53 protein-coding genes (2 of these 53 cut by a window edge) are annotated in these 55096 nt (G+C 74.0%); 21 read left to right on the plus strand and 32 right to left on the minus strand.

From position 1 onward, the window contains the following. Positions 1-419 carry the 5' portion of an enoyl-CoA hydratase/isomerase family protein gene (locus ACGFQ9_RS02695; protein ID WP_393570408.1) on the minus strand. 415 nt of this gene lie to the left of the window's left edge, so 419 of the gene's 834 nt are visible here — the first part of the coding sequence; the start codon lies at positions 417-419; the stop codon falls past the left edge of the window. An 84-nt stretch (positions 420-503) separates the two neighbouring features. After that, positions 504-1283, minus strand: coding sequence for a PIG-L deacetylase family protein (locus ACGFQ9_RS02700; protein WP_393570410.1), 780 nt, complete (start codon positions 1281-1283; stop codon positions 504-506). A 37-nt stretch (positions 1284-1320) separates the two neighbouring features. Here ACGFQ9_RS02700 and ACGFQ9_RS02705 point away from each other — a divergent pair, with 37 nt between their 5' ends. Further along, positions 1321-2136, plus strand: coding sequence for an MBL fold metallo-hydrolase (locus tag ACGFQ9_RS02705; protein WP_393570412.1), 816 nt, complete (start codon positions 1321-1323; stop codon positions 2134-2136). 14 nt (positions 2137-2150) lie between these two features. Here the strand turns inward: ACGFQ9_RS02705 and ACGFQ9_RS02710 are convergent, their stop codons facing one another. Beyond that, positions 2151-3455, minus strand: coding sequence for an alpha/beta fold hydrolase (locus ACGFQ9_RS02710; RefSeq protein WP_393570413.1), 1305 nt, complete (start codon positions 3453-3455; stop codon positions 2151-2153). 258 nt (positions 3456-3713) lie between these two features. Here ACGFQ9_RS02710 and ACGFQ9_RS02715 point away from each other — a divergent pair, with 258 nt between their 5' ends. Beyond that, complete coding sequence (locus tag ACGFQ9_RS02715) at positions 3714-4253, plus strand: hypothetical protein (RefSeq protein ID WP_393570415.1); 540 nt, start codon at positions 3714-3716, stop codon at positions 4251-4253. A 68-nt stretch (positions 4254-4321) separates the two neighbouring features. On the opposite strand, the gene ACGFQ9_RS02720 is transcribed toward ACGFQ9_RS02715, so the two are convergent. Together ACGFQ9_RS02720 and ACGFQ9_RS02725 are read right to left on the minus strand one after the other, a co-directional pair. Next, complete coding sequence (locus ACGFQ9_RS02720) at positions 4322-5407, minus strand: S-(hydroxymethyl)mycothiol dehydrogenase (RefSeq protein WP_393570417.1); 1086 nt, start codon at positions 5405-5407, stop codon at positions 4322-4324. Between the two features lie 41 nt (positions 5408-5448). Further along, complete coding sequence (locus tag ACGFQ9_RS02725) at positions 5449-6423, minus strand: LysR substrate-binding domain-containing protein (RefSeq protein WP_393570419.1); 975 nt, start codon at positions 6421-6423, stop codon at positions 5449-5451. A gap of 131 nt (positions 6424-6554) precedes the next feature. On the opposite strand from ACGFQ9_RS02725, the gene ACGFQ9_RS02730 reads away from it, so the two are divergent. The 5 genes from ACGFQ9_RS02730 (at position 6555) to ACGFQ9_RS02750 (ending at position 11234) form a co-directional block, all read left to right on the plus strand. After that, complete coding sequence (locus ACGFQ9_RS02730; protein ID WP_393570799.1) at positions 6555-7460, plus strand: dihydrodipicolinate synthase family protein; 906 nt, start codon at positions 6555-6557, stop codon at positions 7458-7460. A 37-nt stretch (positions 7461-7497) separates the two neighbouring features. Further along, positions 7498-7848, plus strand: a complete 351-nt coding sequence (locus ACGFQ9_RS02735; protein ID WP_393570421.1) for a VOC family protein — start codon at positions 7498-7500, stop codon at positions 7846-7848. A 168-nt stretch (positions 7849-8016) separates the two neighbouring features. Continuing rightward, positions 8017-9129, plus strand: a complete 1113-nt coding sequence (locus ACGFQ9_RS02740; RefSeq protein ID WP_393570423.1) for an NUDIX domain-containing protein — start codon at positions 8017-8019, stop codon at positions 9127-9129. Beyond that, positions 9126-10229, plus strand: coding sequence for a phosphotransferase enzyme family protein (locus ACGFQ9_RS02745; RefSeq protein WP_393570425.1), 1104 nt, complete (start codon positions 9126-9128; stop codon positions 10227-10229). Before ACGFQ9_RS02740 ends, ACGFQ9_RS02745 begins: the two co-directional genes overlap by 4 nt. Before the next feature lie 279 nt (positions 10230-10508). Then, on the plus strand, positions 10509-11234 hold the full coding sequence (locus ACGFQ9_RS02750) for a transglycosylase SLT domain-containing protein (RefSeq protein ID WP_393570427.1): 726 nt from the start codon (positions 10509-10511) through the stop codon (positions 11232-11234). A gap of 73 nt (positions 11235-11307) precedes the next feature. On the opposite strand, the gene ACGFQ9_RS02755 is transcribed toward ACGFQ9_RS02750, so the two are convergent. From ACGFQ9_RS02755 to ACGFQ9_RS02770, 4 genes are all read right to left on the minus strand, one after another. Then, positions 11308-11868 carry a TerD family protein gene (locus tag ACGFQ9_RS02755; protein ID WP_393570429.1) on the minus strand — a complete coding sequence of 187 codons (561 nt, stop codon included), beginning with the start codon at positions 11866-11868 and terminating at the stop codon, positions 11308-11310. A 59-nt stretch (positions 11869-11927) separates the two neighbouring features. Then, on the minus strand, positions 11928-12413 hold the full coding sequence (rraA, locus tag ACGFQ9_RS02760; protein WP_393570430.1) for a ribonuclease E activity regulator RraA: 486 nt from the start codon (positions 12411-12413) through the stop codon (positions 11928-11930). A 109-nt stretch (positions 12414-12522) separates the two neighbouring features. After that, the gene (locus tag ACGFQ9_RS02765) at positions 12523-14196 is read right to left on the minus strand and encodes a peptide-N4-asparagine amidase (protein ID WP_393570432.1); all 1674 of its coding nucleotides are present in this window, start codon (positions 14194-14196) and stop codon (positions 12523-12525) included. A gap of 175 nt (positions 14197-14371) precedes the next feature. Continuing rightward, complete coding sequence (locus ACGFQ9_RS02770; RefSeq protein WP_393570434.1) at positions 14372-15061, minus strand: DUF4389 domain-containing protein; 690 nt, start codon at positions 15059-15061, stop codon at positions 14372-14374. 307 nt (positions 15062-15368) lie between these two features. Here ACGFQ9_RS02770 and ACGFQ9_RS02775 point away from each other — a divergent pair, with 307 nt between their 5' ends. Then, entirely contained in the window at positions 15369-15674 is a 306-nt protein-coding gene (locus ACGFQ9_RS02775; RefSeq protein ID WP_393570436.1) for a hypothetical protein, read from the plus strand. 237 nt (positions 15675-15911) lie between these two features. Then, entirely contained in the window at positions 15912-16988 is a 1077-nt protein-coding gene (locus ACGFQ9_RS02780) for an alpha/beta fold hydrolase (protein WP_393570438.1), read from the plus strand. Between the two features lie 73 nt (positions 16989-17061). Here ACGFQ9_RS02780 and ACGFQ9_RS02785 read toward each other — a convergent pair whose 3' ends face one another. Then, positions 17062-18237 (minus strand): hypothetical protein, encoded by a 1176-nt coding sequence (locus ACGFQ9_RS02785; RefSeq protein ID WP_393570440.1) that lies wholly within the window; start codon positions 18235-18237, stop codon positions 17062-17064. 151 nt (positions 18238-18388) lie between these two features. Here ACGFQ9_RS02785 and ACGFQ9_RS02790 point away from each other — a divergent pair, with 151 nt between their 5' ends. Beyond that, entirely contained in the window at positions 18389-19210 is an 822-nt protein-coding gene (locus ACGFQ9_RS02790; protein WP_393570801.1) for a glutamate ABC transporter substrate-binding protein, read from the plus strand. Positions 19211-19282: 72 nt separating this feature from the next. Here ACGFQ9_RS02790 and ACGFQ9_RS02795 read toward each other — a convergent pair whose 3' ends face one another. Together ACGFQ9_RS02795 and ACGFQ9_RS02800 are read right to left on the minus strand one after the other, a co-directional pair. Further along, a complete protein-coding gene (locus ACGFQ9_RS02795) occupies positions 19283-20977 on the minus strand; it encodes a glycoside hydrolase family 20 protein (RefSeq protein WP_393570442.1) in 1695 nt (564 codons plus the stop codon). Between the two features lie 76 nt (positions 20978-21053). Beyond that, on the minus strand, positions 21054-22301 hold the full coding sequence (locus ACGFQ9_RS02800) for an MFS transporter (RefSeq protein WP_393570444.1): 1248 nt from the start codon (positions 22299-22301) through the stop codon (positions 21054-21056). A gap of 171 nt (positions 22302-22472) precedes the next feature. Between ACGFQ9_RS02800 and ACGFQ9_RS02805 the strand changes: the two genes are divergently transcribed. Both ACGFQ9_RS02805 and ACGFQ9_RS02810 read left to right on the plus strand, forming a co-directional pair. Beyond that, positions 22473-22940, plus strand: coding sequence for a MarR family winged helix-turn-helix transcriptional regulator (locus tag ACGFQ9_RS02805; RefSeq protein ID WP_393570446.1), 468 nt, complete (start codon positions 22473-22475; stop codon positions 22938-22940). A 58-nt stretch (positions 22941-22998) separates the two neighbouring features. Continuing rightward, positions 22999-23670, plus strand: coding sequence for an MSMEG_1061 family FMN-dependent PPOX-type flavoprotein (locus tag ACGFQ9_RS02810; RefSeq protein WP_393570448.1), 672 nt, complete (start codon positions 22999-23001; stop codon positions 23668-23670). Positions 23671-23694: 24 nt separating this feature from the next. Here ACGFQ9_RS02810 and ACGFQ9_RS02815 read toward each other — a convergent pair whose 3' ends face one another. The 4 genes from ACGFQ9_RS02815 to ACGFQ9_RS02830 form a co-directional block, all read right to left on the minus strand. Further along, a complete protein-coding gene (locus ACGFQ9_RS02815) occupies positions 23695-24243 on the minus strand; it encodes a hypothetical protein (RefSeq protein WP_393570450.1) in 549 nt (182 codons plus the stop codon). Continuing rightward, positions 24240-24968: an RNA polymerase sigma factor gene (locus ACGFQ9_RS02820; protein WP_393570803.1), complete on the minus strand. Its 729-nt coding sequence runs from the start codon at positions 24966-24968 to the stop codon at positions 24240-24242. Before ACGFQ9_RS02820 ends, ACGFQ9_RS02815 begins: the two co-directional genes overlap by 4 nt. Positions 24969-24993: 25 nt before the next feature. Further along, on the minus strand, positions 24994-25455 hold the full coding sequence (locus ACGFQ9_RS02825) for a sortase-dependent protein (protein WP_393570452.1): 462 nt from the start codon (positions 25453-25455) through the stop codon (positions 24994-24996). Positions 25456-25827: 372 nt separating this feature from the next. Next, positions 25828-26829, minus strand: coding sequence for a helix-turn-helix transcriptional regulator (locus ACGFQ9_RS02830; RefSeq protein WP_393570454.1), 1002 nt, complete (start codon positions 26827-26829; stop codon positions 25828-25830). A gap of 79 nt (positions 26830-26908) precedes the next feature. Between ACGFQ9_RS02830 and ACGFQ9_RS02835 the strand changes: the two genes are divergently transcribed. Next, entirely contained in the window at positions 26909-27373 is a 465-nt protein-coding gene (locus ACGFQ9_RS02835; protein ID WP_393570456.1) for a DUF3224 domain-containing protein, read from the plus strand. A 43-nt stretch (positions 27374-27416) separates the two neighbouring features. Here ACGFQ9_RS02835 and ACGFQ9_RS02840 read toward each other — a convergent pair whose 3' ends face one another. Together ACGFQ9_RS02840 and ACGFQ9_RS02845 are read right to left on the minus strand one after the other, a co-directional pair. Next, on the minus strand, positions 27417-27785 hold the full coding sequence (locus ACGFQ9_RS02840; protein ID WP_393570458.1) for a YbjQ family protein: 369 nt from the start codon (positions 27783-27785) through the stop codon (positions 27417-27419). A 122-nt stretch (positions 27786-27907) separates the two neighbouring features. Continuing rightward, on the minus strand, positions 27908-28465 hold the full coding sequence (locus ACGFQ9_RS02845) for a YbaK/EbsC family protein (protein WP_393570460.1): 558 nt from the start codon (positions 28463-28465) through the stop codon (positions 27908-27910). A gap of 84 nt (positions 28466-28549) precedes the next feature. Between ACGFQ9_RS02845 and ACGFQ9_RS02850 the strand changes: the two genes are divergently transcribed. Together ACGFQ9_RS02850 and ACGFQ9_RS02855 are read left to right on the plus strand one after the other, a co-directional pair. Further along, positions 28550-29638: a PHP domain-containing protein gene (locus ACGFQ9_RS02850; RefSeq protein WP_393570462.1), complete on the plus strand. Its 1089-nt coding sequence runs from the start codon at positions 28550-28552 to the stop codon at positions 29636-29638. Between the two features lie 37 nt (positions 29639-29675). After that, positions 29676-30302, plus strand: coding sequence for a hypothetical protein (locus tag ACGFQ9_RS02855; RefSeq protein ID WP_393570464.1), 627 nt, complete (start codon positions 29676-29678; stop codon positions 30300-30302). 103 nt (positions 30303-30405) lie between these two features. Here ACGFQ9_RS02855 and ACGFQ9_RS02860 read toward each other — a convergent pair whose 3' ends face one another. Genes ACGFQ9_RS02860 through ACGFQ9_RS02870 form a run of 3 tightly spaced genes read right to left on the minus strand, consistent with a single transcriptional unit; the run spans position 30406 to position 36866 of the window. Continuing rightward, positions 30406-33663 carry an ABC transporter substrate-binding protein gene (locus tag ACGFQ9_RS02860; protein ID WP_393570466.1) on the minus strand — a complete coding sequence of 1086 codons (3258 nt, stop codon included), beginning with the start codon at positions 33661-33663 and terminating at the stop codon, positions 30406-30408. 6 nt (positions 33664-33669) lie between these two features. After that, a complete protein-coding gene (locus ACGFQ9_RS02865) occupies positions 33670-35958 on the minus strand; it encodes a bifunctional serine/threonine-protein kinase/ABC transporter substrate-binding protein (RefSeq protein ID WP_393570468.1) in 2289 nt (762 codons plus the stop codon). Further along, positions 35958-36866: a hypothetical protein gene (locus ACGFQ9_RS02870; protein WP_393570470.1), complete on the minus strand. Its 909-nt coding sequence runs from the start codon at positions 36864-36866 to the stop codon at positions 35958-35960. The genes ACGFQ9_RS02865 and ACGFQ9_RS02870 overlap by 1 nt, the downstream gene beginning before the upstream one ends. A gap of 332 nt (positions 36867-37198) precedes the next feature. Between ACGFQ9_RS02870 and ACGFQ9_RS02875 the strand changes: the two genes are divergently transcribed. Together ACGFQ9_RS02875 and ACGFQ9_RS02880 are read left to right on the plus strand one after the other, a co-directional pair. Then, positions 37199-38311 carry a glutamate--cysteine ligase gene (locus ACGFQ9_RS02875; RefSeq protein WP_393570472.1) on the plus strand — a complete coding sequence of 371 codons (1113 nt, stop codon included), beginning with the start codon at positions 37199-37201 and terminating at the stop codon, positions 38309-38311. A gap of 46 nt (positions 38312-38357) precedes the next feature. Further along, on the plus strand, positions 38358-39311 hold the full coding sequence (locus ACGFQ9_RS02880; RefSeq protein WP_393570474.1) for a TIGR03557 family F420-dependent LLM class oxidoreductase: 954 nt from the start codon (positions 38358-38360) through the stop codon (positions 39309-39311). Here ACGFQ9_RS02880 and ACGFQ9_RS02885 read toward each other — a convergent pair. The 7 genes from ACGFQ9_RS02885 to ACGFQ9_RS02915 form a co-directional block, all read right to left on the minus strand. After that, a complete protein-coding gene (locus tag ACGFQ9_RS02885; protein WP_393570476.1) occupies positions 39275-39868 on the minus strand; it encodes a DUF6328 family protein in 594 nt (197 codons plus the stop codon). The genes ACGFQ9_RS02880 and ACGFQ9_RS02885 overlap by 37 nt on opposite strands. Next, complete coding sequence (locus ACGFQ9_RS02890; RefSeq protein WP_393570478.1) at positions 39861-40364, minus strand: hypothetical protein; 504 nt, start codon at positions 40362-40364, stop codon at positions 39861-39863. Before ACGFQ9_RS02890 ends, ACGFQ9_RS02885 begins: the two co-directional genes overlap by 8 nt. Positions 40365-40371: 7 nt before the next feature. Continuing rightward, positions 40372-40905 carry a type 1 glutamine amidotransferase domain-containing protein gene (locus ACGFQ9_RS02895; RefSeq protein ID WP_393570805.1) on the minus strand — a complete coding sequence of 178 codons (534 nt, stop codon included), beginning with the start codon at positions 40903-40905 and terminating at the stop codon, positions 40372-40374. 135 nt (positions 40906-41040) lie between these two features. After that, complete coding sequence (locus tag ACGFQ9_RS02900; protein ID WP_393570480.1) at positions 41041-41505, minus strand: hypothetical protein; 465 nt, start codon at positions 41503-41505, stop codon at positions 41041-41043. A 141-nt stretch (positions 41506-41646) separates the two neighbouring features. Beyond that, entirely contained in the window at positions 41647-43545 is a 1899-nt protein-coding gene (dnaK, locus tag ACGFQ9_RS02905; protein ID WP_393570482.1) for a molecular chaperone DnaK, read from the minus strand. A gap of 110 nt (positions 43546-43655) precedes the next feature. Continuing rightward, on the minus strand, positions 43656-44609 hold the full coding sequence (locus ACGFQ9_RS02910) for an NmrA/HSCARG family protein (RefSeq protein ID WP_393570484.1): 954 nt from the start codon (positions 44607-44609) through the stop codon (positions 43656-43658). A 174-nt stretch (positions 44610-44783) separates the two neighbouring features. Beyond that, the gene (locus tag ACGFQ9_RS02915) at positions 44784-46301 is read right to left on the minus strand and encodes a S8 family serine peptidase (RefSeq protein WP_393570486.1); all 1518 of its coding nucleotides are present in this window, start codon (positions 46299-46301) and stop codon (positions 44784-44786) included. 375 nt (positions 46302-46676) lie between these two features. On the opposite strand from ACGFQ9_RS02915, the gene ACGFQ9_RS02920 reads away from it, so the two are divergent. Beyond that, positions 46677-47048 carry a hypothetical protein gene (locus tag ACGFQ9_RS02920; RefSeq protein WP_393570488.1) on the plus strand — a complete coding sequence of 124 codons (372 nt, stop codon included), beginning with the start codon at positions 46677-46679 and terminating at the stop codon, positions 47046-47048. Positions 47049-47312: 264 nt separating this feature from the next. On the opposite strand, the gene ACGFQ9_RS02925 is transcribed toward ACGFQ9_RS02920, so the two are convergent. Continuing rightward, complete coding sequence (locus ACGFQ9_RS02925; protein WP_393570490.1) at positions 47313-48230, minus strand: DUF6891 domain-containing protein; 918 nt, start codon at positions 48228-48230, stop codon at positions 47313-47315. A 195-nt stretch (positions 48231-48425) separates the two neighbouring features. After that, complete coding sequence (locus tag ACGFQ9_RS02930) at positions 48426-49283, minus strand: SDR family NAD(P)-dependent oxidoreductase (RefSeq protein WP_393570492.1); 858 nt, start codon at positions 49281-49283, stop codon at positions 48426-48428. 113 nt (positions 49284-49396) lie between these two features. Here ACGFQ9_RS02930 and ACGFQ9_RS02935 point away from each other — a divergent pair, with 113 nt between their 5' ends. Then, positions 49397-49876 carry a MarR family winged helix-turn-helix transcriptional regulator gene (locus ACGFQ9_RS02935; protein ID WP_393570494.1) on the plus strand — a complete coding sequence of 160 codons (480 nt, stop codon included), beginning with the start codon at positions 49397-49399 and terminating at the stop codon, positions 49874-49876. Here ACGFQ9_RS02935 and ACGFQ9_RS02940 read toward each other — a convergent pair. Continuing rightward, the gene (locus ACGFQ9_RS02940) at positions 49833-50513 is read right to left on the minus strand and encodes a TetR/AcrR family transcriptional regulator (protein ID WP_393570496.1); all 681 of its coding nucleotides are present in this window, start codon (positions 50511-50513) and stop codon (positions 49833-49835) included. The two genes, ACGFQ9_RS02935 and ACGFQ9_RS02940, sit on opposite strands and share 44 nt — an antisense overlap. Positions 50514-50633: 120 nt before the next feature. Here ACGFQ9_RS02940 and ACGFQ9_RS02945 point away from each other — a divergent pair, with 120 nt between their 5' ends. Together ACGFQ9_RS02945 and ACGFQ9_RS02950 are read left to right on the plus strand one after the other, a co-directional pair. Further along, positions 50634-52274: an ABC-F family ATP-binding cassette domain-containing protein gene (locus ACGFQ9_RS02945; RefSeq protein WP_393570498.1), complete on the plus strand. Its 1641-nt coding sequence runs from the start codon at positions 50634-50636 to the stop codon at positions 52272-52274. Between the two features lie 38 nt (positions 52275-52312). Continuing rightward, the gene (locus tag ACGFQ9_RS02950) at positions 52313-53230 is read left to right on the plus strand and encodes a virginiamycin B lyase (protein ID WP_393570500.1); all 918 of its coding nucleotides are present in this window, start codon (positions 52313-52315) and stop codon (positions 53228-53230) included. Between the two features lie 30 nt (positions 53231-53260). Here the strand turns inward: ACGFQ9_RS02950 and ACGFQ9_RS02955 are convergent, their stop codons facing one another. Then, a protein-coding gene (locus ACGFQ9_RS02955; RefSeq protein WP_393570502.1) for a SpoIIE family protein phosphatase crosses the window boundary here: on the minus strand, positions 53261-55096 show its 3' portion. 633 nt of this gene lie beyond the right edge of the window; the window shows 1836 of its 2469 coding nt (coding positions 634-2469); its start codon lies beyond the right edge, outside the window; the stop codon is at positions 53261-53263.

Below are 55096 nucleotides of genomic sequence, written 5' to 3' on the forward strand. Positions count from 1 at the left end.
ACCCGGATGTCGGCCATCAGGGCGAGTTCGAAGCCGAAGCCCAGGCAGTAGCCCTGGACGGCGGCGATGACGGGCTGCGGGAGCCGGCTGAGGACGGTGAAGCGTTCGTGCACCCAGCGGATGCCCTCGTAGTAGGCACGGGTGCGGGCGGCGGGCGAGTCACCGCTGATGGCACCGCCGGGGGCGGTGACGTCGATGCCCGCGCAGAAGGCGCGCCCCTCGGCGCGGAGCAGCACCGCCCGGACGGTGTCGTCGAAGCGGATGCGGTCGGCCAGCAGGCCCAGTTGCCGGGTGGACTCCCAGCTCCAGCCGTTGAGCTTGTCGGGGCGGCAGAGGGTGAGGACGGCAAGGCCGTCCCCGGTCTCGAGGCGGATCCGCTCCTCACCCTCGGCGATCTCCGTGGACAGGGTGTCGATCACCGGATGCCCCCTCCCCGCGGCCAGGCGCACGCGATCTGACTGATTGTCAGATTACCTGTGCGCGGTCAGGTTACGGGGAGCGGGTCAGCGCGGGAAGACCTCGAACGTCACCGCCGGGCGCCCGCCGAAGCGGGCCGCCGCCTGCTGTGCGTTGCCCGTGAGGAAGGTCCGGCAGTACTCCTCCGGGTCCTGGTCGGTCAGCACCTCGATGTACGCCTTGTGCTCCATCAGGGACTTGACGGACCGCTCCAGCCCGGGGCCGGCGTCCGCGGCGTGCGTGGGGGTGCTGGAGCCGGCGATGGCCACCCAGCGCACCCCGTTCCAGGGTTCCAGGCCCTGCTCCGAGATGAGCTCGGGGAAGATCCAGCGGTTCCCGGCGTCCGCGGCGGCGTCGAGGGTGGCCCGGCCCACGGCCTTGTGGTCGGGGGTGTTCCAGTAGCCGCCGGGGCCCTGGCCCCAGATGTCCCGGTGGTTGAGGGTGATCACCAGTTCGGGGCGGTGCCGGCGGATCGCCGCCGCGATGTCCCGGCGCAGGCCGAGGCCGTACTCGAGGACGCCGTCCCGGTGGTCCAGGAACTCCACCTCGGACACCCCGACCACGGCGGCGCTCGCCCGCTGCTCCGCCTCGCGCAGCGGCCCGCACTCCTCCGGGGCGATCGTGTCGATGCCGGCCTCGCCCCGGGTGGCGAGGAGGTAGACCACCTCGCGGCCCCCGTCGGTCCAGTCGGCGATCGCCGCGGCGCAGCCGTACTCGAGGTCGTCGGGGTGGGCGACCACGGCCAGCGCGCGCTGCCAGTCGGTGGGCATCGGCTCCAACTGCCCTGCCTGCCCGCCCTGTCCGTTCTGATCAGTTTGCTCGGTCATGATCCGCACAATAGGCGACCTGTGCGAGGGTGGGGCGGTGGAGAGACACGGATTTGTCACGGCACTGCTGGACGCGACCGGATTCTTCTTCAAGAGCACCCAGGACGCCTTCCCCGACGCGGACGAGGCGGACTGGGCCGCGGCCGCCGCCGTGGACCCGGGCGTGATCGGCCCGGACGGCAGCTGGCGGCTGGACTTCAGGTGCTTCGCGGTGGCCCGGCCGGGCGGACGCTGGATTCTGGTGGACGCGGGGGTGGGACCGGCCGAGGGACCGGGGGCCGACTGGTGCCCGGTGCCGGGACGGCTGCCCGCGGCCCTGGCGGAGGCCGGGATCGAGCCGGAGGACGTGGAGGCGGTCGTCCTCACGCACCTGCACGACGACCACGTCGGCTGGTCGCTGCGGGCCAAGGGCGAGCCGATGTTCCCCGCCGCCCGGTACGTCGTCCAGCGCACGGAGACGGAAGCGCTGAGCCGGAAGGACCCGGTGTGGGACTGGGTGGTGGAACCGCTGCGCGCGGCCGGTCAGTTGCAGGAGGCGGACGGCCGGGTCCGGCTCGGGGAAGGGCTGACCCTGCTGCCCACTCCCGGGCACACGCCCGGCCACCAGGCGGTGCTGGTGACCGGGCCCGGCCGTTCGGACCGGCCGGTGCTGATCACGGGTGACGCGCTGGTGCACCCGGTGCAGCTGGTCGCTCCGGCCACGTCCTACCGGTACGAGCGGGATCCGGTCACCGCCCGGCTGTCCCGCGAGGCGCTGCTGGCCATGGCCGTGGAACGCGGGGCGGTGCTGGCGACGGCCCACCTGACCCGGGCGTTCCTCGATCCGGCGGACCCGTCGGCACCGGTGCCGTAGCGCGTCCGGCGCGGTCAGGCCTCGTCGTGGACGAGGGCCAGGAGGCGGTCCAGGACGCGGGGGCCGCCCGCCCGGACGCCGTCGTGCTCGAACTCGTCCGTCACCCAGGTGCGCAGGCCGCGGACGGCGCGGGCGGTCTCCAGCGAGTGGGCCGTGTCGACGTACAGGTCATCGTGGTAGACGGCGGCGGCGACCGGGACCTCGTTGGCGGCCAGCCGGGCCGGATCGTAGAGCGGGGTCCAGCCGGTGCGGGCGGCGAGGAGCTCGGCGGTCTCGCGGAGCGGTTCGAGCGCCGGGTCGGTGGTGAAGTGCCAGGGGTGGACGGTCTCGCCGGTGAAGAGCACGGGCTCGTCCCCGGCGAGCGCCTTGGCGGCGTCGAAGCGGGGGTGCACGGCGCGGACCCGCTCGGCGGCCCAGCCGGTCGGGGCCGCCGGGTCCTGGGCGTAGATGGCCTCGTGGACGAGGGCGTAGAGCGGGTGCCCGGCGAAGGAGAGCCGCTCGCGTACGCCCTCCAGGAAGGCGTCGGCCAGGGCGGGCCCGGCGGGGGTGCGGACGAAGGCGTTCTCCAGCAGGTAGTGCAGCTGGTGGCTGCCGTCGCCGCTGCCGAGGAAGGTGCCGAGCGACTGGAACGCCTCGACGGTGAGCCGGTGTCCGCCGGGCAGGGTGGCGGGGCGCTCGGCGAGGTGGGCGGCGATCCGGCGGACGCGCTCGACGTCCATCGGGTAGCGGTCGTAGTGGGCGAGGTTCTTGCGCTCCATGCGCGGGTACGCCGCCGCGTACACCTCGTCGGCGGTGGCGGTGAGGGAGGGCAGCCCTCCGGTGATCAGGGCGGTGGAGAGGCCCTCGGGTGCGGTGGAGAGGTAGTGGGTGGTGCAGAACCCGCCGAAGCTCTGGCCGAGCACGGTCCAGGGGGCGCCGCCGGTGAGTGCGGGGCGGATGGCCTCGCAGTCGCGGACGATGGAGTCGGCGCGGAAGCGGGCGAGGTACTCGGCCTGCCGGTCGGGGGTGCCTCGGAGCGGCAGTGTCTGCCGGTTCGCGGGGGTGGACCGGCCGGTGCCTCGCTGGTCGAGCAGCAGCACCCGGTAGTCGCGCAGGGCGCGCTCCAGCCATGCCTGACGGCCGGTGAAGCGGCGGGCGCCGAAGCCGGGGCCACCCTCCAGGTAGACCATCCAGGGCAGGTCCCTGGGGTCCTTGCCGGTCGCGACGACCTCGCGGGCGTAGAGCTCGATCTGTTCGCCGGCCGGGTCGTCGTGGTCCAGGGGCACCGTGAAGTGGTGGTCGGTGAGGACGACGCCGGGCTGGCGGTAGCTGGTGGTCACGCGGGTTCCCTGAGATCGGTCCGGGGGCGCGCGGTGGCGCCGTCCGGCGCTGCGGCTGCGGCTGCCCGCCGGGGTGCGGTCCGGCCGGGGTGTTGCGGCACCCCGTGGCCCGGCCGAGTCTAATCACGCGCTCCGGGGTGCCCGGCGGGGTGGGGGCGAACCCGGCATTCCTCTGGTTCCGTCCGGGTTCCGGGCGGACACTGGGGCGGGGGCCGGGACAGGGGGGTCCGGGCCGGACCGGGGCCGGAGGGGGCCGGGATGCCATACGAGGGGAACGCGGGCGACGAGGGAACCGAGGGGACGCCGCAGGAGCGGGCGCGGCAGGGTGCGGAGCACCGGGACCGGGCGTACCAGGAGCACGCACGGACGGCGCGGAGGGCGGTGACCCGGCTGTACGAGGACCCGCAGACCCCCTCCCCGGTGGCCCGGCGGCTGCGGGCGGTGCTGGCGGAGCGGCTGCCGGCCGACGGGCTGGACGCGCTGCGTGCCTTCGAGCGTGATCCGTACGGTCCCCTGGTGGACCGGACCCTGGAGGCAGCGGTGTGCCGACTGGCGAACACCGACCGCGAGTTCGCCCGGGAGCTGGGCGAACTCGCGGTCGGACGGCTCGGCGACCGGGCCGAGGGCTGGGCCCGGCGGGAGGAGGCGGTCACGGCTCGGGCCGGGTGTGTGGCCGTGATGGCCCTCCTGGTGGCCATCGCGCTCGCTCTGGGGGTGTGGGTGGTTCTGGTCGACACCCGCCCGGGCGGCGGCCGGGACTGCACGGGCGGCGCCTACACGGTCTCCTGCACCCCGTGACCCGACCGGACGGCTCCGTCCCGGGCCTCGGCCGGGCCTCGGCCGGGTCCGGCCGGGCCTCGGCCGGGTCAGAAGGTGACGACCGAGCGGAGGACCTCGCCGCGTTCCATCCGGGCGAAGGCCTCCTCGACGCCGTCGAGGGGGATCGTCTCGGAGACGAACGCGTCCAGGTCCAGGCGGCCCTGCAGGTAGAGGTCGATCAGCAGCGGGAAGTCGCGTTCCGGGAGGCAGTCGCCGTACCAGGAGGACTTCAGTGAACCGCCGCGGCCGAAGACGTCCAGGAGGGGGAGGTCCAGGCGCATGTCCGGGGTGGGGACGCCGACGAGGACCACCGTGCCGGCCAGGTCACGGGCGTAGAACGCCTGCTCGTACGTTTCCGGGCGGCCCACCGCCTCGATGACCACGTCCGCGCCGTGGCCGCCGGTCAGTGCCTGGATCGCCTTGACCACGTCCTCCTTCCCCCCGTTGACCGTGTGCGTGGCGCCCAGCCCCTTCGCCCACTCCAGCTTGCGGTCGTCGAGGTCCACCGCGATGATCCGCGCGGCCCCGGCGAGCCGGGCGCCGGCCACCGCCGCGTTGCCCACTCCGCCGCAGCCGATGACCGCCACCGAGTCGCCCCGGCCCACGTTCCCGGTGTTGAGGGCCGCGCCGAGTCCGGCCATCACCCCGCAGCCCAGCAGGCCGGCCGCGGCCGGCGAGGCGGCCGGGTCGACCTTGGTGCACTGGCCGGCCGCGACGAGGGTCTTCTCGGCGAAGGCGCCGATGCCCAGGGCCGGCGAGAGCCGGGTGCCGTCCTCCAGGGTCATCGGCCGGGAGGCGTTGTGCGTGGCGAAGCAGTACCAGGGCCGGCCGCGCCGACAGGCCCGGCACCGGCCGCACACCGCACGCCAGTTGAGCACGACGAAGTCGCCGGGCGCGACGGAGGTGACGTCCGGTCCGACCGCCTCGACCACTCCGGCGGCCTCGTGGCCGAGCAGGAACGGGAACTCGTCGTTGATCCCGCCCTCCCGGTAGTGGAGGTCCGTGTGGCAGACGCCGCACGCCTGGACCTTGACGAGGGCCTCGCCCGGCCCGGGATCGGGCACCAGCACCGTGGCGATCTCCACGGGTGCGCCCTTGCTCCGCGCGATGACTCCTCGTACCTGCTGCGTCACGTCGTACCCCATCCTTCGTGGACCTGCCGGACCTACGCACGTTACTCCGGGCGGAGTTCCGGCGGTACGGCATCGCGCAGCGCGGCGGCGAACGCGGCCACCGCCGGATGCGCGGCGGCGCCGCGCCGGAAGGCGATGCGGGTACGGCGCTGCATGCGCAGCCGGGTGAGGCGGACTGCGGGGCCGGCCTCCTCCGGGATGCCGAGCTGCGGGATCACGGAGACGCCCTGCCCGGCCTCGACCAGCGCGAGGGCGGTGGCGAAGTCGTCGACCTGGTGGCGGATCCGCGGGGTGAACCCGGCCGCCTGGCAGGCCCGGACGGTCATGGCGTGGCACATGGTGCCGGTGGTGGCGGTGATCCAGGCTGCGTCCCGGACGGCGCGGAGCACCGCCGATTGGGCGTCCGGGCCGTGTGCGCCGCCCTCTTCCTCGGGCGGCGCGGCCGGCACGGCAGGCGCGGTCGGCACAGCAGGCGCGGTCGGTACTGCAGGCGTGGCCAGGTACATCGCCTCGGCGCAGAGCGGCTCGGTGGCCAGGCCCGGTTCCCCCGGGGCCGGGACGAAGTCGTACACGTGGACCAGGGCCACGTCCAGGTCACCGGCCCGCAGGGCGTGGCCGACGGCGGCCGGGTCGGTCTCGGAGACCATCGGTTCCAGCCGCGGGTGCCGGCGGGCCAGCGCGACCAGCGCGGCGGGAACGATGGCCCGGGTGGCGGTGGCGAAGGCGCCCACCCGGAGCACTCCGGCCAAGCCGCTGCGGGCCTCGGCGAGGTCGGCGTCGGCCTGTTCCAGCCGTTCCAGGACGGCTTCGGCGTGCCGGACCAGGTTCTCGCCGACGGGGGTGAGCCGGACCCGGCGGCCGGTGCGTTCCAGCAGCGGCAGACCGGCCTCCCGTTCGAGGACGGAGAGCTGCTGGGACACGGCCGAAGGGCTGAAGGAGAGGGCTTCCGCGACGGCCGCGATGGTTCCGCGGCGGGCGAGTTCGCGCAGCAGGCGCAGGCGTCGTACGTCGAGCATCGGCTCAGCTTATGCGTGGGGTAAGGAATGTGAACTGGATTTGACGGTCGGGCACGCTCAGGCTCGTGGGCATGGCACAGGACATCGACCATTCCCCGAGCGGGGCTCGACCCGCCCCCGAGACGCACGGCATGCGCGGCATGCGCGGCATCCACGTACCGCTGGTGACACCCTTCGACTCCGCCGGCGCGGTCGCCGCGGACGCGCTGGAACGGCTCGCGCACGAGGTGCTCGACGCCGGCGCCGCCGGGATCGTCGCACTCGGCACCACCGGAGAGGCCGCCGCGCTGGACGCGGCCGAGCGGGATCTGGTGACCGCGGTGTGCGCCCGGGTCTGCCGCGAGCGCGGCGCGCCGCTGACCGTCGGGGCCGGCGGCAGCGACACCCGGGCGAGCGCGGAGGCCCTGGACCGGCTGGGCCGGTGGGCAGAAGTGACGGCCGCGCTGGTGACCGTGCCGTCCTTCGTCCGGCCCTCGCCGGCCGGGGTGGTGGCGCACTTCGAGCGGCTCGCGGCGACCACCCCGGTACCGCTGATCGTCTATCACATCCCCTACCGGACGGGGCAGCCGCTGGACGCGGACACCCTCCGGGCGCTGGGTGCGCTGCCGGGAGTCGCGGGGGTGAAGTACGCGGCCGGCGGCATCGGCGAGGAGGCGGTCTCGCTGCTCGGGGAGTCGCCCGGAGACTTCGCCGTGCTCGCGGGCGACGACGCGTACGTCTCGCCGATGCTGGCGATGGGCGCGCCGGGCGCGATCCTCGCCTCGGCGCACCTGGCGACCGAGCGGTTCGTGGAGCTCGAAGCCGCCTGGCGGGCGGGCGAGGTGGCACGGGCGCGGCAGCTGGGACACGCGCTCGCCCGGCTGTCGGCCGCGGCGTTCGCGGAGCCCAATCCGACGGTGGTCAAGGGCGTACTGCACGCTCAGGGCCGGATCCCGACGCCGGACGTACGGCTTCCGCTGCTGCCCGCGGGCGCCGGGGCGGTGGCGGCGGCGCTGCGCCGGACCCGGGATCCGGAGTCGGTGATCAGTACGGTGTGACCCGGGGACCGGCCGACCCGAGTGAGGACACACGCACATGATCAACGGAGCACACGTCGTCATCCACAGCCGGGACGCGGTGGCGGACCGGGCGTTCTTCCGCGACGTCCTGGGGCTCGGGCACGTCGACGCGGGCGGCGGTTGGCTGGTCTTCGAGCTGCCTCCGGCTGAGGTGGCGGTGCATCCGGGTGAGGGCGCGGGCGCGCACGAGCTGTTCCTGATGTGCGACGACGTGGCCGCGACGGTCGCGGAACTGACGGCGCGCGGGGTGGAGTTCACCGAGCCGGTCAGCGAGCTGAGCTGGGGGCTGCTGACCTCGCTGCGGCTGCCGGGCGGGGGCGTGCTGCGGCTGTACGAGCCCCGGCACGAGCGTGCCCGTGGGCGCTGAGCCGGAGCCCGGCGCGCGCCCGGCCGCGGCCGGGTCCGGCAGCCGCCCCGGCGGACGTCCGGTGGTGAGCGGAAGCCACCCGTCGGGCGTCCGTACCGCCCGAGACCGTGTCAGGACGGGTGGCTCGGGCGTTGGACCTGCGTCACCCCGCATCCCGGAGGAACCACCGTGCCCGTTCCCGTGCCCCCGCCGCCCGCATCCCGGCCGACGCCCGAGGAGGTCCGGGCGTACTACGCGGCGCAGCCCGCCCCGCTGGTCGCGGCGACGGGAGTGCTCCTGGACGGTGCGGGCCGGGTGCTGCTGCTGACCCCGTCGTACAAGGAGGGGCTGGAGCTGCCGGGCGGCACGGTCGAGGACACGGAGGTGCCCGAGGAGGGGCTGGCCCGGGAGCTCAAGGAGGAGCTGGGGCTGGACGTGCCGGTGGGCCGGCTGCTGGCCGTGGACGCACGCTCGCCCGGGGAGCTGGGGCGCTCGCTGGTGGCGCACGTCCACCTGGTCGGACCGCTGACCGACGAGCAGGCCACCGGACTGTCCTTCGCGGACGGGGAGGTGGCGGAGGCCCACTGGCACACACCGGAGGAGGCGGTACGGCTGCTGCCCGAGCGGGTCGCGCCACGGCTGCGGGCGGCGCTGGCCGCGCTGTACGCGGGGTCGATCGCGCACCTGGTGAACGGGGTGCCGCAGCCAGGCTCCCCGGCCGCCCTGGATCCGGCGCGGCGGGCGGAACTCGAGCACGCGCACGCGCTGGACACGGCCAGCCACCGGGCCAGCCGGCCCAAGGCGTTCACCGCGGCGCACATGCTGCTCACCGACGGCGAGTGCCGGGTCCTGCTGGTCCAGCCCGCGTACCGCCGGGACGGACGGTGGAACCTGCCGGGCGGCGGGGTGGACAGCGACCTCGGCGAGAGCCCGCGGGACGGGGCACGGCGGGAGGTGCTGGAGGAACTGGGCCTGGACGTGGAGCCGGGCCGGCTGCTGGCGGTGAACTGGACGAGCCATGCCCCGTACCCGGCCAGAGTGTCGTTCACCTTCGACGGGGGGCTGCTGACCGGGGCGGACCTGGGGCGTATCCGGCTGCCCCCGAGCGAGCTGCGGGAATGGCGGCTCGCGGGGCAGGAGGAGCTGCCGGACCTGGTGAAGCCGAAGCTGCGGCGGCGCATCGAGGCGTGCATGGCCGCGCTGCGCGAGGGGACGGGGCCGCTGGAGCTGCACGCCGGCCGGCCGTGGGCCCCGGCGGATTCCCGTTCCGGGAACGGCATGGAAGGAGCCGGGCCGTCGTGACCGCGGACCAGGCACAGCCGGACTCGCCTTACGACCCGCTCCCGCTCCTCGCCGGGGCCTACGGGCTGACGCCGAGCGCGGTGGAGACCGGCCCGGCAGGCACGGCGACCGTCAACCGGATCGTCACCGACCGGGGCGGTCGGCGCTGGTTCGTGAAGTGCTATCACCCCGGCACCAATCTGCGGGCGGAGCAACAGGCCCTGGAACTCGGCCGGTTCGCCGGGCGTGCCGGAGTACCGGTCCCGGAGGTACGGCACGCGGCCGGCCGGCTGCTGATCGCGCGGAGCCCCGGCTCGGGCAGCCGCGGGCCCGCCCGCCGGACGGGAGCCGGGAACGGCACCGGCGGCTGGGCCGTCTCCGTCTCCGCGTACGTCGAGGACGCCGAGACCGCGGTGGGAGGGCTGCACGGCGGCCGCTGGGAAGCGGTCGGCAGGACCCTCGCGCGGCTGCACACCGCACTGGCCGGACACCCGGCCGGCCCGCCGCGGACCGCCCCGCCCTCGGTCGTCTTCGACCCGGAGCACCGGCGGAACCGGCTGCGCCGGCTGGTCGCCCGGTACGAGGAACGGCCGCGCGAGGGCTTCGAGGCGTGGGCCCTCGAGGCGGCCCGGGAGCGGCTCGCGCAGCTGCCCCGCGTCGAGGAGCTGGCCGCCGGGCTGCCGGACCGGCTCACCGTCCAGACGGTGCACGGCGATCTCGCCTCGCCCAATCTGCTGCTGCGCGACGAGCGGGTCGCCGCCGTCATCGACTTCCGCCCTCCGGCGCCCCGGGCGGTGCTCTGGGAGATCGCCCGCATCGGGTGCGATCCGCGCACGGTGGTGCTGCGCGAGGACTGGCCGTCGGGGCTGGCACGGCTGGTCGCGGCCTACCGGGCGGCGCGGCCGGGGTTCCCGCCGGCCGAGCTGGCCGCCGTACCGCGCGCGGCGCTGTGCGTCCTGGCCGGGGCGGTGTATCCGCTGACGCAGCCGCTGGAGCGGCCGGAGGCGGTCACCCGGTCGCTGCGCGCCTACGCGCTGGACCGGGACCGGGCGGCGGGCATCCTGCGGGAGCGGCTTCCGGAGGCGGAACGGGCCGTCCGGGAAACGCTGTTCGGCCGTTAGGCCGGCCAATTGAGGTCCGCCGTCCGGGAATTGCCGGACGGCGGATACGCCACCGGACACACCACCGCATTCCGACGATCAATTCAGCCGCGGCCGTACACGATCAATTGGGATGAATTCACATGTCCGTTTTGCCCGCTGCGGCACATTAATAACGTATGGGAATTGATCAGTGAGACCGGTCATATTGGGGAATTGAAGCCTTGTTCCGGCAGGTCGGACTCGCTTAGGTTCACCGCAATCCCGATGGGTTCCCCCAAATGCCAGAGGAATTGCGCCATGCCCGGAAAAGGTAAGCACCGCCGCCCCAAGAACAACCGGTTCACCCGCGGATTCGCCTTCGCCGGCACGGGTGGCGCCGCCCTGGCCCTTCCGCTGATCGGTGCGACCGGCGCACAGGCCGCCGCCCCCACCGCCCCCGCGGCCCCCGCCGCCGCGACGGTGGCGACGGTGGCGACGAAGGCCGCCTCCGTGCACTCCGTGGCACCCGGCGACACCCTGTCGAAGATCGCCGCCACGTACTCCTTCAAGGGCGGATGGAAGAAGCTGTACGAGGACAACAAGACGGTGATCGGCACCAACCCGTCACTGATCCGCCCGGGCACCAAGCTCAAGCTGGACGGCGACGGCCGGGCCGCGGCCCCGGCCGTGCGCGCCGACCGGTCGACGCGCACCCCGCTCTACGCGAACAACCTCGACGGCTGGATCAGGCAGTCCCTCGCCATCATGAAGGAAAAGGGCATTCCGGGCAGCTACCAGGGGCTGCACAAGAACATCATGCGGGAGTCCAGCGGCAACCCGCGGGCGATCAACAACTGGGACATCAACGCCCAGAACGGCATCCCCAGCAAGGGCCTGCTCCAGGTGATCGACCCGACCTTCAAGGCGTACCACGTCGCGGGCACGTCCCTCGACCCGTACGACCCGATCGCGAACATCACGGCCGCCGCCAACTACGCCGCCGCCCGTTACGGCTCGATCGACAACGTCAACGGCCCCTACTGAGCCGAACCCGGACCGGCCCCGGCCCCGGCCCTGACCATCGAACGGTCCGGGACCCGGGCCGGGGCCGCGGCCGTCAGACGGCACCCATGAGCCGGGCGAACTCCTCCGGACCGGCCGTGAAACCGCGCACGCCCGGCCGGAGCGTCCAGCCCCCGCCGTCCCCGCGCACGAACTCGGCGACGGTAGCCGCCGAGGCGTCCGCGACGGCGGAGAAGTCGTCCACGACCAGGTCGGTCCAGCCCTCCCGGATCCGCACGGCGGTGCCCGGTACGTCCCCGAACGTCCGGGCCGCTCCGGTGTCCTGGACGACCACGCCGACCACGACCCGGCGCAGCCGGTCGGACATCCTGTCGAGCTCCAGGGTCATCACCTCGTCGAAGCCGAAGCCCTGGCCGGTGCGGCTGTCCCGGTTCAGGGTGATGGTGCCGTCGGGGGAACGCTTGCCGAAGTGCACCAGGTAGGCGGGGGCGGCCGGCCCGGCGGAGGCCGCGGGGCCGCCGGAGGCGCCCTGCCGGTCGTCCGTCTCGTACACCGCCGCGACGATGTCGAGGTCGTGCGGCGGGGCTCCGGCGGGACTCGGGTCCCACTTCAGCGCCACCTCGACCTTGGCCAGTCCCTTGCGCAGTGCGCTCATCGAACTTCCCCTCCTCGACCGGGCGTTCCACCCTACCCCCGGGCCTCGGCCCCGCTTCGCTACCCCTTGGCCGGAAGCACCACGACGCCGTCGTCGTCGGCGTAGACCGTGTCCCCCGGGTGGAAGGTGATCCCGCCGAAGGACACCGGCGCGTCCACCGTGCCCGCCCCGGTCTTGCCGCTCTTGCGGGGGACCGTGCCCAGCGCCTTGACTCCCAGGTCCAGCCCGCCGAGCGCCACGCTGTCCCGGACCGCGCCGTGGATGATCAGACCGGCCCAGCCGTTGCGCTCGGCCGCGCCCGCGATGAGGTCCCCGACGAGCGCGGTGCGCAGCGATCCGCCCCCGTCCACCACCAGCACGGCGCCCTCGCCGGGCGTCTGCAGCAGCTCGCGCAGCAGCGCGTTGTCCTCGTGGCAGGCGACCGTCCGGGCCGGCCCGGCGAACACGCGGCGGCCGCCGATCTGCCGGAACTGCAGCTCGCAGATCGCCAGCCGCTCGCCGTGCTCGTCGTAGGCGTCGGCGGTGGGGACGGGGGTGATGGGCATGGGGCGGATCTCCGTTCCTCGGGTCCTCAGGGGCTGGTGGGGACCGGGCGGCGACGGCGGCACCCGGACCGGTCACAGCCGGTCGGCCCCATGGTTCCACGGGACCGGCTCAGCAGCGCAGCCGGTCCTCGGTGACCGTGCCCTGTGCCGTGGACACGGTCCGGTCGTGGCAGCCTCCGGTCCCGTGCGACCGGTACCGCTCGGTGCTGGTGCCGACGGCGTGCCGCTGGTCGCGCGGCACTCCGGTGGTGTACGTCGCGTCGCCCGAGTAGCGGTGGTCGAGCAGGGTGCGGGAGGTCTCGCGCCCGCCGTGCAGGGCGAGGACGTCGGCCCGGTCGCCGAGGGCCAGGACGGTGCGCAGGCGGGCGTCGGCGCCCAGGGTGGTCTCGCCGTCCATGGTGTACGTGCGCTGCGTGCGGGTGGTGTCCCGGCCGCTGGTCACGGTCTCGTGGTCGGTCCAGGTCCCGTCCAGCGCGTCGCGGGTCTCCCCGTCCGTCCAGCGGTGGACGGAGTGGTGGGTGAGGCTCCGGGTGACCGTGGTGGTGATCCGGCCGTGGGAGGTCTCCAGGTATCCGGCGACGGTCAGGGCGTGGCCGGCCGTGGTGTCGAGCCGGTGCTCCGGTCCGGGTCCCGGGGTGTACGCGGAGGAGTTGGCCGGATCCGTCGCCTCGTGCCGGGTCAGCGCCCCGGGTACGACGGTCCGCGCCTCGTCCTGCCAGAGCAGGACGTTGACGGGGGTGCTCCAGCCGCCCTGCCCGGCGGGCACCCCGGCCACGGACACCTCGACCCGGTGCGGCCTGCCGTCGTTGAGGAGTCCGGCGAACGGGGTCAGGTCGTAGGTGACGGGCTGGACGTCGAAGGCGCGCGGTGCGGGGGTGACGTACCAGAGGAAGGGGTTGGACCAGCCGCCGGTCCAGACGGTGGGGAAGGGGGCCGCGATGCCGGCGAGCCGGCCGTCCACGGCGATGCGGACCTCGCGGTTCGGGCCTCCGGAGGCTTTGCAGGAGTACGGGGCGGTGTCCGGGACGGTCATGTACCAGTACTCCTCGCAGCCGCCGCCGGAACCGGTGGCGTAGACCTCCGCGAGGAGGCGTTCGGTGTTGCGCGGGGTCGTGAGGGTGGTGCCGGCGAGCGGGAGCACGCGGTCGGGGGTGGTGGAGGGTGCGGCCGGCGGCGTTCGGCCGTCCGGGGCGTAGAAGGTCAGGGTGACCTTGACGTCGATGATCCCGGTGTAGGTGTCGTCGACGACGTTCCCGATGAGCATCTCGACCGGCTGCGGGCGGGTGAGGGTGTCGCGGTAGCGGGTGACGTCCTTCTCCACGGACCAGGTGATGCCTTCGGGCGAGGGCTGGGGGGTGGAGGTGCGGAGGATCTCGACCCCGCCGAGGGTGAGGTTGCCGAGCCGGTCGTACTGGCGGCCCTTCACCTTGCCGTCGAGGCGCAGCACCACGGCGGCCCAGTCGCCGGTACGCCCGCAGCCGGCGGGCGGGGTGTAGCCGCCGCGGTACGGGGTGAAGTCGCGGAACTGCGCTTCGGCGAGGGTGAGGGTGCAGGACCGGGTCGCGGGCCGGCGCACCGGCGGGGCCGCGGTGAGCGGGTCGTGCCAGTCGCTGCCGAACTCGGCCGGCGGGGCGGGGGTGTCCGTCCGGGGGCGGGTCGCCGGGGCGGCCTGCGCGGCCGCGGCCACCTCCGCGGGTGCCGCGGATGCCGCGGGCGCTGCCGTGAGCGTGCCCGCGGCGAGCAGCAGCCCGCCGAGCACGCCCATGATCCTCTGTCGTGTCATGGGCATGCAGTGAAGCGCGGGGCCGCCCGGCCCGGCCAGGGGATTGCGGCCGCCCTGGCCGGATCCCGCGGTCCGGACACCGCACCGGCCGCCGCCCGCCGGTGGGCGGACGGCGGCCTGTGGACGGACGGCGGCCGGTGGACGGTGGGTCAGCTCACCACTGCCGCACCGGACTTCACGCGGGGGCGCGCTTCAGCATCGATCCGGTCACGGGCTCGCTCCCGCCCAAGTCCATCCGGAACGGGGGGTACTTGTCGGTCAGGAGGAACGCGTAGACGAACACCCGCAGCGTCCAGCGCACCAGACCCATGAGGAAGTCGAACAGGCCCTGCGGATACCTTCCCGTGACCGCCAGGATCACGACCGCGATCACGGACAGCAGGCCGATGAGACCGGGGGAATAGGGACTGTACTCCTCGGCGTGCCGGTACAGGCTCCAGCCGCTGCCGGCCAACGTCACGATCACCAGAAACTGCGGGGCGACCAACAGCCATTTGACGAGGACCAGTCCCCTGGACAGCCGCTCGGGATAGGCGAGCTCGACGCGGATCGGGTAGGCGGGCACGTGCTTGAGGGTGAACGGCGGATATCTGTCGGTGCCCAGTACCGCGGAGGAGTAGTACTGGACCCGTGTGCTCCACCGTATGACCCCGACGTTGAAGTCGAACAGCGGCCGGGGGTACCGGCCGGTGACGAGGATGCCGAAGAACGCGATGACGCTCAGCAGCAGGAAGGCGATCTGGAGGACGAACAGGACGACGTAGTGGGGAATGGCGAGGATCCATTTCACCAGCCACGCCCATCGGGTGAGCCGGGGATCCAGGGTTGCTTCGACGCGCAGGGGATGAGCGGAATCCGGGAACATCGCCGACACATCCTTTCTCGTGGGAGGGGTGCTCGGCAGGAGCCGACGCTCCGCGCGAGCCGTGTTCCCATTGGGCCCCGGCCGCCGGATCCCTTCCTGTCCCGGGAACGCGTGGCACGGGAACTCGTCCCTTGACAGGGCGTGGCGGTACCTGCGGGAGCGTGGCCGGCCGGAGGCCGGCCCTTCACCCGTGTCAAGGCACGGCATGTCGGGACGTGACGCGGGGCCCGCACGCCGGTTCCCCTGGACAGGGACTCCGAGAGGTTCCGCGACCACCGCGCGACCCCCGACGGGCCAGGAGGTCCGGATGCAGCTCATCGTCAGCGCCGTCGCGGCCGTCACCGCCGCGGTCACCAGCATCGCGTTCATGCAGTACGTCATGGCAGCGAACCCGACGCAACGCATACCCCTGATCCTCCTCAGACCCGCGAACGTCCCGCTCCGGGTGGAGGTGGTCTGCTATCCGGCCTGGGGCGCGAGCGGGGCACTGCTCGGTTCCACGCTCCCGCTGTGGGCGGCCACAGCCCTCGGCTGTACGGCGGCGTGGATTCCCTGGGACGTTCTGCGCCGGCGCCACAACCGGCGGGTGACGAACCACGTGCCGATCACATGACGAAGGCTGTGTCCGCCGGTGCGGTGCGCGTGGGGCCGACTCCCGCGGCGAACGGCAGCCCGCCGATCGCGCCCGTGACCGGTGTGCGGCCGGTGCGCGGCGGAGGGAGGATGGTTGTCCGGGTGCTGCCCTCCCCGCGGGCGTCCCGTCCGGGGCGGGTGCACACATGATCTCGCCGAAGGGGCCGGTGTCGGGCTCGCGGCCGTGGTGCCGGTCCCGGAGCTTCGGGAGGCGGCCATGGCCTGGAGCGCCGGTCGCGCGCACGGTGTGCGCGGTGTGCGCGGTGTGCGCGGTGTGCTCGCCGTGGTGGTGTCGTGCGCACTGGCCTGGGGTGCGGCCGGGTGCGCCGGAGCCTCGGCGAGCGGCGGCGGGTCCGTGTCGCCGCCTGCCACTGCGGCCGCCCCACCCTCTCCCAGACCCCCGCCCGCGCCCAGCCCCACGCCGACGGCCCGCGAGCAGCGCGACATCACCGGGCTCGTGGATGTCGGCGGCGGCCGGAAGATCTACACCGAGTGCAGGGGGAAGGGCTCCCCGACGGTGATCCTCATCGCCGGCAAGGGCAACGGCGTCGAGGACTGGAGGTCCGTCCTGGACCCGGCCGACCCCATCCACCAGGCCCCCGGCGACGACCTCCCGTGGCGGACCACCGGTCTGCACCTGAGCGACGACTCGGTGTTCACCCGTGTCTCCCGCTTCACCCGGGTCTGCGCGTACGACCGGCCCGGCATCCGCGTCGGCCCCGGCACGACCACCCCGAGGCCCCAGCCCCACACCCTCGACCTCGCCGCGGACGACCTGAACGCGCTCCTCACCGCGCTCGGCGAGCCCGGACCCTACGTACTGGTCGCCCACTCGTACGGGGGCTTGATCGCGACGCTGTACGCCCGTACGCATCCGCGGAACGTCGCCGGCCTGGTGATGGTCGACACCGTCACCGAACTCATGGCCGATGTCATCAGCCCCGGAGCGCTCAGGAACTGGGACGCGACGAACGCCAGGACCTCACCGCAGGTGAGGGAAGGCGTCCACATCATCGACGCGTTCAGGAGGATCAACGCGGCGCCGCCGATGCCACGGGTGCCCGCCGTCGTGCTCTCCGCCGACAAGCCGTGGCGTCTCGACCTGCTGCCGCCCGAGGAGAGGAAGGGCGAGAGGGTCGCCTTCAAGGACTCGCTGACCGCGCTCGACCGGCTGAGCAAGGCGCTCCACGCCGAGAAGCACATCACCAGGACCAACAGCGGCCACGACATCTACCTCTACTCGCCGCAGCTGGTCACCGACGCGATCAGGACGGTCGTCGACGACGTGCGCTGAGCGGCTCCCGGCGGAGCCCGGTGCCGCGGCCCGGCGGGGGCGGTCCTGACGACGGCCCCCGCCGGGCCGGGTCTCACCAGGAGCCGTCGGCCACCGGCTTCCCCGGGGCGTCGCCCAGCGGCTGTACCTGGCCGGGGACCGGCGGGACCCACGGGGTGTGGTCGTCGCCGAGCCAGTTGCCCACCGGCTTGACCCCGCCGAGGGCGTCGGTGGGGGCGAGGTCGGTGCCGTCCTCGTCGTAGTAGTCGAACCAGGGCAGTCCCGCCTGGGTGTACGCGGCCCGGTCGACGGGCGAGGGCGGGGCGGGTTCGCCGGTGATCCGCTCCCACTCGGGCGGGGTCACCAGGTGGACGAACACCCGGCCCGCCGGCTCCCCGGACCAGTCCTTCAGCGGCCGTTCGTCCTGGTAGACCTCCTGCTGCATGGACCCGCCGACGCCCAGCCCCATCGCGGCGGGCGCCGGCGCGGCCGCGGCCCGGGGCGCGGGGGCACAGCCGGGGGCCGGCATGCCCGCGGGCGCGGGAGGCGCCGCCATCGGCATGGGGGCGCCGTAGGCCCCGGGTGCGCCGGGCGGCATGGGCGCGCCGGGCGGAACGGGTCCGCCGGGCGGGTTGGGTCCGGCGGGCACCGGCCCGGGCGGGAAGGGCGGGACCGGCGGGAAGGGCGGTCCGCCGGCCGTCTGCGCGTTCCGGGAGTCCGCCGCCGCGCGGCGCTGCTCCTCGCGCCACTCCGCCAGCCGGGCGTCGTTCAGCGGGAACGCCTGGAGCTGTACGCCGCCCGTGGTCTCCTCGCCGGTGACCTGTCCCTCCACCGTCGCGCCCAGCCCGAGGGGTACGGCGACGAACTGGCGGACGGTGCCCTTGCCGGAGTTGATGCCGTCCAGCCAGGGCTGGCGGGGCAGCACCACGTAGTTCTGCGGGCGGCGGGCCAGCCGGCCGGTCCACCGCTCCCCCGACACCGCGCACACCTTGCCCACGCCGATCTGCAGGGCGGTGGGCTCCCGGCTGCCGCCGAAGGCCATCCACATCGCCTCGCGCAGATAGACCGGCAGGATCACGCCACCACGCGCCCGCCATTCCTCGGGCACCGGGCCGGGGCAGTCCTCGATCCGGCGCAGCGGAAACTCTCCCAATCCGGGTGGAAGGGGGTGCGTTCCCGTCTCCGGAAGCCGCAATGTCCGGATGAACCGGACTTGTGCTCCGTTGCCCAGCAGTAGCGCGTTGCCTTCGATCCGTACGGATCCCGCCATCGTGTCCCCTCCGCTCACGAGCCGCCACGGCCGAAGATCCTTCGGCCACACCGGATCGTTATCCTCAAGTTTTCCTCAGAACTAGTGACGCTTCGTTCATGGCCTTTCTAGCTTCCTCAAGAGCCACGTTCCGTAAGACAGAGAGTCCATGATGAAGGTTCCCAAGGTTGGTGCGGTCGCTGCCGTGACCGTCCTCGTCCTGAGCGCCACCGGGTGCGGCATGCTGCAGGGCGACGAAGACAAGCCGAAGATCCAGATCGGCATCAAGTTCGACCAGCCGGGACTGGGCCTGCGGGAGCCCGGCGACAAGTTCACCGGATTCGACGTGGACGTGGCCCGGTACGTCGCCAAGGAGCTCGGCTACGCGCCGGACCGCATCGAGTTCAAGCAGGTCTACAGCTCCGACCGGGAGCTCATGCTCGAACAGAACGAGGTCGACTTCATCGTCGCCAGCTACTCGATCAACGAGAAGCGCAAGGCGAAGGTGGACTTCGCCGGTCCGTACTTCGTGGCCCACCAGGACCTGCTGATCCGCTCCGCCGAGACGGGCATCAAGAAGGCGGAGGACCTCAACAACAAGAACCTGTGCTCCGTCACGGGTTCCACCTCCGCGGAGAACGTCCGGACCAAACTGGCCCCCAAGGCGGGCATCACCGAGGTCGGCGGCTACTCGGAGTGCGTGGTCGCGCTCAAGGAGTCCGTCCTGGACGCGATGACCACGGACAACGCGATCCTCGCCGGGTACGCGGCGCAGGACATCAACCAGGGCAAGTTCAAACTCGCCGGGCTGAAGCTGAGCAACGAGCACTACGGCATCGGTGTGAAGAAGGGTGCCACCGACCTTCAGACGAAGATCAACGCGGCGCTCCGCAAGATGGTCCAGGACGGGTCCTGGGAGAAGTCGGTCCAGGCCAACTTCGGTGCGGTGGACTTCAAGAACGAGCCCGCCCCGCAGATCACCGAGGGTCGCTGACCCCTCCCTCGGATCACCGGCGGCCGCCGGCCCACCCCGGTCGGCCCGCTCCCGGTCCGGCCGCGCGTCCTGTCAGGCCCTCCCCCCGTCAGCCGCGCCGCCGAGGGCCCGGCCGACCTGGGCGGTGAACTCGTTCCAGGTCGGCCGCGGCGTCCGCTCGTCCCACACCTTCTGGGCGAGCGCGGCCAGTGGCAGCCGGATGCCCGCGGCCACCTGCGCCTGGGTCTGCGCCGTGGAGCGGTCGGCCCACACGGCGAGCCGCGCGCCGAGTATCTGCGGCTGGTAGCGGGCCGGCACCGGGCTCGTGCCGCGCAGCACCAGCGGGGTCCACTGTTCGTAGATCCTTCGGCCGGTGGGGTAGGTGAACTGGTTCGGTTCTCCGAGCACGTAGTAGAGGTACTCGTCGTTGAGGTTGACCACCTTGCGTCCCTCGGCCAGGTAGGCCGTGGGCGGGCGGGCGCCGATCTCCTTGCCCGTCCAGTACTCGGCCTGGATGTCGCGGGCGGGGGCGGCGACGCCGCCGGGGAAGAAGCCGTCGTTCCACGCCTTGAGCTGCCTGCCGGACGGGCGGATCACCGCGGCGCGGTCGTTGAGCCAGCCCGTCGCCAGGTCCTGCACCCGCGCGCCCGCCCCGTACCGCTGCCGGGCGGCCTGGGCCAGCTGGGGGAAGGAGGCCTCGGGGTCGCGGACCACCAGTGCCTGGTACTCGTCGGCTCCCAGGTGCCAGGCCTTGCCGGGGAACAGCGGCTGGTACTCGCGGAGCAGGTCGTCCACGAGCTTCGCCGACGCCGGGTTCGATATGTCCACGGCCCCCTGGACGGCCCTGCCGTTCACATCGCGCAGCTGGAGCTGCGGGTGGGCGCGGAGCACGGCTCCGAGGTGGCCGGGCGAGTCGATCTCCGGGACCACGTCGATGTGCAGGCTGCGCGCGAGGGCGACGATCCGGCGCACCTCTGCTTTGGTGAGGTGCGGGGTGGAGACGATCTCCGGATGGCTGGTGGACTCGATCCGGAACGCCTGGTCGTCGGAGAAGTGCAGGCCGAGCTGGTTGAGCTTGAGGTCGGCCATGGTGCGCAGCCGGTCCTCGATCCATCCGGGGGTGAAGTGCTTCCGGGCGATGTCGAGGTTGAGGCCGCGCTGGGGCTTGGCCGGACGGTCGCGGACCGTCCCCTCGCCGATCGATCCGGAGGCCTTCACGGCCTGTTTGAGGGTCCGGGTGCCGTAGAAGACCCCTGCCTCGTCGGGTCCGGTGATCCTCACCTGTCCGTCGCGGACGGTGAGGGCGTACGACTCGGGGGCCGTGGCACCGGGCGACCCGGCTTCGAGGTCGAGGGTCACGTCCCCAGGCTTCGGCGGGGCGGTACCGCCGAAGGCGAGACCGAGCTCCGTCGCCGTCAGCCTGGCTTCGTCGGTCAGGCCGGGGCTGTCGGCGGCGACGACCACCCGGGCCCCGGTGGCGGGCCGCCAGCCGGGGCCGCGCGCCGGGATGTGCTCCCGTACGGCGGGGACGGTCTGCGGGGCGGTCGACAGCGGGTACGTCGGGGTCGGTGACGGCTGAGGCGGCGGGGGCGGCGGGGGCGGCTGTGCGGTCACGGCCCGGCTGTCCGGGGCGGCCGGAGGGGTGGTGGCGCTGCCGGGCGCGGCCGGGGAACGGCCTCCGTCCGGGCTGGCTTCGGTACAGCCGGGGAGGGCGAGGAGGAGCACCGCGGCGGCGGTGGCCGTCGCGGTCGCATGGCCCTTGCGGTGCCGTTTCCCGAACTGCCGCATGCTTCGACCGAGCACTCCTGAACAGCGTGGTCCCCCGTACGTACCAACCTCGCACGGGGGACGGGGCGGCGCGACTTCAGCGGGTGCCGGTGGCCGGGACGGAGGCGGCCGGGACGGCCGGGGCCTGGGCTGCGGGCTCGGCCGGGGTTCCGCCTGCGACGATCCGGCCGGGGCGGCCGGCCGTACGGCGCTCCAGTGCGCCGGACAGCACGGCCAGGGCCAGTGCGCCGGCGGCGAGGGCGGCGCCGACCCAGGCGGGGGCGGTCCAGCCCAGACCGGCGGCGATGACCAGGCCGCCGAGCCAGGCGGCGAGGGCGTTGCCCAGGTTGAAGGCGGCGATGTTCATGGCGGAGGCCAGGGTGGGGGCCGCGGCGGCCTGGTCGAGGACCCGCTTCTGCAGCGGCGGCACGGTGGCGAAGCCGAGGGCGCCGATCAGGAACAGGGTGAGTGCGGCGGTGACGCGGCCGTGGGCCGTGAGCGTGAACAGCGCGAGGACCAGGGTGAGGGCGCCGAGGGACCCGTACAGCATGGGCATCAGGGCACGGTCGGCGAACCGGCCGCCGATCAGGTTGCCCGCCACCATGCCGAGGCCGAGGAGCACGAGCAGCCAGGTCACGGAGGTGTCGGCGAAGCCGGCCACCTCGGTCATCATCGGGGCGAGGTAGGTGATGGCGGCGAAGACCCCGCCGAAGCCGAGGACGGTCATCGCCATGGCGAGCAGTACCTGCACGTTGCGGAAGGCGGCCAGCTCGTGGCGGACCCGGACGCCCTCGGGCCGGGGCAGGTCGGGGACCAGCCGGGCGATGCCGAGCAGGCCGAGGACGCCGAGTGCGGAGACGATCAGGAAGGTGATCCGCCAGCCGAGGGTCTGCCCGACGAGGGTGCCGAGGGGAACGCCCACCACGTTGGCGACGGTCAGGCCGGTGAACATGCCGGCGATGGCGCCGGCCTTCTTCTCGGGGGCGACGAGCTCCGCGGCGACCACCGCCCCGATGCCGAAGAAGGCACCGTGGGCGAGGGAGGCGACCACCCGGCCGGCCAGCATCGCACCGAGGGAGGGCGCGAGGGCGGAGAGCAGGTTGCCGACGACGAAGAGGCCCATGAGCAGCATCAGCATGCGCTTGCGGGGGACGCGGGTGCCGAGGACGGTCATCAGCGGGGCGCCCAGGACCACGCCGAGGGCGTAGCCGGTGACCAGGAGGCCGGCGGTGGGGATGGAGACCCCGTAGTCGGCGGCGACCTCGGGGAGGAGACCCATGATGACGAACTCGGTGGTGCCGATACCGAAGGCGCCGATGGCGAGGGCGAGGAGGGCGAGGGGCATGGCGGGGTCCTTGGCGGGGTGGCGGGGGTGCTGGGCGCGCGGATGAGCGGATCAGGAGCAGCCGGCGCCGCACAGATCACATGCGTTCGCCGTTTGCACGCGTCCACATTAATTGCGGGCGCGGGATATTTGCAAGCGCGGGCTATTGCGTTCCTGGCCTATCCTGGGGCCATGACCGCAACCGACAGCGCACTGACCGGGCTCTCCCAGGGCTGGTGCGCCCTCTCCCTGCTGCACGGGCGGATCGAGTCGCACATCGAGCGGGCCCTGCAGGCCGCGCACGGACTGAGCGTGCGGGAGTACTCACTGCTGGACGTGCTCAGCCGGCAGCACGACGGACCGGGCGGGCACCTGCAGATGAAGCAGGTCGCCGACGCCGTGGTGCTGAGCCAGAGCGCGACGACCCGGCTGGTGACGCGGCTGGAGGAGAGGGGCCTGCTCGCCCGCTACCTCTGCCCCACGGACCGCCGCGGCATCTACACCAATGTGAGCGAGGCCGGGCTGGCACTGCTGGAGGAGGCCCGCCCGACGAACGCCGGCGCGCTCCGCAAGGCGCTCGACGCGGCCGCGCTGAACCCGGAACTGGCCCCGCTGGTCACGGCCGTCGAGCAGCTGGGGGCGGAGGCTGCGGCCCGCTGACGGCGCACCGTCCGATCGGCGTTCCCTCAAGATCGGCAATCGGATAGGTTGCCGGTACGTGACCACCAAGCCGCGGCCGGCCGGCCGCATATTCGAGGCCATCGCCGCCGACGCCCTGCGTGACACGGCTCAGCTACGGGAGATCTACGCCCTGCCCAGCGAGGCGGCGCAGCACAAGGCCGTGGACCGGATGCACGACGTCGCCCGCGCCTTCATCGCCAGTTCCTCCCTCGTGTTCATCGCCAGCACCGGCGCCGACGGACGCTGCGACGTGACCCCTCGGGGCGGCCCGGCCGGGTTCGTGTCCGTACTGGACGAGTTCACCCTCGCCATCCCCGACGCCACCGGGAACCGGCGGCTGGACAGCATGCACAACATCCTGGAGACGGGCCAGGCCGGTCTGATCTTCCTCGTCCCCGGACGGCCGTCCACGCTCCGGGTGAACGGCCGGGCCTGCGTCTCCACCGACCCGCGCCTGCTGGAACAGCTGACCCCGGTCGGCAAACCGCCGCGCAGCGCGATCGTGGTCGAGGCGGAGGACGTCTACCAGCACTGCCCGAAGGCCTTCCTGCGCAGCGACGCCTGGAAGCCCGGGAAGTGGCTGCCCGAGGACGCCGTGCCGAGCTCCGCCGAGATCACCCTCTCGCACCTGGACCCGGTCATGCCCGGCCTGACGCTGGAGCAAATCCGGCGGGACGAGCGGGAATCGCTGCTGCACCGCTACGAGTGACGCGCCCGCCGGGCCTGCCCGGCGTCAGCCGGTGGGCAGGCTGCTGGGCGTGGCGCTGGGGGCCGAGCCGGGCCCGGCGCCGGTTCGGGTACCGGCGGAGCCCGAGGGGGTCGGGGCGCCCGGTGTGCTCCGGCCCGGAGCGGGGGTACCGCCCCGGAACGCGCTCGGCGTGGCCCCCGGGGACGTGGCCGGAGGGTGCGAACGGACCGGGGACGGCGTCTGCGAGGGCGGGGTCTGCCCGGGCGGCGTGGGCGTCACTGAGGGTGGCGGGGTGGGGCCGGACCGGCCCGGCTCCGGGCCGGTCGGCGCGAGGCTGGGCGGAGCGGCCGGCGGGGCGGGGCGGGACGCGGGCGGATCCGGGGCGAGGCCGAGGTGGACGGCACCGGCCACCGCAGCGGCGGCGAGGCCGGCCAGACCGGCCCGGAACAGCGGGGTCCGGCGCCACCACAGGCGCTGCCGGGCCGTGCGCGGGGGCGCTGCCGGGCGCAGGTCCCGTACGGTCACCGACTCCGCGCGGGCATCGAGCGCCTGCCGGAGCCGGCGCTCCACGGGGCGTTCGCCGTCGGCCGTCATATCCGTCCCTCCAGGATCCGTTCCAGCGCGTCCAGGGCACGGCTGGCGTTCGACTTGACCGCGCCCCGGCTGATGCCCAGGGTCTCGGCGATCTCCGCCTCGCTCAGGTCGGCCCAGTAGCGGAGGACCAGGACCTGGCGGCGGCGTGGGGTGAGCCGGCCGAGCGCGGCCAGCACCTCGCGGTGTGCCTCGTCGAGGACGACGTGGTCCTCGGCCGAGGGGACGTCGGACGGCGGGGGCGGGGTCCAGGCCCGGGCGGTCCGGCGGCGCCTGAGCACCGAACGGGAGGTGTTGACCACGGCCGTCCGCAGGTAGCCGAGCGCGTTGTCGACCTCGGCGATCTGCTCGCCGTGGCGCCGGTAGAGGGCGGTGAAGGCGTCCTGGACGACGTCCTCGGCGGTGGCGAGGTCGTCGACCAGGAGCACCGCGAGGCGGACCATGGCGAGGCGGTGCGCGTGGTAGAGCCCGGTCACGGTGGGCGGCCGCGGGTCGTCGTACCCTTGGGCGCGGGCGGAAGCGTCCGGGGGCGCGTACGGCTCCGCGAACGGGGCCGCGTACGGGGCTTCGTACGGAGGCGTCTGCCGGGCGGGCGGGGCGGCGGGCTCCCGGCCGCCCCGCATCAGCAGGAGCGCCCGGCGCAGGACGGAGCACACGCCCCGCCGCCCGCCGGGCCGCGCCCGGAGGAATCCGGGCGCGGCGGGGCGGAACGGCAGGGCGTGGTGCAGCACGGGGTTCCTCGGGTCGAGCACGTCAGCGCAGGGCACGCCGCCGGACGAGGAACAGGGTCCCGGCCCCGGCCCCGAGGAGGCCGACGGCTCCGGCGCCTATGGCGGCGTTGGTGGCACCGGATCCCCCAGTATGCGCGAGCTCGGGAGCGCCGGAGGGGGCGGCGGACGGGACGGCGGACGGAGCCGCGGTGGGAACCCCGGAGGGGACGGCGGAGGGAGCGGCGGTAGGCGGCACGCTGGGGACCGGTGTCGGCCTGCCGCTGCTCGGGCTGCTCGGGCTCGGCGTGGGCTTGGTGCCCGGCGGCAGGCTGGGCACCGCCGAAGGCGCGGCGGACGGGGTCGCGTGGGGCGGGGTGCTCGGCACCGCCGTCGGGGCGGGCGAGGGGGTGGCGCTCGGCCCGGACGCCGCCGACGCGGGCACGGCCACGGCGGCCAGTGCGGTGGTGACAGCGGCGGTGAGGACTGCGCGCTTCAGGTTGTGCACGGTGTTGCTCCCGGGTCGGGGTACAAGGACGCCGGATCGCGCCCTTCACCCCCCACGACGTGCGACCCCCCGGGAGGTTGCCGCGGTTGCCGAAGTTTTTTCGGGAGGCTTTCCGGCGGGGTTCTCCCACGGACCCGACACGACCGGAACGGGCCGCGTCGGGCAGGGCCGCGTCGGGCAGGACCTGACCCGAGCGCAGCGGCGGCGCGGCTGCCCGACCGGTCCCGCCGCGTCGGCCCGGGCCGGTCGCACGGGCGCAGTCAGGCGGGCTCGGTCAGGCGGGCTCGGTCAGGCGGGCTCGGTCAGGCGGGCTCGGTCAGGCGGGCTCGGTCAGGCGGGCTCGGTCAGGCGGGCTCGGTCAGGCGGGCTCGGTCAGGCGGGGTCCTCGTACAGGGCGGACAGGGCGGCGACGGCCTCCCGGAGGGCGGCCCGGAGGTGCGGCGGTGAGAGGACTTCCGCGTGCGGGCCCAGGCGCAGCAGGTCGCCGACCGCGACCGCGTCCGGCTCCACCTCAAGCTCCACCTCCACCCGGCCGTCGGCGTCCGGCTCCCCCGCCCCGGCCAGTGCCCGGGCGCCGGCCGAGCCGAACTGCATCGGCAGCAGCCGCACCGCCCTGGGCGACAGCCGCAGCCGTGCCGTCTGGTGGCGGCACGCGGCCTCCATCCGCCGTGCGGACTCCTGCCAGTACGCCGCCAGGTCGAACTCCGGCGGGCGGTCGAAGGGTTCGGACCCGAGGTCCACCGTGCGGAAGCGGGAGACCCGGTAGGTGCGGGGGTCCGGGGCCGCGTCCGCATCCGCGTCCGGGGCCGCGTTTGGCTGCGCCACCAGGTACCAGATGCCGCCCTTGAGGACGAGTCCGAGCGGGCGCAGTTCGCGCCGTACCTCGCCGCGCCACCGCCGGTAGTCCGCCCGGATCACCCGCTGGTCCCACACCGCCTGCGCGATGCGGGCCAGGTGCGGGACGGGATCCGCGTCGCGGAACCAGGCCGGGGCGTCGAGGTGGAACCGGTCCTGGACCCGCCGGACCCGGCCCGCCAGCGCCGTCGGCAGCGCGGCCTCCAGTTTGAGCCGCGCCGTGGCCAGGTCCGCGCCGAGGCCCAGGTCCGCCGCCGGGCCCGGCGCGCCCGCGAACAGCAGCGAGTCCGCCTCCGTTCCGGTGAGACCGGTGAGCCGGGTCCGGTAGCCGTCCAGCAACCGGTAGCCGCCCGCCGGCCCCCGGTCCGCGCAGACGGGAATCCCGGCCGCGCCCAGCGCCTCGACGTCCCGGTGCACCGTGCGGACCGACACCTCCAGTTCGGCGGCGAGTTCACGGGCCGTCAGCCGGCCCCGGTTCTGCAGGAGCAGGAGGAGGGTGAGGAGACGGTCGGCGCGCATGGTCCATGTATATGACAGAAGGTGTCAGGTACGGGTTCCACTCTGGGTGCCCTGACCCCGAATCCCAGGGAGAACCCCCATGAACAGCACGCACGCAACCACCACCACGGCCACCGCCACCGCCACCGGACGCTTCGTTTTCGCGGACTGGACGGAACAGGCGGTCGGCGCGGCCGACGCCGTGCCGCGACTGGCCGACGCCTCGGTCAGCAACAGCTTCTCCGGCGGCGTCGAGGCCGCCGGCACCCTCTGCCGCTACACCGTCGCCTACCTCGGCGAGTCCGAGGGCTCGTTCAGCGGCCTGGAGCTGCTCACCGGCAGCGTCGACGGCCGCGAGGGCAGCTTCGTCCTGGCCGAGAGCGGCACCTTCGACGCGGAGGGGACGCGCTGCGCGTTCGAGGTGGTGCCGGGCTCCGGCACCGGTGAGCTGACCGGACTGCGGGGCAGCGGCGGCTTCACCACCCCGCACGGAGCCCAGTCCGTCGCCTACGCCCTCGACTACTGGTTCGAAGCCGGGGACGACCGGGACAACCGGGACGTCTGAGGCTGCGGGAGGGGGACGGCCGCCGGGGCTGTGCGCCGGCTGCTCAGGGGTCGGCGACGAGGACCACGGCCGTGCCGTAGGCACAGACCTCGGTGCCCACGTCGGCCGCGTCGGTCACGTCGAACCTCATCATCAGCACCGCGTTCGCGCCCCGGGCCCGCGCCTGCTCGATCAGCCGCTCCATGGCCTGGTTGCGGGTCTCGACCAGGGTCTTGGTGAGTCCCTTGAGCTCACCACCGATCATGGACTTCAGGCCCGCCCCGATCTGGCTGCCGATGTGCCGGGACCGGACGGTGAGGCCGAAGACCTCGCCGATGACCTGCTGGACGCGGTACCCGGGCGCGTCGTTCGTCGTCACGACCAGCACCCCGGACTGCGTCGAGGTCCCGCCTCCGTACTCCTCGATTCCCATGGCACCACCTTGCTGCGGCCGCCCGGGACCCGCATCCCGGACGGCCGCGCGATCACCGGAAGGCGATCACCGGAAGGCGATCACTGCGAGGCGGCAACCGGGAGGCGTCACCGGGGAGGCGGTCACCGCAGGGAGAGGTCCCCGACGATCTCCGCGCCCGGGAGCTCGGCGAAGAGCTTGCCGGGGGCGATCAGCTTGCCGCGCCGGCGGCCGCTGCCCACCAGGACGTACGGCAGGTCGGCCACGGCCGGGTCCACCAGCAGCGGCCAGTCGGCCGGAAGTCCGATCGGGGTGATGCCGCCGTACTCCATGCCCGTCCGCTCCACGGCGGTGTCCATCGGGGCGAAGGACACCTTGCGCGCGCCGAGCCGGCGGCGCACCGCGCCGTTGACGTCGGCGCGGCCGCCGGAGGGGATCAGGCAGGCGGCGAGGGAGGTCTCCCCGCCGCGCCGGGCCGCCACGATCACGCAGTTCGCCGACGCGGCGAGCAGGTCCTCGCCGTAGTGCGCGACGAAGGCGGCGGTGTCGGCGATGGCGGGGTCGGTGTCGACGTACACGATCTGCCCGGCGGGGACGGTGCCGCGCCAGGAGCGGACCGCGTCGGCCACCGGGCGGGTCAGCTCGTCCAGGCAGTCGGGGGCGGGGCGGGCGTTGTCGAAGGGTCCGATGGGTGCGTGCATGATCGCCATCATGCAGCAGGGGCCCACCGGTGGGACGCTGAACTGCAGACGGACGGCACGGGCGGGAGGCGGGAGGCGACGCCGATGGATCCGGTGGCCGCGCTGCGGCGCATCGCCTTCCTGCTGGAGCGCGCCCAGGCGCCCACGTACCGCGTACAGGCCTTCCGTACGGCCGCCGCGCGGGTGGCGGAGATGCCGGAGGGCGAGGCCGCCACGCGGGCCGCCGCCGGGACTCTGGAGACGGTGAAGGGGATCGGCCCGAAGACCGCCGGGGTGGTGGCGGAGGCACTCGCCGGGCGGATCCCGGAGTACCTGCGGCGGCTGGAGGAGGAGCTGGAAGCGGAGACGGAAGCGGAAGCGGCGTCGGCCACGGGAACGCGGGGCGGGGCCCTGCGGGCGGCGCTGCGCGGCGACTGCCATCTGCACTCGGACTGGTCGGATGGCGGCAGCACCATCGAGGACATGGGGCGGGCGGCGATCGAACTGGGCCACGAGTACGCGGTGCTCACCGACCACTCGCCGCGGCTGACGGTGGCGCGCGGACTGTCGCCGGAGCGGCTGCGCGAACAGCTCGACGTGGTGGCGGAACTGAACGCGGGCTGGGCGCCGTTCCGGCTGCTGACGGGCATCGAATGCGACATCCTCGACGACGGGACGCTGGACCAGGACCCGGAACTGCTGGACCGGCTGGACCTGGTGGTCGTGTCGGTCCACTCCAGGCTGCGGATGGAGAAGCGGGCGATGACCCGGCGGATGGTGGCCGCGGTACGGGACCCGCACGCGGACGTGCTGGGGCACTGCACGGGACGGCTGGTCACCGGGCGGGGGCGGCCGGAATCGGAATTCGACGCGGAGGCCGTGTTCGCGGCGTGCGCGGAGGCCGGCACCGCCGTGGAGGTCAACAGCCGCCCGGAGCGGCTGGATCCGCCGCGCCGGCTGCTCCGGCAGGCGGTCGACGCGGGCGTGCTCTTCTCCGTCGACACGGACGCGCACGCGCCGGGCCAGCTGAGCTGGCAGATCCACGGGTGCGCGCGGGCGGAGGAATGCGGCGTGCCGGCGGAACGCGTGGTCAACACCTGGCCGGTGGACCGGCTCCTGGCCTGGACGGGGACGGGGACGGGGACGGGTCGAGGCCGGACTCGGGACCGGGCCCGGCGCAGGCCGCCTGAGTGAGGTGCGCCGCCGGGTGGCCCTGCGGCATCATCCATGGATGATCACCATGCGTCCCGTCCTCGAGATCCGGTCCCTGGAGGGCTTCGGCCTGTGGCCGGTCGCCGAGGTCGCGCCCTTCTCCTTCCTGCCGCTCGGCAGGGCACTCGCTCCTGACGAGATCGGCACCGCGGTGATGGCCCTGGCCGCCTGCAACGACGTCGACCCCGGGGAGGAGCATCCGCCCCGTCCCGCCGATCCGCTCGGGGGCTTCCTGCACGGGCTGCTGACGATGGATCCGCTGTTCGCCGCAGGCGGGCTGCGGGTGGCCGACACGGTCACCGGGGTGGTCCTGGTGCCGGGTTGCTGCTGCGGGCTCGAGGACCGGGGCGACTGGTGGGAGGTCCTCGACGGCACCGGGCCGGCCGGCTTCGGGCACGGCCCCTCGCCGCTGGCCGAGCGGCACGGCGACACCGTCCTGCTGACCGTCGACTGCGAGGAGGAAGGAAGCCCGGTGATCGAGGTGGCCGTGCCCGAGCTGCGCCGCCTGCTCGCGGAGGCGGAACGCGACCTGACCGACTTCCGCGACGCGGCATCACTCTGGGCCGCCCGGCAACTGCCGTCTCACGCGGGGCAGTTGTCCGAGGCGATCACGCGTGCGCTGCAACTGCCGCGGGATGCGGCATAGCCGGCGGGACGGGCCGCCCGCTGCGCGCCCTCGCCGATCCGTCCGCACGGCCGGGGGATTTCGCGCGCCCCACGATGTGCGAGGTGGTCCGGCCGGACGGGGCTCAGGTGTCGGAGCGGACGTCGGCGTAGAGGCCGAGGTAGCGGTACGCGCCCGACTCGGCCTTGTAGAGGTGTCCCAGCCGGCCGTCGATGAGTGCACGGGAGTCGGGGTTGTGCTCGATGGGCTTGGCCAGGCCCTCGTAGGCGGTGCGGAAGATCCGGCGGGACAGGCCCGCCCGGTCGCGAGCCCCCTCCGTCAGGGCCGCGAGGGCGGTGGCGGCCAGGCCGACCGCGTCGTACGCCTCGGTGGCCCAGCGGGCGGGCGGTGCCCCGTACGCCTTCCTGTGCGCGGCGGTGAACTCGGCCGCGGCGGGGACGGCGAGCGGGTCGGTGAACAGGGCGCCGAACACCCAGCCTTCGGCTGCCCGGCCGGCGGTGCTGAGGAAGCCCGGTTCCATGACGTGCTGGAGGCCGACGCGGGGCCCGCGGAACCCGGCGTCGGCGAGCGCGCGGGCGAACCGGGCGGCACGCTCGGGTGAGATCGCGGTCAGGACGGCGGCATCGGCCCCTGCCGCCGTCAGGGCCGCCGCTGCCGCGCCGATGTCGGAGCCGCTGCCGGCCGCCGGGACCCGATGGACCGTCACGGTGCCCCGGGCGGGCGGGGCCTGCTGCAGGAACTGGCTGATCCGCCAGGCGGTCGCGCCGCCGGCCTCGTCCTCGACCACGGCCGTGCGGGGCGAGGGCCGCACCTGCGAGAGGTAGTGGATGACCGGGAAGCTGATCTGGACGTCGGCGGGGCGGGTCAGGCAGAGCGTCTGCCAGGTGGACGCGGCGTTCTCGGGGCTGTCGACCGACACCGGCAGCAGGGCGAGGTCGGCGGCGGCGCAGATGCCCGCGACGGTCGTCAGGGCGGCGTCCCAGGTCGGGCCGAGGACCGCGGTGACGGCCGGATCGGCCGCCAGCTCCCGGGCCACCCGCTCCGCGCGGGCGGCGTCGCCGGCGTCGTCGGCGACCTTCAGCGCGAGCCGGAACAGGGCGTCGGGGCGGGCGTTGTGGCGTTCCACGGCCAGCCGCGCGCCCCGCTCGTGCGCCTGGCCGGTGGCCTTGCCGGGGCCGGTCAGGTCGGCCTGCAGGCCGAGGGTGAGGGTGGGCAGGTTCCGGGCCGTCGGGGTTCCCGTGGCTGCCCCGGGCTCCTCACCGCCGCCGCGGAGCAGTACGGCGGGCACGGCGGCCGCCGCCAGCGCGGCCCCGCCGAACGCGAACAACCGCCGCCGGCTGAGCCCCTTCCGCGGGACCTCCCCCGCCTCGGCCTCCGCTTCCGTGTCCGCGCCGCCGTCCCGGCCGCCGTCCGCCCGGGTGACCTCCGGCGCGGGCAGGTCGAGCGCACGCGTGGACCGCTCGGTGATCAACCGCCGCAGCCCGGGCGGCAGCCAGTCCTCTGCCGGTCCGGCTGTGCCCCGGGGCACAGCCGGAAGGGCTCCGACGGCCACTTCGCCCGCGCCCGCGCCCGGCCCAGGTGCCGTCACGGCACGCGGCTCGCCGACGACGGCCGGCGGGGCCGCATCGGCGACCGCCCCGGCTGCCGTACTCGGCCCGGTAGGGGGCACACCTGACGGGCCGACGCCGGAGACGGCCGCCGTTTCGGCAGGGCCCGAGGTGCCAGGGCGCGCTGTGGCGGGGACCGCGGGTGTGTTGGTCTCGGTCGGCGTGTAGGCGGTCGACTGCGGGACCGGGGTGGCGAGCCGTTCCCGAAACGACGCCGGACCCTCCGGGCTCGCGGCCGTGGGGGCGTCGGCACCGGGGGGTACGGCGGGCGGGCCCGATAGCGGCGCACGGCTGGCCGGAGCGGCCGGCGGCCGCTGTGGGCCGGCCGGCACGGCGGTATCCGGCGCCCGAGGTTCGGAGCGCACCGGAGCCGGACGGACGGCCGTGGGAGCGTCGGCCGCCGGAGGTGTCGCGGGAGCGGCAGGCGGTGCTTCGGGCGGGGCGGGTACGGACGGGGACTCCGAGCGGGCCGGAGCCGGACCGGGCGTGGCGGTGGGTGCGGTGGGACCGGCGGGGGGCGCGGCCCCTCGCTCCGGCTCGGAGTCGGGCGGCTGAGCGGGAGGCAGCACGGCATCCGGCGCAGGCCCGGACGCCGGCTCCGGCTCGGTCTTCGGCGCCGGCTCCCTCTCCGGCTCCGACTCCCGCGCCGCCGACCACTCCGGTGCCGCCCCGGAGGCCGGAACCGACCGCGCTCCGGACTCCTGCTGTGACGGGCGGGCCTCCAACGGCGCGGGCTCCGGCCGGGGCACGCGCTCCGGCCGAGTCCCTGCGGGCGTCCCGGGCTGGGGCTGGGGGGTGTCCTCCCCATCGTGCGCGTGCGTGACAGCCTGCTGCGGGACCGCGTCTTCCGGGGCAGCGTCCTCCGGCACGGCGTCTCGTGGAGCGGCGTCGGCCGGTTCGGCGGGGTCCGAGGTGTCCCGGCCGTCCGGGGTATTCCAGCCGTCCGAGGCATCCCGGCTGTCCGGGGCATCCAGGGCGCCCAGCAGGGTCCGGAGGTCAGCCGGGGTCGGGCGGGCTGCGGGGTCCTTCGCCAGGCAGGACGCGATCGCCGGTCGCAACTCCTCCTGCACGTCGCCCAGTTCGGGCTCCTCGTGGATGGTGCGGAAGACCACCGCCGCGGGATGGCCGCCGCCGAACGGGGCTCGGCCCGTCGCCGCGTACGCCAGGACGCACCCGAGCGAGAAGAGGTCGCTCGCGGGCTCCGGCGCCGGAGCCCCCGCGCTGGCCAGCTCGGGCGCCAGGTAGCCCGGGGTGCCCACCACGGCGTCCGCGGACGTCAGCGCGGTCGATCCGGTCTCCCGGGCGATACCGAAGTCGATCAGGCGCGGGCCGTCCAGGGCGAGCAGGATGTTGGCCGGTTTGACGTCCCGGTGGACCAGCCCGGCCCTGTGCACCTGCTCCAGCGCCTCGGCGAGCCGCACGCCCAGCGTCCGTACGGTCCCGGCCGGCAGCGGACCGTACGCGGCGACCGCCTCCGCCAGCGAGGGGCCCGGTACGAACGGCGTGGCCAGCCATGGTTCGCGGGCCTCCGGGTCGGCGGCGACCACCGGCACGACCCAGCGTCCGGTGAGCCGCCCGGCGGCGGTCGCCTCGCGGCGGAACCGGGCGCGGAAGGCCGGGTCCGCCGCGTGGTCGGCGCGGATCACCTTCACGGCGACCAGGTTGCCCGCCGGGGACCGGCCCAGGTACACGGTGCCCATGCCGCCCGAGCCGAGGCGGCCCAGCAACCGGTGGCCGCCGATCGCGGCGGGATCGGCAGGGGTGAGCGGACGCATCGGGCCCTATCCGGCCATCGCCTGCGTGGCCGGGCCGACGTAGCGGAAGCGCCCGCCCTGCACATGGTGCTCGAAGAACAGGTTCCCCTTGAGCTGCCGGTGCAGTGGGGGCGGCTGCTCCCCGAAGGTGAAGTCCTTGGTGATCCCCTTGAACGTGCCCTGGCCGAGTGCCGCCAGCAGTTCGGCACGGGCCGGGCGCTTGCCGCCCGCAGCGGCCCCGGCACCGCCACCGGCCGTGGGGCTCGCGGCACCGCTCGGCGTGGCGTTCGTGCCGCCCGCCGCGGCCGTCACCAGCCGGTCGATGACCAGCCGGGCCCCGTCGTACGCCTCCGCCGTCCAGATCTCGGGCGCGGAGCCGTACGTCGCCTGGTGCGCCCGCGCCATCTCCGCGACGGCGGGGTCCTCCGGCCCGATGTACGGCGCGAAGGCCTGCCAGCCCTCGGCCGCGGCTCCCGCCGCCGCGAGGAACTCGGGGCCCGCGATGGTGTAGTCGAGCGCCCGGGGGCCCTTGAAGCCGCCGGCGGCCAGCAGCGCGGCCACCTTCGCCGCGCTCGCCGGGACGCCCGCGTAGAAGAACCCGTCGATGTTCCGGGCGAGCAGGTCCTTGACCACCGGCTCCAGGTCCGTCGTGCCACGAGGTACGACCCGGCTATGGCATGTCGCGTCTGATGCAAAGGCCCCGAGCGTGCGGGTGATCAGCTGGACCGTCTGCCAGCCGTCCGTGTCACCGCTGCGGTCACAGAGCAGCCCCAGCCGGCGAACCTTCTGCCTCCCGGCCAGGCTGATGTCGACCCCCAGCGCCTGTGTCGAGGCCATGGGACCGAGTTGGAAAAGGCTGCGTTGGTCGGTGGTGCCGTAATGCGCTGCCAGCGAGGACACACTGAGCAGCGGCACGGCGGCCTCGCCGTACAGCTCCAGGCAGGGAGCCACCGAGGCGTTGGCGGTCGGGCCGATCACCGCGAACACGTCCTGGTTGCGGATGAGTTCGTTCGCGGCCGCCACCGCGCGGTCCGCGCGCCCGCCGTCGTCGACGGTGACCACGGACAGCGTGAAGGGCTTGTCCTTGCGCGAGTTGAAGGCATCGACGGCGAGCCGGACCCCGCGGTCCTGGGCCTGCCCGGCGGCCTTCCCCGGGCCGGACAGGTCGGCGTGCACGCCGATCGCCCACGCGCGGGCGGCGGTTCCGCCGCCGGGTCCCTTGCTCTTGGGCCGGCCTTCGTCGCGGAGGGCCAGCCAGCCGGCCACGCCGCCGCCGGCGGCGAGCACCGCGGCTCCGGAGGCCAGGGCGAGGAACCGGCGGCGGGAGGGCCGGCCGGTGTCCGCTCCGGCCGCGGCTTCCCGTCCCGGCGCTTCCGGGGCGGGGGACGCTTCCGGGTCGGCGGCGGTCTCGTCGATGCCGGGGAGCGCGAGCAGTTCGGCTGCACGGTCGCCAATGGTGGCGATGACAGGGTCGGGCAGCCAGTCCGTGCCCTCGCCCGGCGCGTCCTCCGGGAGGGCTGCGGCGACCTCGGCCGCGCGGGGGCGGATGTCGGGGTGCTTGGCGAGGCAGGTGCGCAGCAGCGCGGTGAGCGAGGGGTCGGCGAGCACCTCCGGGCCGAACTCCGGCTCGTCGTGCACGGTGCGGTAGAGGACGGCGTCCACGGCGCCGCCGCCGAAGGGCAGGACGCCGGTGGCGGCGTACGCGAGCAGGCAGCCGAGCGAGAAGACGTCGCCGGCCGGTTCGGCGGGGCTGCCTCCGGCCTGCTCGGGCGGGAGGAAGCCGGGGGTGCCGATGACCACGTCGGTGGAGGTGAGGACGGTGTGGTCGCCACCGCGGGCGATGCCGAAGTCGATGAGGCGCGGCCCGTCCATGCCCAGCAGCACGTTGCCCGGCTTGACGTCCCGGTGGACCAGGCCCTGCTCGTGCATCACCTCCAGCGCCGCGGCCAGGGCCCGGCCGAGGATCCGTACGGCGGGCAGCGGGAGCGGGCCGTGGGCGGCGACGGCCTCGGCGAGGGAGGGGCCGGGGACGAAGGCGGTGGCCAGCCAGGGTTCGGCGGCGTCGGGGTCGGCGCCGAGGACACGGACCGCCCAGGGGCTGTCGACCCGGGCGGCGATGTCCGCTTCGCGGCGGAAGCGGGCGCGGAAGTCGGCCTCGTCGGCGTACTCGGCGCGGATGACCTTGACCGCGCCGAGCGCGCCGTCGTCCGTACGGCCGAGGTAGACGATGCCCATGCCGCCGGCGCCGAGCCGCGCGAGCAGGCGGTACCCGGCGATCCGGGAGGGGTCCGAGGGGTGCAGCCGGTCCAGGGGCATCAGCCGTCCGCCTTTCCGAGGGCCTGCCTCGCCAGCAGCGACATGTGGCTGGTGCCCTGGACGACGAAGGCCTGGAGCTGCGGCGCGGTGTAGCCCTGGGCGCCCTTGACGGCGACGGCCAGGGTGACCGGTCCGTACTGGGCCTGGGACCAGGTGTAGGGGTACGGCTTGCCGCCGTCGGCGGCGTTGACGTAGTCGCCCATCTCGGAGAAGGCGTCTTCGGTCCAGCCGTTCATCTGCTCGCCGTAGTAGAGGGAGTTGCCGAGGAGCTTCTGGAGCTGTTCGCCGTCGCGCAGCTTCTGGTCGGGGCAGCGCAGGACTTCCTCCATGGCGCGGGCGGTCTCCCAGCCGGACTCCGTGCGGGTGCGGTGGACGGTGACCGTGGCATTGATCCGGACCATGCCGAGGCCGTCCTTGGCGGGGATGTGGAAATAGCGGGTGCGGGTGGCGAGGACGTCCTCGGGGAGGCCGCCGGTCTGCCATACGCAGTCCTGGTCGAGCACCGCCCAGTGGGCGGGGTCGCTCTCGAAGGGGGCGCTGCGGGCGACCTGCTCCCCGAGGTGCTTCTGGTCGAGGAGGATCCGGTCGAGGAGGGCGCGGGCCTCGGCGGCGGTCCTGGGCTGCTTGGCCTCGTCGACCGGCGGAACGAGCGCGGAGGCGGGCGTGCCGCCCGCACTGGGCGCGGCCTGCGTGCCTTGTGTGCCCGGCGTGCCTGTGCCCTGTGTGCCGGACGTGCCGGTGGTCGGGCTCGGGCTGCTGCCCCCGCCCTCGTCCGGGTCATCGGCCGAGCAGCCCGCGAGTGCGACTGCGAGTGCGAGCGCGAGCAGTGCGGCCGTGGCGCGGGTGCGCGGCGCGCGGCGTCGTGTGTGTGTTCCCTGTCCCCCCACGGAGAGATCGTAGGACAACATCGCCGCAGCGTAAGCAAGTTCCGGAGACCCGGCTCCCACATGCCCCGTACGACTCGCGGTGTTTTCCCCCCACCTCGCCCTCCCCCAGACTCCGTCAGGGGGACCGCATCCCGGAACCGGGGCGCCGCCCCGGCCCCTCCGGAGCTCCGCACCCGCCCCTCCCGCCCCCCGCCCCCCAATACCCCTCGAGGCTCCGCCCCATACCCCCTCGGGGTCCGCCCCGGCTCCCTCCGGGGGGGTGTGGGACAGGAGGGACGGGAGGGGTGGGTGTGGTGCAGGGCTTCCGGGGGTATTCGTATGGGGCACTGCGAGGCGTCGCGAGGAGTACTGCCATGAGTCTGCTCACGATGGGGGTCGAGGAGGAGTTCCTGCTGGTCGACCGGACCAGTGGGGCGCCGGCGGACCGCGGGTCCGTGGTGCTCTCCTCCGCCGAAGAGGTGCTCGGCGACCAGGTCCACGCCGAGTTCTTCAACGCCCAGATCGAGGTCAACAGCCAGCCCACCGACGACTGCGGCACGCTGCGCGCCGAGCTCGCCCGGCTGCGGCGGACCGTCGCCGAGGCCGCGGCGGACGCCGGCTGCCGGATCATCGCGTCCGGCACCCCCGTACGCCCCCCGGACCGGCCCATGGCCGTGAGCGGAACTTCGGAGCGCTACGCGCGGATGGCACGGCGCTACCCCTCCCTGGTGGACGCCCAGGACGGGCTGGCCTGCGGCTGCCACGTGCACATCGGCACGCTGGACCGGGGCGAGGCCGTCGGCCTCACCGGCCACATACGCCCCTGGCTGCCCGCTCTGCAGGCACTCGCCGGGAACTCACCCTTCTCCTCGGGCCGGGACACCGGCATGGCGAGCTGGCGGTCGGTGCGGTTCGGCCGCTGGCCCACCGCCGGCCCGGCGCCGCTGCTGGCCGACGAGGCCGGGTACGAGGCCTGCGCACAGACCCTGGTCGACCGGCAGGTGCTGCTCGACCGCAAGATGATCTACTGGTACGCCCGCCCGTCCGAGCACGTGCCGACCCTGGAGGTGCGGGTCGCGGACGTCAACGCGGACCTGGACACGGTCGTGCTGCTGGCGATCCTGGTCCGCGGGCTCGCGGTGTCCCTGCTGCCCGCGGTGGCGGAGGGGACGCCTCCGCCCCCGGTGCCGCACCGGCAGCTGGTCCAGGCGCACGCCTGCGCCGCGACGGACGGGCTGCGCGGGACCGGGCTGCACCCGTTGACCGGCGAGGAGATCAGTACCGAGCGGCTGGTCCAGCTGCTGCTCGCCCAGGCCGCGCCGGGCCTGGAGGCCACCGGCGACCTCGCGCTGGCGGAACAGCTGCTGCGGCGGCTGTGGGCCGAGGGTGACGGGGCCGCCCGGCAGCGGGCGGTGCACGAGCGCCGCGGCCGGCTCACCAGCGTGGTGGACGCCCTGGCCTCCGCCACCTCCGGCCACGACGGGTGAGCGGCGGCCGCCCAGGGCGGCCGGTACACCGGGTGGTGACGATCCGATGACCGAGTTCGGGTACTTCCTGTCGTGCGAGGACTTCCGTCCGGCCCAGCTGCTTCGCCAGGCCGAACAGGCCGAACAGGCGGGCTTCCGGTCCCTGTGGATCTCCGACCACTTCCATCCCTGGATCGGGCGGCAAGGCAACAGCCCCTTCGTCTGGGGGGTGATCGGCGCCCTGTCCCGGACCAGCCGGCTGCCCGTGGAGACGGCCGTGACCTGCCCCACGGTGCGCGTGCACCCGGCGGTGATCGCCCAGGCCGCGGCCACCTCCGCGGTGCTGCTGGAGGGCCGGTTCCGGCTCGGCCTGGGCAGCGGCGAGGCGCTGAACGAGCACATCGTCGGCGGATCCTGGCCGGCGGCCGACGTACGTCTGGAGATGCTGGAGGAGGCCGTGGAGGTCATCCGCCTGCTGCTGACCGGCGAGGAGGTCTCGCACCGCGGACGGCACTACACGGTGGAGAACGCCCGCCTCTACACCCTGCCGGAGATCCCCCCGCCGATCGACATCTCGGCCTTCGGGCCCGAGGCCACGGACCTGGCCGCCCGGATCGGCGACGGTCTGATCACCATGGCGCCCGACGCCGACGCCGTACGGCGCTTCCGCGGCGCCGACGGCAGCAGGCCCGCGTACGGCGGCCTGAAGGTGTGCTGGGCCCGGGACCGGGCGGAGGCCGTCCGTACAGCGCACCGGCTGTGGCCCAGCATGCGGCTTCCCGGCGAGCTCCAGCAGGTACTGCCCACCCCCACCCACTTCGAACGGGCGACCGAGCTGGTGACCGAGGACATGGTGGCCGAGGCGGTGGCCTGCGGGCCGGACCCGGAGGAGCACGCACGGCGGCTCCAGGCGTTCGTGGACGCCGGATTCGACCGGGTGCACATCTCGCAGATCGGGTCCGAGCAGCAGGGGTTCTTCGAGTTCTACCGGGACTCGGTGCTGCCCCTGGTCATGCGCTGACGTGCCCACAGCGGAACGGCGAACCACCAGAGCGCGAACCAGACCGCCATCAGCACCATCAGCCACAGCGCGAGCCCGTCGGGCAGCACCATGCGCAGGATCAGCAGCAGGGCCGAGGCCATCGTCAGGTAGAGGAAGACCAGGCCTGCGATGGTCATGCGGGAGGCCCAGACCACGGTCTCCGGCTTCAGCCGGTGGCCGGCCACCAGCCGGTGGAAGGAGACCGGGCCGACCAGGGCGCCGACCGTGACCGCGCCGAGGATCACGGTGACCACGTAGATGGTCCGGTCCACGTCCCCGAGCTCGGCGAACCGGGGCTGGAAGACCACCGCCAGCAGGAAGCCGAACAGGATCTGCACGCCGGTCTGGGCCACGCGCAGCTCCTGCAGCAGCTCGTTCCACCGCCGGTCGGCCTGCTGCAGGGCGTTCTCTCCCCGCGCCCTGTCCCCGGTCCCCTCCCGGTCTCCTGCCCTGTCTCCTGCCCTGTCTCCCGCGCTCTCCCGGTACCCCTCGCCGTCTCCGCCCGGCGCCGGCGGTTCCTCGCTCCGCTCAGGCATTGGGCTTCTCCAGGGGCTGCTCCAGCGACTCGTGCTCGTGGTGCGGGTGCTCTTCGTACGGGTGCTCCTGGGGTGAGTGGTGGCGCCGGTGCAGGATCCGGGGCTGGTGGACGATCCGGAAGCGGTGGCTCTCCTGGGACAGCTCCCGACCCTCGGCGTCCACGAAGGTGCCGGTGACCTCGTACGTGCCGCATTCCGCGCGGCCGACCGGCAGCCGCTCGGCCGGAAGGAGGATCTCGTACGGGCCGCCCGGCCGGAAGCTGCCGAGCGCGGTCCTGGTCCGGGCGACGACGCGGCCCTCCCGGCGCCGGGTGTCGACGAAGCACAGCCCGTCGACGGCCTCCCGGAGGTGGAAGGTCAGCGCCACGCTGACCACGGCTCCCTCGGGGAGCTCGAAGGGGCCCGGGGCGGGCGCGGACAGCGGGACGGTCAGCCGCCCCAGCTCCTCCGACTGCAGGGCCACGTCCACCAGCTCGAACGTCTCGTCGGTCACCATGGCAGGCTCACCTCCGGAATTCCTGCACGAAGGCGGCACAGAACGCGTCCAGGTCGCCCGGCTTGCGGCTCGTGATCAGGGTGCCCGGTGCGGCGTGGCAGACCTGCACCTTCTTGTCCACCCAGGTGCCTCCCGCGTTGCGGATGTCGGTGGCCAGGCTGGGCCACGAGGTCAGGGTGCGGTCGCGTACGGCGTCGGCCTCCACCAGGGTCCAGGCGGCGTGGCAGATCGACGCGACGGGCCGGCCGGCGCCGAAGAAGTGCCGGGTGAAGGCGACGGCCTTCTCGTCCAGGCGCAGCGCGTCGGGGTTGGCGAGGCCGCCCGGCAGCACCAGCGCGTCGAATCCGTCGGCCGGGGTGTCGGCGACCACGTCGTCGACGGGGAACGTGTCGGCCTTGTCGAGGTGGTGGTAGGCCTGGACGGTGCCCGCTCTGGTGGACACCAGGCGCGGCTCCCAGCCCTCGTCGCGCACGGCCTGCCAGGGGCGGACCAGCTCGACCTGCTCGACGCCCACCGGCGCCATCAGAAAGGCCACCCTCATCACGCTCACGTCCTCGTCTGTGGGTCTCCCCCTGGACGGGCCGTGCCGCGCAACGGGTCAGGTGGTCCCGGCGCAGGCGCGGCCGATCACCGGCATGGCGATGTTCCGCCCCGCGTCTTCCCCGGGAGGGCGAGATCAAACCGGGGGTGCCCGGCGGCCCCCGCCGGCACCGTCACCGCCGTCACTCTCGCCGTCACCGTCCGTGCCCTCTCCGGCCGGTGGCCGTGGTGCGGAGGCCCCGGACTCCAGGGAGGCCGTCATCCGGTGGCACCACCTGAGCACCAGGGTGATCCCGCACGCCAGGGTGCCCGTCCAGGCCAGGGCGAAGGCCCAGGCGAGGGCGGGTGACCCGGAGGACGCCGCGGCCAGGAACAGGCCCAGCGACACGATCCCCAGGAGTCCCCCGGTCAGCGCCATCCCGTGCGCGCGCACGGAGTGGCGCAGGTGCCGGGTGTGCCTGGTCCGGCCCCAGGGCCGTACTCCGCGCCGCATGGTCCGCAGCCGCCGGTCCAGGACCGCGTCCCCGCGCAGGTCCTGCTCGATCCCGGTCAGGATCGTCCGTTCTCGTTCGGAGAGGCCGTCACCGCCGTCACCGGTCATGGCAGGCTCCTCGTCCTCGGTGCCGCCTGGTTCCTTGCCCTGCGCCTACCCAGCTGTCGGCCGGGTAGTGCCGTCCGGCGGTCCGGACCCGGAGTGCCCCGAGGTCCGCGACGGGGTCCGCCCGGGGGACTCCCCCGGCCTTCAGGCCGCATGGCCCCGCGGGTCGTCACGGGCGTCGTCGTCGACGATCTCGGCGTCGACGACGTCCTCGCCCGCGTCTCCGGAGGCCGGCCCGCCGCCGGTGCCGGTGCCGCTCCCGCCGCCCTGGGCGCCGCCGGACGCGGACTGTTCCTGCGCCCTGGCGTACAGGGCGGTGCCGATCTTCTGCGCGGCGGCGTTCGCCCGTTCCACGGCCGTCCGGATGGCGCCGGTGTCCTCGCCCGCCAGCTTCTCCTTCAGTTCGCCGATGGCCGTCTCCACCTCGCCCCGGACGTCGGCGGGGATCTGCTCCCGGTTGTCGCGGATGAGTTTCTCGGTCTGGTAGACGAGCTGCTCGCCCTGGTTGCGGGTCTCCGCCGCCTCCTTGCGGCGGCGGTCCTCCTCGGCGTGCTCCTCGGCCTCGTGCACCATGCGGGCGATGTCGTCCTTCGGCAGCGAGGAGCCGCCGGTGACGGTCATCTTCTGCTCCTTGCCCGTGCCGAGGTCCTTGGCCGTGACGTGCATGATCCCGTTCGCGTCGATGTCGAAGGAGACCTCGATCTGCGGGACACCGCGCGGGGCCGGCGGCAGACCGGTCAGCTCGAACATGCCGAGCTTCTTGTTGTACGCCGCCATCTCGCGCTCGCCCTGGTAGACCTGGATCTGCACGGACGGCTGGTTGTCCTCGGCCGTGGTGAAGATCTCCGACCGGCGGGTGGGGATCGTGGTGTTGCGCTCGATGAGCTTGGTCATGATGCCGCCCTTGGTCTCGATGCCGAGGGACAGCGGGGTCACGTCGAGGAGCAGGACGTCCTTGACCTCGCCCTTGAGGACACCGGCCTGCAGGGTGGCGCCGACGGCGACGACCTCGTCCGGGTTGACGCCCTTGTGCGGGTCCTTGCCGGTGAGCGATCTGACCAGCTCGGTCACCGCGGGCATCCGGGTGGAACCGCCGACGAGGATCACGTGGTCCACATCGGCGACCTTGATCTTCGCGTCCTTGACCGCCTGGTGGAACGGGGCCCTGCAGCGTTCCAGCAGGTCTTCGGTCAGCTCCTCGAACCGGGCACGGGTCAGGCGTTCCTCCAGGTGCAGCGGGCCCTCGGCGGAGGCCGTGATGTACGGCAGGTTGACCGTGGTCTCGGTCGCGGAGGAGAGCTCGATCTTGGCCTTCTCCGCGGCCTCCCGGAGCCGCTGCACCGCCATCTTGTCCTTGCTCAGGTCGATGCCGTGGCCGTTCCTGAACTGCTTGACCAGGTGGTCGACGAGTCGCTGGTCCCAGTCGTCACCGCCGAGCTCGGTGTCGCCGTTGGTGGATTTGACCTCCACCACTCCGTCGCCGATGTCCAGCAGGGACACGTCGAAGGTGCCGCCGCCGAGGTCGAAGACGAGGATGGTCTGGTCGTTCTCCTTGTCCAGGCCGTAGGCGAGGGCCGCCGCGGTGGGCTCGTTGACGATGCGCAGCACCTTCAGCCCGGCGATCTCCCCGGCTTCCTTGGTCGCGGTGCGCTGGGCGTCGTTGAAGTACGCGGGCACGGTGACGACCGCGTCCGTGACCTCCTCGCCCAGGTAGGCCTCGGCGTCCCGTTTCAGCTTCTGCAGCACCCGGGCCGAGATCTCCTGCGCCGTGTACCGCTTGCCGTCGATGCCGCCTTCCTGCGGGAAGCGCCAGCCCGGGTCGCCCATGTGGCGCTTGACCGAGCGGGCGGTGCGGTCCACGTTGGTGACCGCCTGCCGCTTGGCCAGCTCGCCGGTGAGGACGTCGCCGCTCTTGGCGAAGGCGACCACGGACGGGGTGGTCCGGGCCCCTTCCGCGTTCGGGATGACGGTCGGTTCGCCGCCCTCCAGCACGGCCACGACGGAGTTCGTCGTCCCCAGGTCGATGCCGACCGATCGCACCATCGCCGCCACCTCCTCGCGCCTGTCACCGGGCGCGTTCCCGGGGGCGGGGCCGGGTATGCGGCGGTCCGGCGGTCACTTCCGGGCGGGGTGCCCGCCTCCGGGCCGGGTGCTCACTTCCAGGCGAGGCGGAGTGCGTCGGCGTGGGCGGCGAGCCAGGTGCGGAAGTCCTGGAGGGCGGGGTTCAGGGCGCGGATCGCGTCGAGGTCGCGGGCGTGCGTGAACCGGTCCTCGCAGTCGGCGTAGTACTGGAACATGTTGCCCGCCTCGTCGGCGCCGGGGAAGCCGAGTGCCCGGAAGGCGTCCGGGGTCAGCGGGCGGTAGCGGACGGGCACCCCGGTGGCATCGGTGAGCAGTTCGGCCATCTCGGCGAGCGGGAGGTAGTCACCGGCGATGCTGACGGTGGCGGCGATCAGGTCGGTGTCGCGCTTGAAGATCTCCAGCGCGGTCCGGCCGATGTCCTCCACTGCGATCCCGGCCAGGCGCTTGTCGCCCATCGGGAAGACGATCTCGCGGGCGCCGTCCTCCGCGGGCTGCGGGGCGAAGGCACCGAGCAGGTTCTCCCAGTAGAAGGTGGTCCGCAGGAAGGTGGCCGGGACGCCGGCCTCGGTGAAGTACCCGTCGGCCTCTGCCTTGGCGTCGAAGTGGGGCACCTTGTACGAGCCCTGGAGGGTGGGCATCCGGTCGTCGTCGAGCGGGATGCAGTCGCGGGTGTCCTCCAGGGTGGACCAGATCGCGTGCTGGACACCGGCGTGCGCGGCGGCCCTGGCCAGGGCTTCGGCCTGGGCCTTCTCCCGCTCCGCGGACATGTGCTCCCAGAAGTTGGTCACCAGGAACGCGCCGTAGGCGTGTTCGAAGGCCTGGCCGAGGCCGGCCTCGTCGTCGATGTCTCCGCGCACGACCTCGGCCCCGAGCCGGGCGAGTTCCCGGGCCGGGGCCGAGTCGGGGTCGCGGGTGACCGCGCGGACGGTGAAGCCGGAGTCCGGGTCGGCGAGGACGGCCCGTACCATCCCGCCGCCCTGCTGCCCGGTCGCGCCGAACACCGTGATGATCTTCTTCGACGTCACGCTCGTCCCCTTGGTCGCCGTACGCACACCTTCGCTCACTCTATGCGCACGGGCGGGCGCGGCGCGGTAGCGGTACGCCGGGCGGGGACGCGCCCCGCCCGGCGTTCCGGTCGACCGGTCACTCGGTCACTCGGTCACTCGGTCACTCGGTCACTCGGTCACTCGGGGAACCGGCTAGAAGCCGATGGCCCAGCTGTCGAGGTAGCCGCCGAAGTAGTCGCTCTTGTCCTGGATCCTCAGGTTCCAGGTGCCGTTGGCGACCTCGGAGGAGGCGTTGACGCGGAAGATCCCGATGAGGGCGCCGCTCCGGCCGTCGTACGTGCCTTCCTGACGGAGCCGGTACCAGCTGCCGTCGGGGGCCCGGATCTCCACCTTCAGGTCGGCCAGCCACTCGTGCTTGATGTTGAGTTCGACGTCGAGGTCGGCGGGCGCCTTGCCGGGCACGTTGGTGACCTTGATGGCGGACCAGATGGTGTTGTCGTCGATGGTCTGGTTGGTGCCGTTCCAGAAGCGCGGCCCCGGGGTCCACGGCGTGCCGGTGAAGAGCATCTTGTTCGGCGAGCCGGAGCCGATGTTCTGCAGCGAGCGGGTGGCCGCGGTGCTGGTCAGGTACGTCGCCACCTGTGCCGGGGTGGAGGTGCGGTGGGTGGAGAGGTACAGCGCGGCGGCGCCGGCCACGTGCGGGGCGGCCATCGAGGTGCCCGACTTGACCTGGACGTCGTAGTCCGACCAGTTGCCCGCCGAGTAGATGCTTTCGCCGGGCGCGAAGATGTCGACCAGCTTCCCGTAGTTGGAGAAGGAGGCCCGGCTGTCGATGTCGTTGGTGGCGCCGACGGTGATGGCCGCGGGCTCCCGGGCCGGGGAGTGGCCGTTGGCGTCCTCGTTGTCGTTGCCCGCCGCGACCGTGTAGGTGATCCCGGAGTTGACCGAGTTGCGTACGGCGGTGTCCAGGGCGACGTCCGGGTCCCCGCCCAGGCTCATGTTGGCCACGGCCGGTTTGACGGCGTTCTTGGTGACCCAGTTGATGCCGGCGACGACCTGGGCGGTGGTGCCCGATCCCTGGTCGTTGAGCACCCGCACGGCCACGATCTTGGCCTGCTTGGCGACTCCGTAGCTCTTTCCGGCCACGGTCGCCGCCACGTGGGTGCCGTGGCTGTGGCCGTCGTCGGCGCCGCCCCCGTCGATGGCGTCGAAGCCGTAGCGGGCCCTGCCACCGAAGTCCGTGTGCGAGATCCGCACGCCCGTGTCGATCACGTACACCGTGACGCCGGTACCCGCCGAGTCCGGATAGTCGTACCGCTTCTCGAGCGGCAGCCGGCGGCGGTCGATCCGGTCCAGGCCCCAGGAGATCGGGTTGGGCTGGGTGCCGTCCAGTTTCACCCGGCGGTTCTGCACGACGGTGGCGACGGCCGGGTCCGCGGCCAGCTGCCGGGCCTGCCGTTCCGACATCTCCACGGAGAAGCCCTGGAAGGCCGCGTCGTAGGTGTGGTCCAGCTTTCCGCCGTAGCGCTTGGCCAGGTCCGGGCCCTTCTGCGCGGAGGCGTGGGTGCCGGTGTCCTTGAGCATGGCGATGTAGCTGCCGGGCACCGCGTTGGCGGCACCGGCGTACAGCACGGCGGCTTCCGGTTCGGCCGCCGCGGCGGGCGACGCGAGACCGCCCGCGACGGTGGCCGCCGCGGCGAGCAGTGCCACGGTCGTGGCCGTGCCACGCCGTAACCGAATTCTGGGGAACATCAGTTCCTACTCCCCCCACTGATTGCCCGTGCCCCTGCGACACGGGTCGACGCCCGGCACGTGCCGGAGCACGCGCGGAACGGACGAACAGGGGGATGCGCGCCTGGACAGCACGGTGCCGCAGGGCTCCGTGCCGTTATACGTAACTCCCCCCGGGAAGAGCCTGGCTTACCCCGAACTCCCTTGCAAGGGACTCCACTTGATCATCTGGACGCGAATCCTCCAGTCGCGGGGCAGCCCCCCGGCGGGCGACTCTGCCGTACCCCCGCCCCCGCCGCTAGCATGATCACCAGTTCGACGATCAGGTATGCACACCTTGTTCTGGAGGACACCGTGCCGGTACTCGCCACCCTCGCCCGCGTCTACGTCGACGACCTGGACACCGCGCTGCCGACCTTCACCGCGCTGACCGGCCAGGAACCCTCCCTCCGATTCCCCTACCGCGGACTGGAGCTGGCGAGCGTCGGCGGCTATCTGCTGGTCGCCGGGACCGAGGCGGACCTCGCCCCCTTCAGGAACGTCCAGGCCACCACGATCGTCAGCTCGGTCGAAGAGGTGCTGGAACTCACCGGGAAGCTCGGCGGTGAGGTGCTCAGCGGACCCAACGAGGTGCCCACCGGACGCAATCTGACGGTGCGCCACCCCGGCGGTGCCGTGATCGAATACGTCCAATTCGCCGACACCGCGCCGACCGCCCGCGGCTGATCTCCGTACGCCAGTAAGGGGACGGCGCCCTGGACGTACCGCCCCGGGCGGGAGCCCGCGGCCCGGGGCGTGATCCGCCGGTCACAGCACTAGGGCCTGTCGTCAAACTCGCGTCGTCGCCCGGAGGGCGGCCCCACGGCGTCTGGTGCGTGCTCTCGGCGTGCCGGGCGGGAGCCCCCGTACTGGACGTACTCGGGCTCTCGCCCGGTGCGGCGAGAGTGCGTGCCAGGCGCCGCGGGGCAGACGCGAGTTTGACGACAGGCCCTAGCCGACCAGGCGGCGGCGCCAGTCCAGTGGGGTGACGGTGATCGCGCGGCCGGGGTTGCCGTCCCAGTCGGTGCGGAGACCGGCTGCCGCGAGGGCGGCCACGACCTCGCGGCCGACGGCGACGGTGGTCTCGGAGGAGTCGTCGAAGCCGCCGTAGTAGAGCATCAGTCCGTGGCCGGCCGCGGCGGAGTCCGTGCACTGGGTGTGGAAGTAGACGAAGCCGCGGGAGTCCGGCTCGGCTTCGCCGCCGATCTCGGACTGGCCGCAGCTGCGGCAGCACGTGAAGTTCTCGCGGGCGGTGATGCCGGCCTCCTCCAGGACTGCGAAGGCGCGGGTGAGCCGCTCGGGGTCCGTCTCGCCGCGCCAGTCGGCCTGTTCGGCTACGCGCTCCCGCCACATGCGGTCGACCAGCTGCCGGGCCTGCTCGCCGGAGACGGGCCGGTGGTCCCCGCTGACCAGGTAGTCCTCGGCGATCTCGGCCAGCTCGGCACGGGAGGCGTAGCCGCCTGTCAGGACCTGGCGGACGTGCTCCTCCAGCTCCTCCCGCTCCTCCTCGTCGAGTTCGAGCGGCGGCACCTCGCGGACGGGCACCGTGGCCGGCCGCGCCCAGGAATGGCCCGCGTCCCAGCCCGGCTCCTGCCGGGCCCAGCCGCCCATCGCCTCGATCACGGCCTCGGGCGCGCCGAGCACCGCCTGGAACTGCCGGCCGGCAGCCCCGTCCCGGTGCTCCAGTGTGTAGTCGCCACCGGTCTGGTGCCACACCTGTATGAAGACGTCCGGCAGGTCCGGCACCCGCTGGACCACCAGGAACCGGTCGCCCTCACCACCGATCCGCCGCACCAGCCCGGCCAGCTCCCCGGCGGACACGCGGACGTACCGCTCCTGCTTCTCCGTCATCACCACGATCTCGAGCATGTCCCGACTCTGGCACACGGCTCTGACAACCGGCCGGCGGACATCGCGTCGGGCGGCGACATGAACGAGGAGATCCTGCTGGTGCGCGACACGGTGTCCCGGGTGACCGGAGCACCGGCTCGCCCGTTCCGGGAGTGGGCCCTGGAGAACGTCGCCGCGTTTCGCTGAACCGCGGGCCGGATCGGCCGCGGGAGGTCAGGACACCCAGGTCGAGGTCATGGCCTGGACCGCCGAGCCGTCCCGGTCGGCCAGCTTGGTGCCGGTGAAGGCACGGGCCCAGTCCGAGGTCTGGATGCGGAACGCGGGGGTCTCGGCGGTGAGGGCCTCCATCACGGACTCGGCGGCACCGGCCGGGGTCTGGGCGCCGTCCATGAACTGGCCGACGGTGCGCTCGATGTAGTGGCGCAGCGCGTCGGAGTAGGGGCCCGCGGCGGCGATCTCCGCCTCCAGGTCGAGGCCGATGTTGGTGACGAACTCGGTGGCGACGGCGCCGGGTTCGACGACGGACACGCTCACGCCGAGGGTGCGGGCGACCGGGGCGAGGCTCTCCATGTAGCCCTCGACGGCGAACTTCGCGGCGCAGTACGCCTCGTTGAACGGCTGGCCGATGACGCCGCCCACGCTGGTGACGGTGATCAGGCGGCCCCCGCTCGCGCGCAGGTGCGGCATCGCGGCCTTGGAGACGTTCAGGACGCCGAAGAAGTTGACCTCCATGACCGTGCGGACCTCGGAGACGGGCTCGTTCTCCAGGGTGCCGACGTGCCCGGCGCCCGCGTTGTTGACCACGGCGTCCAGGCGGCCGTAGTCGGCGATCACGCCGTCCACTGCGGCGGCGACGGACGCCTCGTCGGTCACGTCCAGCTGCCGGATGTCGAGCTCGACGCCCGCCTCGGCCGCGGCCTTGCGGAGCGCGCCGGCGCGGGCGGGGTCGCGCAGGGTGGCGACCGTACGCCAGCCGGCGCCGGCCGCGGCGACCGCGGCGGCGAGACCGATGCCGGAGGAGGTGCCGGTGATCAGGACGGTCTTCCGGTTGCTGTGGGGGGTGGCCGACATGGTGGTGCCTTTCGGTTCCGGTTTCGGGGCTCCGTCCGGACGCCCCGCATTTATGTGCGTGCACACACACTATAAATTTATGTGCGCGCACACGCAACATCTACACTCGATCCATGCCGAAGAAGCTCACCCAGGCCGAGATGCCTGACGCCGATTACGCCTTCTACGGGCTGGTCTGGGCCGGCACGGTCCTCACGGAGCGGGTCGACCGCGCCCTCACCAAGGAACACGACCTGCCCGTGTCCTGGTTCGAGGTCATGCTGTGGCTGGCCTCCAGCCCCGATCCGGTGCCCGCCTCGGTCCTGGGGAACAGCACCATGCTCAGCCGCAGCCAGGTCTCCCGGGTGGTGGACGCCCTCCAGGGCCGCGGCCTGGTCACCCGCACCCCCTCGGCGCGCGACGCCCGCTCGGTCGAGGTCTCGCTGACCGAGGCGGGCCGGCGGGCCTTCGAGCAGGCCGACGCCACCCGCCGCGAGGTCCTGGCGCCGGTCTTCACCGACCTCCTCGACGACGGGGACATCGCGGCGCTCGGCGCCGTGTGGCGCAAGCTCAAGGCCGAGAAGGAGCGCCTGTCGGAGCACCGGGCGCGCTGAACGCGCCCGCCCGCCCCGCCGCCGCGGCAGCCCCGGCCGCCCGGCGGGGCAGGGCCGGATCCGGGGCGGCCCTCAGGAGCAGCAGCTCGTGGTACAGCGGCGCGGTCGCCGCGACCAGAAGCGCGCGGGCGTCGGCCGGGCCCGGCAGGTCGCCCCGCTCCCGGGCGCGGGAGACGACCACCGCGCAGCGCTCGTAGCGGCCCTCCCAGAAGCGGGACAGGGCCTCGGCCGCCTCGGCCGAGCGGAACCCCGCGGCGATCAGCGCCGTGGTCAGGTTCGGGCCGCCGCCCGCCAGGGCCTCGTACACCTCCTGGTTGAGGGCGGTCAGGTCGCCCTCCAGTGATCCCGTGTCGGGCGGGCTCCACGTGTCGTCGGACGCGGCGTCGAGCACCTCCGCCAGCAGTCCGCCGACGTCCCGCCACCGCCGGTAGACCGTGGTCCGGTGCACACCGGCACGTTCGGCGACCGCGTCGACGGTCAGGGCGTCGTACCCGCCCGCCACCAGCAGATCGCCCACCGCCTCCAGGACCTGGGTCCGGACACGGGCGCTCCGGCCGCCCGTCCGCCGCCTCGGCGTGGCCGGTTCGGATGGGTTCGCCTGGCCGGAATCGTCGCTTGCGTGTGCGCTGACATCCATGGAACGATCTTAACGCAACATTCGTCTCTTTAAGGAGTCCTCCGATGGTTCCGATGGTTCACCTGACGCTCCCCTGCCCCTCCCCCGCCGCGCCCCCGCACGAACCCCTGGAGCCGCTCCATGACCGCACAGCTCACCGCGCTTGACCTCACCAAGTCCTACGACGGCCGGCTCGTCCTCGACTCGGTCGACTGCTCCGTCACCGACGGCACCCGCCTCGGCATCGTCGGCGAGAACGGCTCCGGAAAGTCCACCCTGCTCCGGCTGCTCGCCGGGGCCGAACGCCCCGACCGGGGCACGGTCACCGTCCGCACCGACGCCGGCATCGGGTACCTCGCCCAGGAGGAGCACCTCCCCGCCCACCTGACCGTGCAGCAGGTCGTCGACCGCTCCCTCGCCGAACTCCGGGCCATGGAAGACCGGATGCGCCGGTTCGAGGCCCGGATGGCGGACGGCGACACCACGACCGAGGTGCTCGACTCCTACGCCGACCTGCTCACCGCCTTCGAACTGCGCGGCGGCTACGAGGCCGACGCCCGGGTCGAACGCGCCCTGCACGGCCTCGGACTGCCCGTCCTGCCCCGTGACCGCACCGTCGGCGGGCTCTCCGGCGGCGAGCAGGTCCGGCTCCGGCTGGCCGCGCTGCTGGCCTCCGCGCCCGGGGTGCTGCTGCTCGACGAGCCCACCAACCACCTCGACGGCGCCGCCCTGGCCTGGCTGGAGGAGCACCTGCGCGCCCGCCGCGGCATCACCGTCGCCGTCTCCCACGACCGGGAGTTCCTCGAACGCGTCGCCACCTCCCTGCTGGAGGTCGACGGCGACCTGCACCGGACGGTGCGCTACGGCAACGGGTACGCCGGCTACCTCGCCGGGCGCGCCGCCGACCGGCAGCGCCGCGCCCAGGCCCACGCCGAGTGGAGCGCGGAGGTGGACCGGCTGCGCGAGTCCGCGGCCGTCACCGCCCGCCGAGTGGCCCCCGGCCGGGCGATGAAGGACGGCAACAAGATGGCCTACGACCGGGCGGCCGGCCGGGTGCAGCAGTCCCTGGCGAGCCGGGTGCGCAACGCCGAGGAGCGGCTGGGACGGCTGCTGGCCCGGCCGGTGCCCGCCCCCGCCGAGCCCCTGCGCTTCACCGCCGTGCCCCGCACCGCCGGAGACGGCGCCGCGGACCGCGTGGTGCTCGCGGCGGACGGCGTGGCGGTGGAGGAGCGGCTCGCGCCGCTGGGCCTGGCCGTCCCGGCCGGCGGCCGGCTCCTGGTCACCGGCCCGAACGGCGCGGGCAAGAGCACCCTGATCGGTGTCCTCGCCGGCACCGTCACCCCCGACCGGGGGCAGGTCGTACGGCGGGGCCGGACCGGCCTGCTGGCCCAGCGGACCCACGCGGGACCGCCCGGTCGGACGCTCCTCGCCGCCTTCGCCGAGGGCCGCCCCGGCACGCCCGGGGAGCACGCCGAACAGCTGCTGTCGCTCGGCCTGTTCGCCCCGGAACAGCTCACCGCCGCGGTCGGCACCCTGTCGGCCGGCCAGCGGCAGCGGCTGGCCCTGGCCCGGCTGGTCACCGAACCGGGCGGCACTGACGTACTGCTGCTGGACGAGCCGACCAACCACCTCTCCCCCGCACTGGCCGAGGAGCTGGAAGCGGCCCTGGCCTCGTTCGCGGGCGCCGTGGTCGTCGTCAGCCACGACCGCCGGCTGTGCGACCGCTGGCAGGGCGACCGGCTCGTCCTGCACGCCCCGGAGCGGGTCGCCGTCGCGGCATAGCCCCTCCGTTCACCGCACCTCTCCACGAAGGACTCCGCTTGACGAACACCACCGCCCCGCGCCTGCTCCACACGTACCCCGTCCTCACCCCCGGGGCGGGCCCGTACGCCCTGGCCGCCGGACCCGACGGCAACCTCTGGTGCACCCTGGTGCACGCCGGACGCATCGCCCGCCTCTCCCCCGACGGACACCTCGACGAGTTCGCGCAGGACTCCCCCGGCTGCGGGCCGTCCCTGATCGCCCCCGGCCCCGACGGCGCCCTGTGGTTCACCCGGAACCGGGACCACCGGATCGGCCGCATCACCACCGACGGCCGGTCGCGTGCGTACGACCTGCCCGGCCCGGGGTCCGGACCGTACGGGATCACGGCCGGGCCGGACGGCGCGCTCTGGTTCACCCAGATGCACACCGACCGGATCGGCCGGATCACCGTGGACGGCGACCTGACCGAGTACGAACTTCCCTGCGAGGGCGCCTTCCCCTCCTTCATCACGGCCGGCGCCGACGGCGCCCTGTGGTGCACGCTCAACCAGGCGGACGCCCTGGCCAGGATCACCGTGTCCGGCGAGGTCCGGCTGTACCCGCTGCCTGTGCCCGGGACGGCCCCGGTCGGGCTCGCGGCGGCGCCGGACGGCACCCTGTGGTTCGCCGGGATCGGCACGGGCGTGATCGGGCGGATGGACACCGGAGGCGAGGTCACCGAGTACCCGCTGCCGGACCCGCGGTGCCGGCCGCACGCCGTGGCGGTGGCACCGGACGGGTCCTGCTGGTTCACCGAATGGGCCACCGGCCGGATCGGCCGGGTCACCCCCGACGGACGGATCACCGAGGTCCCCCTCCCGGACCCCGGCTGCGAGCCCCACGGCCTGGTCTTCGGCCCCGACGGCACCCTCTACGTCGCCCTGGAGAGCGGCGCCGTCACCCGGTGGGAGGTGGGTGCGGCGCCGGGGCGATAAACACGGCCTCGTCCCCGGCATGGCCGCGCCTCAGTCCGGCTGCACCTCGGACGTCGGGTGCTTCTCCGGGTGCAGCGCCTGTTCCGCCCAGATGGTCTTGCCGGCGGCGGTGTAGCGGGTGCCCCACTGCTGGGTGGTCTGCGCCACCAGGAACAGGCCCCGGCCGCCCTCGTCGTCGCCCGCCGCGGTGCGCATGTGCGGGGTGGTGTGGCCGCTGTCGGACACCTCGCAGATCAGTGTCTGGTCGCGGATCAGGCGCAGGTGCATCGGTCCGGGCGCCGCGTGCCGGATGGCGTTGGTGACCAGTTCGCTCACCACGAGTTCGGTGGTGAAGACCAGTTCGTCCAGTCCCCAGGCACGGACCTGGGCGGCGGCCGCCGCCCGGGCCCTGCCGACGGCCTGGAGGTCCTCGCTGAGCTCCCACTCGGCCACCTGGTGCCTGCCCAGGACGCGGGTGCGGACCAGCAGCAGGGCCGCGTCGTCCCCCGCCGGACCGGCCGGCAGCACCGCCTCGACGGCCTCGTCGCACAGGTCGTCCAGGGACCGGCCGGGGCCGGTCCCGGTCAGCGCGGTGCGCAGGGCGTCCAGCTGCTCGTCCAGGTCCCGGTCGCGGGCCCGTACCAGCCCGTCGGTGAAGAGGGCGAGCAGGCTGCCCGGCCGGAGGGTGAAATCGGCGGACTCGAAGGGCAGCCCGCCCAGGCCCAGCGGCGGGCCGGGCGGCAGCTCGGGGAAGGTCACGGTGCCGTCGTCGGGGTCGACGACGGCGGGCAGCGGGTGCCCGGCCCGGGCCATCGTGCAGGTCCCGGAGACCGGGTCGTAGACGGCGTACAGGCAGGTCACGCCGAGGGCTTCGTCCTCGGGGTGCTCCTCGCCCTCGATACGGACCGCGGCCCGTTCGTTGGTGCCCTGGGTGACCAGGTCGTCGAGCCGGGAGAGGAGTTCGTCGGGGGCGAGGTCCATCCGGGCCAGTACGCGCACGCTGGTGCGCAGCCGGCCCATGGTGGCGGCGGCGCCCAGGCCGTGCCCGACCACGTCGCCGACGACCAGCGCGACGCGGCTGCCGGACAGGGCGATCACGTCGAACCAGTCGCCGCCGACTCCCGCGCTGCTGTCGGCGGGCAGGTAGCGGTAGGCGAGTTCCACGGCGGACAGCTGCGGCAGCAGCCGGGGCAGCAGGCTGCGCTGCAGCATCAGGGCGGCGGCGTGCTCGCGGACGTAGCGGCGGGCGTTGTCGATGCACACCGCGAGCCGGGCCACGAGCTCGTCGGCCACGGCCAGTTCACCGGGGTCGAACGGGGTGCCGCGGTCCTCCCAGGCGAACGACACCACGCCCAGGCCGGTGCACTCGGCGCGCAGCGGTACGGCCAGCACGGCGCCTTCCCGGACGGGCCGTACGGAGGCCAGGGCGCGGGCCTCCGCGGACGAGGGCGGATGCAGTACGGGGCGCCGGCCGGGGGGCCAGATCCGTACGAGGCGGTCGTCGTAGGAGGTGCCGGGTGTGGGGCGGTCGCCGTCGAGCACGGTGTCCAGGAGGTCCACGGTGACGGAGTCGGCGAAGTGCGGGGTGGTGACGGCGGCGAACTCCCGGGCGGTGCGGGCCATGTCGAGGGTCGTGCCCACCCCGCTCCCGGCCCGGACCAGCAGGTCGAGGCGCTGCTGGGCGAGGTAGCGGTCGGTGATGTCGACGGTCTCCTCACAGACGCCCAGCGGGGCGCCGGCCGGGTCCTGGAGCCGGTAGTAGGAGCAGGACCAGACGTAGTCGCGGTCCGGGTCGGAGGGCGGGCGGCCGCGGTAGTGGAGTTCGATGACGGGCTCGCCGGTGCGGAGGACCCCGTCCATGACCTCCTCAAGGGTGCCGGGTGCCCC

Source organism: Streptomyces sp. NPDC048603 (assembly GCF_043199475.1).
Lineage (GTDB): Bacteria > Actinomycetota > Actinomycetes > Streptomycetales > Streptomycetaceae > Streptomyces.

Coding starts and splice junctions, on each gene's coding strand:
- ACGFQ9_RS02700 (WP_393570410.1), bottom strand. CDS start 1,283: ATGACCGAGCAAACTGATCAGAACGGACAGGGCGGGCAGGCAGGGCAG.
- ACGFQ9_RS02715 (WP_393570415.1), top strand. CDS start 3,714: ATGCCATACGAGGGGAACGCGGGCGACGAGGGAACCGAGGGGACGCCG.
- ACGFQ9_RS02725 (WP_393570419.1), bottom strand. CDS start 6,423: ATGCTCGACGTACGACGCCTGCGCCTGCTGCGCGAACTCGCCCGCCGC.
- ACGFQ9_RS02730 (WP_393570799.1), top strand. CDS start 6,555: ATGCGCGGCATGCGCGGCATCCACGTACCGCTGGTGACACCCTTCGAC.
- ACGFQ9_RS02735 (WP_393570421.1), top strand. CDS start 7,498: ATGATCAACGGAGCACACGTCGTCATCCACAGCCGGGACGCGGTGGCG.
- ACGFQ9_RS02750 (WP_393570427.1), top strand. CDS start 10,509: ATGCCCGGAAAAGGTAAGCACCGCCGCCCCAAGAACAACCGGTTCACC.
- ACGFQ9_RS02755 (WP_393570429.1), bottom strand. CDS start 11,868: ATGAGCGCACTGCGCAAGGGACTGGCCAAGGTCGAGGTGGCGCTGAAG.
- rraA (WP_393570430.1), bottom strand. CDS start 12,413: ATGCCCATCACCCCCGTCCCCACCGCCGACGCCTACGACGAGCACGGC.
- ACGFQ9_RS02765 (WP_393570432.1), bottom strand. CDS start 14,196: ATGACACGACAGAGGATCATGGGCGTGCTCGGCGGGCTGCTGCTCGCC.
- ACGFQ9_RS02770 (WP_393570434.1), bottom strand. CDS start 15,061: ATGTTCCCGGATTCCGCTCATCCCCTGCGCGTCGAAGCAACCCTGGAT.
- ACGFQ9_RS02775 (WP_393570436.1), top strand. CDS start 15,369: ATGCAGCTCATCGTCAGCGCCGTCGCGGCCGTCACCGCCGCGGTCACC.
- ACGFQ9_RS02780 (WP_393570438.1), top strand. CDS start 15,912: ATGGCCTGGAGCGCCGGTCGCGCGCACGGTGTGCGCGGTGTGCGCGGT.
- ACGFQ9_RS02785 (WP_393570440.1), bottom strand. CDS start 18,237: ATGGCGGGATCCGTACGGATCGAAGGCAACGCGCTACTGCTGGGCAAC.
- ACGFQ9_RS02790 (WP_393570801.1), top strand. CDS start 18,389: ATGAAGGTTCCCAAGGTTGGTGCGGTCGCTGCCGTGACCGTCCTCGTC.
- ACGFQ9_RS02795 (WP_393570442.1), bottom strand. CDS start 20,977: ATGCGGCAGTTCGGGAAACGGCACCGCAAGGGCCATGCGACCGCGACG.
- ACGFQ9_RS02800 (WP_393570444.1), bottom strand. CDS start 22,301: ATGCCCCTCGCCCTCCTCGCCCTCGCCATCGGCGCCTTCGGTATCGGC.
- ACGFQ9_RS02805 (WP_393570446.1), top strand. CDS start 22,473: ATGACCGCAACCGACAGCGCACTGACCGGGCTCTCCCAGGGCTGGTGC.
- ACGFQ9_RS02815 (WP_393570450.1), bottom strand. CDS start 24,243: ATGACGGCCGACGGCGAACGCCCCGTGGAGCGCCGGCTCCGGCAGGCG.
- ACGFQ9_RS02830 (WP_393570454.1), bottom strand. CDS start 26,829: ATGCGCGCCGACCGTCTCCTCACCCTCCTCCTGCTCCTGCAGAACCGG.
- ACGFQ9_RS02835 (WP_393570456.1), top strand. CDS start 26,909: ATGAACAGCACGCACGCAACCACCACCACGGCCACCGCCACCGCCACC.
- ACGFQ9_RS02840 (WP_393570458.1), bottom strand. CDS start 27,785: ATGGGAATCGAGGAGTACGGAGGCGGGACCTCGACGCAGTCCGGGGTG.
- ACGFQ9_RS02845 (WP_393570460.1), bottom strand. CDS start 28,465: ATGCACGCACCCATCGGACCCTTCGACAACGCCCGCCCCGCCCCCGAC.
- ACGFQ9_RS02850 (WP_393570462.1), top strand. CDS start 28,550: ATGGATCCGGTGGCCGCGCTGCGGCGCATCGCCTTCCTGCTGGAGCGC.
- ACGFQ9_RS02855 (WP_393570464.1), top strand. CDS start 29,676: ATGATCACCATGCGTCCCGTCCTCGAGATCCGGTCCCTGGAGGGCTTC.
- ACGFQ9_RS02860 (WP_393570466.1), bottom strand. CDS start 33,663: ATGCGTCCGCTCACCCCTGCCGATCCCGCCGCGATCGGCGGCCACCGG.
- ACGFQ9_RS02865 (WP_393570468.1), bottom strand. CDS start 35,958: ATGCCCCTGGACCGGCTGCACCCCTCGGACCCCTCCCGGATCGCCGGG.
- ACGFQ9_RS02870 (WP_393570470.1), bottom strand. CDS start 36,866: ATGTTGTCCTACGATCTCTCCGTGGGGGGACAGGGAACACACACACGA.
- ACGFQ9_RS02875 (WP_393570472.1), top strand. CDS start 37,199: ATGAGTCTGCTCACGATGGGGGTCGAGGAGGAGTTCCTGCTGGTCGAC.
- ACGFQ9_RS02880 (WP_393570474.1), top strand. CDS start 38,358: ATGACCGAGTTCGGGTACTTCCTGTCGTGCGAGGACTTCCGTCCGGCC.
- ACGFQ9_RS02885 (WP_393570476.1), bottom strand. CDS start 39,868: ATGCCTGAGCGGAGCGAGGAACCGCCGGCGCCGGGCGGAGACGGCGAG.
- ACGFQ9_RS02890 (WP_393570478.1), bottom strand. CDS start 40,364: ATGGTGACCGACGAGACGTTCGAGCTGGTGGACGTGGCCCTGCAGTCG.
- ACGFQ9_RS02895 (WP_393570805.1), bottom strand. CDS start 40,905: ATGAGGGTGGCCTTTCTGATGGCGCCGGTGGGCGTCGAGCAGGTCGAG.
- ACGFQ9_RS02900 (WP_393570480.1), bottom strand. CDS start 41,505: ATGACCGGTGACGGCGGTGACGGCCTCTCCGAACGAGAACGGACGATC.
- dnaK (WP_393570482.1), bottom strand. CDS start 43,545: ATGGTGCGATCGGTCGGCATCGACCTGGGGACGACGAACTCCGTCGTG.
- ACGFQ9_RS02925 (WP_393570490.1), bottom strand. CDS start 48,230: ATGCTCGAGATCGTGGTGATGACGGAGAAGCAGGAGCGGTACGTCCGC.
- ACGFQ9_RS02930 (WP_393570492.1), bottom strand. CDS start 49,283: ATGTCGGCCACCCCCCACAGCAACCGGAAGACCGTCCTGATCACCGGC.
- ACGFQ9_RS02935 (WP_393570494.1), top strand. CDS start 49,397: ATGCCGAAGAAGCTCACCCAGGCCGAGATGCCTGACGCCGATTACGCC.
- ACGFQ9_RS02940 (WP_393570496.1), bottom strand. CDS start 50,513: ATGGATGTCAGCGCACACGCAAGCGACGATTCCGGCCAGGCGAACCCA.
- ACGFQ9_RS02945 (WP_393570498.1), top strand. CDS start 50,634: ATGACCGCACAGCTCACCGCGCTTGACCTCACCAAGTCCTACGACGGC.